Source organism: Stutzerimonas stutzeri (genome assembly GCF_024448695.1).
Classification (GTDB): domain Bacteria; phylum Pseudomonadota; class Gammaproteobacteria; order Pseudomonadales; family Pseudomonadaceae; genus Stutzerimonas; species Stutzerimonas stutzeri_T.
Map to the genome: position 1 here is coordinate 1 of NZ_JAMOHY010000019.1, position 56,209 is coordinate 56,209.

A 56,209-nucleotide genomic window follows, 5' to 3' on the forward strand; every position below is an offset into this window, starting at 1 on the left:
GCGACACTGCCAAAAAGATGAACGCCTTGCGCACCCTGGGCGTGCCTTACACCGATGAAGACATCGCCGGTGCGAAAGACGCGGTAAGGGGCAAGACCGAAATGGATGCCATGGTGGCCTACCTGCAGGTCCTTGGCACTGCACTCACCAACAAACGGTAACGCACCATGGATATCGGGACTCTTCGCGGTCTGGGCACTATTTTAGTCGTCGTCGCCTTCATTGGCGTCGTGCTCTGGGCCTATAGCAGCAAACGCAAGAACAGCTTCGATGAAGCCGCCAACCTGCCCTTCGCAGACGAGCCCGACGCCAAGAAGCGTGATGAAGAAGCGTCCAGGAGTAAGAAATAAATGACCTCGTTTTGGAGTTGGTACATCACCCTGCTGAGTCTGGGGACCATCGCAGCCCTGGTCTGGCTGCTGTTGGCGACTCGCAAGGGACAACGCCACGAAAGCACCGAAGAAACCGTCGGCCATTCCTATGATGGCATCGAGGAATACGACAATCCGCTGCCGCGCTGGTGGTTCATGCTGTTCGTCGGCACCGTGATATTCGCCCTCGGTTATCTGGTCCTCTATCCGGGACTGGGCAATTGGAAAGGCATCCTGCCCGGCTACGAAGGTGGCTGGACCCAGGTCAAGGAATGGCAACGCGAGATGGACCGCGCCAACGAACAGTACGGCCCGCTCTATGCCAAGTTCGCCTCCATGCCGGTCGAAGAAGTCGCCAAGGATCCGCAGGCCCTGAAAATGGGCGGTCGTCTGTTTGCGTCCAACTGTTCGGTCTGCCACGGTTCGGATGCCAAGGGCGCCTACGGCTTCCCCAACCTCACCGACAACGAATGGCTGTGGGGCGGCGAACCTGAAACCATCAAGACCAGCATTCTGGCCGGTCGACAGGCTGCAATGCCAGGCTGGCTGAACGTGATTGGCGAAGACGGCATTCGCAATGTCACCGGCTACGTGCTCAGCCTGTCCGGACGCGATACGCCGGAGGGTATCAACATCGACATTGAGCAGGGTCAAAAGATCTTCGCCAGCACCTGTGTAGCCTGTCATGGTCCTGAAGGCAAAGGCACCCAGGCAATGGGCGCACCGGATCTTACGGACAACGTCTGGCTTTACGGTTCAAGTTTCGGCCAGATACAGCAGACCCTGCGCTACGGCCGTAACGGTCGCATGCCTGCCCAGGAAGAAATTCTTGGCAATGACAAGGTGCACCTGCTGGCAGCTTATGTGTACAGCCTCTCGCAACAACCGGAGAACTGATCCAGCGAGCCTGGGCGCGACCTCCCGCCGCACCTGACTCCGGCTATCGGGGCGTAACATTCGCAGCAGGTAGCAAATGATCCCGGTCGGCATGTACCGACCGGGACACTCACCCTCCGCCGTGGTACGCATTCGATGACTGAGCAAATCCCCGTTCATGATGTAACCCCCCCGAACAAGGTCCAGGCTTCAACAGACCTCTACGCTGCTCGTGAAAAAATCTATACCCGCTCGTTCACCGGTCTTTTCCGCAACCTGCGTCTTGTAGGCGGCGGCCTGCTGTTCATCCTCTATTTTGGTACTGCCTGGCTGAACTGGAATGGTCGTCAGGCGGTCTGGTGGGACCTGCCCGAGCGCAAGTTCTACATCTTCGGCGCCACCTTCTGGCCGCAGGACTTCATCCTGCTGTCGGCGCTGCTGATCATCTGTGCCTTCGGCCTGTTCTTCATTACCGTCTTCGCCGGGCGTGTCTGGTGCGGCTACACCTGCCCGCAGAGCGTTTTCACCTGGGTTTTCATGTGGGCGGAAAAGGTCACCGAAGGTGATCGCAACCAGCGCATGAAGCTGGACAAGGCGCCCATGAGCGCCAACAAGTTCGGTCGCAAACTGGCCAAGCACACAATCTGGCTAGGCGTATCCCTGGCCATCGGCATCACCTTCGTCGGCTATTTCACTCCGATCCGCGAACTGGTACCTGACCTGTTCACTCTGCAAGTCGGAGGTTGGGCGCTGTTCTGGGTAGGCTTCTTCACGCTGGCCACCTATGGCAACGCCGGCTACCTGCGTGAACAGGTGTGCATCTACATGTGCCCCTACGCGCGCTTCCAGAGCGTGATGTTCGACAAAGACACCCTGATCGTTTCCTATGACCCGCGCCGTGGCGAGAAGCGCGGCCCACGCAAAAAGGATGCGGACTACAAGGCCATGGGCCTGGGCGACTGCATCGACTGCACCATGTGCGTACAGGTCTGCCCGACCGGCATCGATATCCGCGACGGCCTGCAGATCGAGTGCATCGGCTGCGCCGCCTGTATCGATGCCTGCGACACCATCATGGACAAGATGAACTACCCTCGCGGGCTGATCAGCTATACCACCGAACACAATCTGTCCGGGCAAAAGACCCATCTCGCGCGCCCTCGCCTGCTTGGCTACGCCGTTGCACTGGTGGCCATGATGGGGATATTCGCCTATGCCGTGGCCGACCGCTCACTGGTCAAGCTCGACGTGCTCAAGGACCGGGTGCTTTATCGCGAGAACGAGCAGGGCATGGTTGAGAACGTCTATACCCTGAAAGTGATGAACAAGGCCCAGAGTGATCAGACCTTCATCATCGAGGCCAGCGGTATCGACGGTCTGCGCTATGAAGGACGCAACGAGATCCACGCGGCAGCCGGTGAGCTCGTCACCATTCCGGTAGAGCTGTCCGTCTCCCCGGAAAAACTGCCCTCAAGCACCAACGACATTATGTTCCATGTCAGGTCGACCAACGATTCCTCAATCAAAGACGATGCAGAAAGCCGCTTCATCGGCCCCAGCATCCGCTGAACAGGTAGTACATGAGCACCTCCGATAAAGAAAAAACCCGTTGGTACACCCAGTTCTGGGCCTGGTTCGTCATCGGCATCCTGGCGTTTTCAGTGATCCTCGGCACCTCGCTGCTGGTCGTTTCCATCCGCACCGCCGACACCTTGGTATCGGACAACTACTACGATGCCGGCAAGGGCATCAACCAGTCGCTGGAGCGCGAGAAGCTCGCCGAAAGTCTGCAGGTACAGGCGCAACTGAAGCTCAACGATGAGCGCGGACTGGCCGAACTGCAGCTCAGTGGCAACAGCCGTCCGCAGCAGCTGGTGCTCAACCTGATCTCGCCGACACAGCCCGAGCGTGACCGCCGCATCATTCTGCAACCCCAGGGCGAAGGCCTGTATCAGGGACAGATGCAGGATTCCGTCACGGGCCGGCGTTTCATCGAGCTGATCGGTCGTGAAGGCGAGCAGGACTGGCGCCTGTTCGAGGAAATGGAAATCAGCAGCGGTCAGACCTACGAACTGAACCACTGACCGATTCGATGGCAAGTCCTCTTCCCTGCTATCACTGTGGCCTGCCGGTTCCTTCCGGCAGCACCTTCCACGCCCGCGTTCTCAGCGAGACGCGGGCGATGTGCTGTCCCGGATGTCAGGCAGTCGCCGAGGCCATCGTCAGCGCCGGTCTGGAAAGCTACTACCTGCACCGCAGCGACGCCTCGACCAATCCCGGCGCACTTCCCCAGGCACTCTCCGATGAGTTGGCGCTGTACGACCGCAAGGACGTCCAGCAACCCTTCGTACAGCATGAGGGTGATCTCGCCAGTACCGCGCTGATGATCGAAGGCATCAGTTGTGCCGCCTGCGGCTGGCTGATCGAGCGGCATCTGCTCGGCCTCGACGGCATCGCCGAGGCCAGCCTGAATCTGTCCAATCACCGTCTGCAGGTGCGCTGGAGCGACAGCCGCTTGCCGCTCAGCGAGTTACTCGCCGAGCTTCGCCGCATTGGCTATGCCGCGCATCCCTATCAGGCCGACCAGGTCTCGGAGCGACTGGCCAGCGAAAACCGCCGCAGCCTGCGCCAGATTGGCGTGACAGGACTGCTCTGGATGCAGGTGATGATGGCGACCATGGCCACCTGGCCCGAGTTCAACCTGGATCTTTCAGAAAGTTTCTTCGTCACCTTGCGCTGGACCGCGCTGCTGCTTACCACGCCCATCGTCTTCTATTGCTGTACCGACTTCTTCAAGGGCGCCCTGCGCGATCTGCGCACACGCCACCTGACCATGGACGTCTCGGTCTCACTCGCCATCGGCGGCGCCTATTTTGCCGGCATCTGGTCCACCGTGACCGGCCAGGGCGAACTGTATTTCGACGCAGTAGGCATGTTCGCGCTGTTCCTGCTCACCGGCCGCTATCTGGAGCGCCGCGCACGGGAGCGTACAGCGGCGGCCACTGCGCAACTGGTCAACCTGCTGCCAGCGTCCTGCCTGAGACTGGACGAAGAGGAGCAAACCGCTCGTATCCTGCTTAGCGAGCTGTGTGTGGGTGATCGCATATTGGTGCAGCCGGGCGCTCTCGTCCCGGCTGATGGCCGCATCCTCAGTGGTCAATCGAGTGTTGACGAATCGGTCCTGACCGGCGAGTACCTGCCGCAACCGCGGGGCGTTGGCGACTCGGTCACCGCCGGCACCCTGAACGTTGAAGGCCCGCTGACGATCCAGGTGCAGGCGCTCGGTGACGATACGCGCCTGTCGGCCATCGTCCGCCTGCTGGAACGCGCCCAGTCGGACAAGCCGCGTCTTGCCGAACTGGCTGACCGTGTCGCGCAATGGTTCCTGCTGGTGGTGCTGCTGACTGCAGCCGTCGTCGGCATCATCTGGTGGCAGATCGATCCTCAGCGGGCTTTCTGGGTAGTGTTAGCCCTGTTGGTCGCCACCTGCCCCTGCGCCCTTTCGCTCGCCACGCCGACTGCCCTGACCGCCGCTACCGGCACGCTGCACAAGCTTGGCCTGCTGCTCACCCGCGGCCACGTGCTGGAAGGCCTCAACCACATCGATACGGTGATCTTCGACAAGACCGGCACTCTCACCGAAGGCCGCCTGACCCTGAGTGACATTCGCCCCCTGGCCGATCTGGATGCCGATACCTGCCTGGCCCTGGCCGCAGCACTGGAAAACCGCTCGGAGCATCCGATTTCCAAGGCCTTTGGCCGCGCCCCACAGGCAGCGGATGCGGTGGACAGTGTGCCCGGTCTCGGCTTGCAGGGCTCGGTGGGCGGACGAAAGCTGCGCATCGGCCAGCCGGGCTTTGTCGCTGCCGGCTATGGTGCTCCTGCGCCCGAAATCCCCGGCGATCAGGGACAGTGGCTGCTGCTGGGTGATACTCGGGGGCCACTGGCCTGGCTGGTACTCGATGACCGCCTGCGCGCCGACGCCCCAGCCCTGGTGGAAGCCTGTCATCAACGTGGCTGGCGCACACTGCTGCTGTCCGGCGATAGCTCGCCCATGGTCGCTGACATCGCGCGCCAACTGGGCATTGGCGAGGCCCGCAGCGGACTGACTCCCGCCGACAAGCTCGCCCATCTACAGCGCTTGCAGGCTGAAGGGCACCGCGTATTGATGCTCGGTGACGGGGTCAACGATGTGCCGGTTCTCGCCGCCGCCGATATCAGCGTGGCGATGGGCTCAGCCACCGACCTGGCCAAGACCAGTGCTGATGCAGTCTTGCTTTCCAATCGCCTCGACAGCCTGGTGCAGGCCTTCAGCCTGGCGCACCGCAGCCGGCGCATCATTGTCGAAAACCTGAGCTGGGCAACCCTTTACAACGGTTTGATCCTGCCGTTCGCCGCCGTTGGCTGGGTGACGCCACTGTGGGCTGCGCTGGGCATGTCGGCCAGTTCTCTGCTCGTGGTGCTCAACGCGCTGAGGCTGACCCGACTGCCAAAAACGCCTGACGCGCCGAACACCAGCAGCCTGAAGTAGGATGAGCGACACCCGCCCACCCCCTTCACCTGCATCACGGCATTTTCCGGAGGCCCCATGGCCGCACTCTACATTCTGATACCCGTCGCGATTGTTCTGGTCGCGCTGGCCATCTGGGTATTCTTCTGGGCCGTTGACACGGGGCAGTACGACGACCTGGACGGACCGGCACACAGTATTCTGTTCGACGACGAAGACCCGAAGCATCAGGCCGGCATCGAGCAGGCGGCGCAGAACGACGAGGAGAATCCCAAGCGTGACTGAGCTAGTGCCCCTGCTGCTGTCCGCCTTTGTCCTCGGCCTGCTCGGCGGGGGACATTGCCTGGGCATGTGTGGCGGTTTGATGGGCGCCCTGACCATGGCCATTCCAGCCGAGCAACGCGGCAAGCGCCTGCGTCTGCTGGTGGCCTACAACCTTGGCCGGGTACTGAGCTATGCAGCCGCAGGTCTGCTTGTCGGTCTCGCCGGCTGGGCCGTTGCCAAAAGCCCGGCGGCGATGGCGCTGCGGGTCGTGGCGGCACTGCTGCTGATCGCCATGGGGCTGTACCTGGCAGGCTGGTGGAGCGGACTGACACGCATCGAAACCATGGGGCGCGGCCTGTGGCGACATATCCAACCCGTCGCCAGCCGCCTCATGCCAGTGCGCAACATGCCGCAAGCGCTGTTCCTTGGCACGCTCTGGGGCTGGTTACCCTGCGGGCTGGTCTACAGCACCCTGCTCTGGTCGGCGAGCCAGGGCGACGCTCTCGACAGCGCCCTGCTGATGCTGGCCTTCGGTATCGGTACCTGGCCGGTCCTGCTAGCCACCGGCCTGGCCGCCGAGCGCATGACCGCACTACTGCGCAAGCGCGGTGTACGCATGGCCGGCGGCATCATGGTCATTCTCTTCGGCCTCTGGACTCTACCCGGCCCCCACCAGCAGTGGCTGATGGGGCATTGAAAGCCAGAGGGGTTGCGGTATCCAGGCTCGCTAGTCGGGTGGATGAAGCGCGACCCAACATCTGCTTTACCGCCTTGGCGGTTCTTTAGGCAATTCCCGCTTGTGCTGTGACTTGTCGTAGGTATCGATGATGATCCGTGCGACCTCGTCCGACACCTCGAAACCTTGCAGGAAGGCGTCGATATCCTGATAGGTCACACCATGGGCAACCTCATCCGGCTTGCCCGGCTCGAGTTCTTCCAGATCAGCAGTAGGCACCTTGTGTACCAGTTGCTGCGGAGCCCCCAGTGCCGCGGCGATCTCACGGACCTGGCCCTTGACCAACCCTGCCAACGGCGTCAGGTCGCAGGCGCCGTCACCGAACTTGGTGAAAAAGCCCATCACCGCCTCGGCAGCATGGTCGGTGCCAATAACCAGGCCCTGACGCGCATTGGCGATGGTGTACTGCGCCACCATGCGCATCCGCGCCTTGGTATTACCCAGCACGAAGTCACGCGAGCTGTCCGCCAGCGGCTCCAGCGCCTCGGTCGCCCGGGAAAGCCCCAGGACCGCCGCGCCGATATTGACCGTATGGCACTCATCCGGGCTGATGGTATCCACTGCCAGCTGCGCTTCATCTTCATCGTGCTGCACCTGGTAAGGCAGACGCACCGCGATGAATCGATAATCGTCGCCTTCGCCCGCGGCACGCATCCCCTCGACCGCGCGCTGAGCAAGCATCCCTGCCGTGGTCGAATCGACCCCGCCACTGATACCCAGCACCAGGGTCTTCAATCCGGATTCACGCAAGCAGCCCTGGATAAAAGCCACCCGCCGGTCGATTTCAGCCTGAACGGCCTCGGGCCCCTCAAAAGGCGGGCACACATTGAGTGCGACAGCGATCTGCTGCTGGCGACCTTGCATTGGCTTACTCCTTATAAAACGAACAATTCAGTGACTGACCACAGTTTGACAATCCGACCACAGACACGCCAATAAATCTCCACCCATCATACCGCTCGTCTCAAGGCACCAGGCGGCCTCCGGGCTGGCTTGATGCAGGTCAAGTCTGTACCTGTGTGCCCCCCCTAGAATCCCGCCCACTGCAGTCAATCCGAGAACGCACGATGCTCGACGTCATTCGCTGGAATACCGACCTGATCCGTCGTTACGATCAGACCGGCCCGCGCTATACCTCGTATCCGACTGCCCTCCAGTTCAATGACAAGGTCGGCTCCTTCGATCTCCTGCATGCATTGCGTAGCAGCCGGCAGGCCAATCGCCCGCTTTCGCTGTACGTTCACCTGCCGTTTTGTGCAAACGCCTGTCACTACTGTGTGCGCAACAGGGTCATTACCAAGGATCGCGGTTGCACGCTGCCTTATCTGGAACGCCTGGAAAAGGAGATCGAAATGATCGCCTGCCATATCGGGCCTGACCAGGTCGTCGAGCAGCTGCACTTTGGCGGTGGCACGCCCACCTTTCTCAGCCATGACGAACTGCGCCACCTGATGGCGCATCTGCGCAAGCACTTCAATCTGCAGGACGACGACCACGGCGATTTCAGCATCGAAATCGATCCGCGCGAAGCCGACTGGTCAACCATGGGCCTGCTTCGCGAGCTGGGCTTCAACCGCATCAGTATCGGCGTGCAGGCCCTGAATCCCGAGGTTCAACGCGCGATCAATCGCATGCAGACACTGGAGCAGACCGAGACCATCATCGAGGCGGCGCGAACCCTGCAATATCACTCGATTAACATCGATCTTCTCTATGGCCTGCCGCTGCAGACACCCGAGCGTTTTGCGCAAACCGTGAAGAACGTTGTCGCCATGCAGCCGGATCGCGTATCGCTATTCAGCTATACCCATAGTCCCGAACGCTTCCAGGGACAGCGCCGAATCAACGCAGCGGACCTTCCTTGCGAAGCCGACAAGCTGGCGATGCTGCAGAACGGCGTGGAAGGGCTGACGCAATCCGGTTACCGCTATATCGGCATGGATCATTTCGCCCTGCCCGATGATGAGCTGGCAATGGCCCAGGAAGACGGCACCCTTACCCGGAATTTTCAGGGCTACACCACTCATGGACATTGCGATCTCATCGGGCTTGGCATGTCATCTATCAGCCAGATAGGCGATCTGTATTGCCAGAACCACAGCGACATCAACCTCTACCAGAAGTCGCTGGATCAGAAGCAACTCGCCACTGCCCGAGGCCTGCGCTGCAACGAAGACGACCGGATCCGGCGGCAGGTGATCCAGAACCTCATCTGTGAATTCGAGCTGCACTTCAAGGAGATCGAACGAAGCTTCGGCATCGATTTCAAGGAATACTTCCAGTCAGCCTGGCCAGCACTTGAGCAGATGGCCAGCGATGACATCATCCAGCTGAGTGACGACGGCATTGCCGTATTGCCTGCGGGCCTCTTGCTGGTTCGTGCGCTGTGCATGCAGTTCGATCATTACCTGCTGCCCGAGCACCGGCCCCAGCGCGTTTCCCAGGTTTTCTGAACCTGACCACCCGTTCGACACCCTGCGACGCTTGCACCAATTGGCCTAAGTCCGCTGCCTGAGTTAATCTTGCGACATCTCGTAAGGTTTTCAGGATCACCCATGCCCGAGTCGATCAAGACCCGCACGCAGCGGCAAGCTCATTGCAAGGATTGCAGCCTGTCCGGCCTGTGCCTTCCGCTTTCGCTTAATATGCAGGATATGGACGCGCTCGACGACATCGTCAAGCGTGGCCGTCCTTTGAAAAAGGGCGAAATGCTGTTTCGTCAAGGCGATACATTCAGCTCCGTATTCGCCATACGCTCCGGCGCCCTGCGCACGTTCAGCGTGACCGATACCGGAGAAGAACAGATCACCGGTTTTCACCTGCCCAGCGAGATGGTCGGCCTTTCCGGCATGGATACCGAAACCTACCCGGTTTCAGCACAGGCGCTGGAAACCACCTCTGTTTGCGAAATCCCCTTCGAGCGCCTCGATGAACTCAGCGTTCTGCTACCGCAGCTACGACGTCAGCTGATGCGCATCATGAGTCGCGAAATTCGCGATGATCAGCAAATGATGCTGTTGCTCTCGAAGAAAACCGCCGATGAACGCATCGCTACCTTCCTGATCAACCTGTCAGCCCGCTTCAGCGCGCGCGGCTTCTCCGCCAATCAGTTCCGCCTGCCCATGTCACGCAACGAAATCGGCAGTTATCTGGGGCTGGCAGTCGAAACGGTTTCCCGGGTTTTTACCCGCTGTCAGGCCAGTGGTCTGCTGGAAGCTGAAGGCAAGGAAGTGCGCATTCTCGACTCCATCCGACTGTGCGCCCTGGCCGGTGGAAACATGGACGCCTGAAGGAGCCCCTGATGATCTTCGATGAATTCAGCATCAAGAAACTGATTCGCCCCGTGCCGGATTTCCCCAGCCCCGGCGTGGTGTTTCGAGACATTACCCCGCTGTTGCAATCGCCCAAGGCCCTGCGCATGGTTGCCGACAGCCTGATTCAGCGCTACGTGGAAACCGAATTCAGCCATATCGGCGCGCTGGATGCTCGCGGTTTCATCATTGGCTCGATCATCGCCTATGAACTGAACAAACCACTGATTCTGTTCCGCAAGAAGGGCAAACTGCCTGCCGATGTGCTGGTCGAGTCCTACCAGAGCGAATACGGCGAAGCCTTTCTCGAAGTCCATGCCGACAGCCTCTGCGAAGGTGATTCGGTACTGCTGCTCGATGACCTGATTGCCACGGGTGGAACCTTCATCGCGGCAGCCCAACTGGTTCGTCGCATGGGCGCCCACATTTACGAAGCCGCTGCGATCATCGATCTTCCCGAACTGGGCGGCTCGCGCAAGCTGCAGGACATGGACATTCCCACCTTTACCCTGACTGCATTCGAGCTGAACGAGCGCTAAAAACCACGACAGCTCGCCCTTGCGGCGGGCTTCACGCCTGGCCAAGCCTTCTGCAAAACGAGATTGTCATGCTCGATTCCCTGCAACTGCGCTGCCTGCTGATGGGCATACTCTTTTTTACCCTTCCCGCCCTCGCGCTGGATCGCAACGCCCTAATGGACGACGCGAACCTCTTGCTGCTACCGCGCGAGCGCGCCCTGCCCAACATCGAGCTGATCGACCAGGACGGCCAGCCCTTCAACACTCAGTCACTGCGTGACCGCTGGCATATCCTCTTCTTCGGCTTCACCGCCTGTCCGGATATCTGCCCCACCACGCTCAGCGACATGCGCCGGGTCTTGGGGCAATTGCCGGGCGAGGTACGCGAACGACTGCAACTGGTACTGGTCACTGCCGATCCGGCACGCGACACGCCCGAGCACTTGAAAACCTACCTGAGCTACTACCGGGCCGGCTTCATCGGGCTGACCGGTGAAATGGAACAGCTTCAACGACTTTCCAAGGCACTTGGCCTACCCTTCATCCCGGCTGTCGCAACCGACGGCGACTACAGCGTGGCCCACAGCGCAAACCTGGCACTGATCGCACCGGACGGCTCCCTGCGTGGGCACATCCGCGCGCCGTTCAAGCTGGACGCGTTACCGGATGCCCTGAAACGCGTGGTGACAAGCTCTGACTAGGACTCTCGCGCAGCTCGGCCTATCGCTCGCTCGACATTCTGCTTGCAGGTAATAAGGGCCTGATTGAGCGCCGCCTTGTGCGATGCCACTCGGGATGAAGGGATAACCACGGCAATGCTGTAGCGCCCCAGATAGGTATCCAGCAGAACCGCAAAGGAACTCAGGCCCTCGATCATTTCATCATGATCCTCAGCCACGGCGCCGGCACGGATGCCCGCTAGCTGTTCATGCAGCCCGGCAAGATCCAGCGTTGCGGGCGTCAGAACCGGCAGCGGATCAGGCAGCAGTTGCCTGAGGGCCTCTTCAGACAGCGTGGATAGATGAGTCTTGCCACCAGCGGTGGCATAGGCCGGGGCCTTGATGCCGATAGGAAACACCACCCGCAACTCACGTTCCGCGACAATACGGTCGACCACATAAACCTTGTCGCCCACCAGCGCACTCAGACAGACCGACTCCTGAAGCTGTTCGGACAGTTCCAGCATATGTGGTCTGAGCAGCGAAATGATGTCGGTCTGAGTCTGGCTGATCAACTGCCCCAGCGCCGGGCCAAGCCTAAATCCGCCGCTCGGCCCAAGGGTTTCGACCAAATATTCCGCCTCCAGCGCATTAATAATGCGCTGCACCGTCGAGCGTGGCAGATCGACGATCTGCGCAATAGCCGCAAGGCTCAGGCCCTGAGGATTGCTGCCTAACGCACGCATGACAGCCGCCGCACGGGCGATCACCTGTATGCCGACATGCTTGCCGGTGTCGCCGACCAAGTCGGTCTGAATCATTTTTTTCTCCGTCAGCATCTCTGATCAATGATCAAGGGCTGCATTGTCCTGCAGCGCTGCTGCCGCTGCCAGAAAGATCGCGTCTCGAGAAGAAGAGCACCCAGCCCGCTGTGAAAACATTTTTACAATTATTTATCCTTGATCCGCCTGAATTGCCTGATGGTACACTCTACCGACATACGATACAGAGTTTTAGTGCGTTCCAAGGAGCCAACAATTGAATCACCTGAACAAAGCATTGCCTGCCAGACAGCTCGCCCCCCTAACCGCGCTGCTACTATTGATCGGCTGCTCAGAGGTCCAGAAAGAAGAAGCGCCACCAACACCGGAAGTTGGGGTTTATCAGATACAAGCGCAGCCATTGACGTTGACTACCGACCTTCCTGGTCGCACCAGTGCCTACCGGGTCGCAGAAGTGCGCCCGCAGGTATCCGGCATCCTTCAGCAGCGCCTGTTCACTGAAGGCACAGAAGTCAAGAAAGGCCAGCAGCTCTATCAGATCGACGCGCGCACCTATGAAGCTGTGTTGGCACGTGCCGAAGCCAATCTGGTCACCGCCGAAAATCTCGCCAAACGCTACGAGCGCCTGCTCAAGACCAACGCGGTCAGCCGCCAGCAGTACGACGATGCTCTTGCCGCCTGGAAGCAAGCCCAGGCCGAGGTACAGGTGGCCCGCATCGATGTGCAATACACCGAGGTGCTGGCTCCGATTTCGGGACGTATCGGTCGTTCGGCCGTTACCGAAGGCGCGCTGGTGACCAATGGGCAGGCCCAGCCCCTGGCCACAGTGACCCAGCTCGACCCGATCTACGTGGATGTCAACCAGCCGATCACCAAGCTGCTAGGTCTGCGGCGCGCGCTGGAATCCGGCCGTCTGCAGAACGCCGGCAAGGACAAGGCGCAAGTCAGCCTGACGCTTGATGACGGCAGCGCCTATCCACTGCCCGGCACGTTGCAGTTCTCCGAGGTCAGCGTGGATCCGACCACAGGCTCGGTAACACTACGCGCCGAATTCCCCAACCCTGATCGCAAGCTGCTGCCTGGCATGTTCGTGCATGCGCTGCTCAAGGAAGGCACCCAGCAGGACGCCATCCTCGTGCCGCAGCAGGCTGTCAGCCGTGATGCGCGCGGCGTTCCCAGCGTTTGGGTGGTCAAGCCGGATAACAGCGTGGAACAGCGCGAAGTAGAGACTCTGCGCACTGTCGGCAACGCCTGGCTTATAGGCAAAGGCATCACCGACGGTGAGCGTGTGATCACTGAAGGCACTCAGCGTGCCCGCAGTGGCATCAAGGTCAAGCCCGTGGAAGCCACGAACGTCAGATTGGTCTCCGAGTTCGCCCCGGCGACAACCACCGCCGCGGCCAATTGAGGAGCTGAAGGTTAATGTCTCGTTTCTTTATCGACCGGCCGATCTTCGCCTGGGTGCTGGCGATTGTCGCCATGCTCGCCGGCGCGTTGTCGCTGGTAAAAATGCCCATCAGCCAGTACCCCAACATCGCCGCGCCGGCTGTTGCCATTGCCGTGTCCTACCCCGGCGCCTCCGCACAGACCGTGCAGGACACCGTAGTGCAGGTCATCGAGCAGCAACTCAGCGGTCTTGACGGCTTCCGTTATATGTCCGCCGAAAGCAGCTCCGATGGCAGCATGACCATCATCGTGACCTTCGAGCAGGGAACCGACCCCGATATCGCCCAGGTGCAGGTGCAGAACAAGCTGCAGCTGGCCACGCCGCGTTTGCCTGAAGAGGTACAACGCCAGGGCCTGCGCGTGGTGAAATACCAGAAGAACTTCTTCCTGATCATCGGGCTGGCGGACAACACCGGCAAGCTGACCAACTTCGACCTTGGCAACCTGATCGCCTCGCAGTTGCAGGACCCGATTTCGCGCATCGACGGTGTCGGTGACTACCTGCTGTTCGGCTCGCCTTATGCCATGCGTATCTGGCTCGATCCGGCCAAGCTCAACAGCTACCAGCTGATGCCCGGCGACGTCGCCAACGCCATCCGCGAACAGAACGTGCAGGTCTCCTCCGGCCAGCTCGGCGGCTTGCCGACCCGCGCCGGCGTGCAGCTCAACGCCACCGTATTGGGCAAGACCCGCATGACCACGCCGGCTGAATTCGAAGAGATTCTGGTCAAGGTCAACGCCGATGGCTCGCAGGTGCGCGTCAAGGACATTGCCAAGGTTGAGCTGGGCGCAGACAACTTCTCCATCTTCAGTAAGCGCAACGGTCAGCCATCAGCAGGCCTGGCGCTGCGCCTCGCATCTGGCGGCAACCTACTGGAAACCGTGAAGGCAGTGAAGGCCGAGATGGAAAAGCAGAAAGCCTACCTGCCTGAAGGCGTCGAGGTGCTCTACCCCTACGACACCACGCCGGTGGTGGAAGCCTCCATCAGCTCGGTCATTCACACCATCATCGAGGCCGTGGTGCTGGTGTTTCTGGTGATGTACCTGTTCCTGCAGAACTTCCGTGCCACCTTGATTCCAACCCTGGCGGTGCCGGTCGTACTTCTTGGCGCCTTTGCACTGCTGCCCTACTTCGGCCTCAGCATCAACGTACTAACCATGTACGCGATGGTTCTGGCCATCGGCCTGCTGGTGGACGACGCCATCGTGGTGGTGGAGAACGTCGAGCGCCTGATGCACGAGGAGGGGCTGACACCTCTGGAAGCCACGCGCAAATCCATGGGCCAGATCCAGGGAGCGCTGGTGGGCATCGGCCTGGTGCTGTCGGCGGTGTTCGTGCCCATGGCCTTCTTCGGTGGTTCGGCCGGCATCATCTACAAGCAGTTCGCGGTAACCATCGTGCTCTGTATGAGCCTCTCGGTACTGGTGGCGATGATCTTCACTCCGGCGCTATGCGCCACCATCCTGAAGAAGCCCAAGGGCGACGCCCACCAGGAGAAAAAAGGCTTCTTCGGCTGGTTCAACCGCACCTTCGACCGCGGCACCAACCGCTTCGAGCGCGGCGTTGGCGGCATGCTCAAGCACCGCGGGCGCTATCTGCTGGCGTTCGTGCTGATCACCGCGGGTACCGGCTACCTGTTCACCCAGATCCCCAAGGCCTTCCTGCCTAATGAGGACCAGGGGCTGATGATGGTGGAAGTACGGATGCCTGTGAACTCCTCATCCGAGCGCACCGAAGCGGTTCTCACCCAGGTGCAGAACTACCTGAAGAGCCAGGAAGGCGAACTGATCGAGCACGTACTGACAGTCAACGGCTTCAACTTTGCCGGTCGCGGACAGAACTCCGGCCTTGGCCTGGTCATGCTCAAGGGCTGGGAGCAGCGCTCCGAGGACGACCAGGACGTGTTCAGTATTGCCGAGCGCGCCAACGCCCACTTCGCAACGATCAAAGATGCCTCGGTGATGGCGTTCGTGCCCCCGGCCATTCTGGAAATGGGTAACGCCATGGGCTTCAACCTCTTCCTGCAGGACAATGCGGGGCTGGGTCATGAAGCACTGATGGAGGCGCGCAACCAGTTCCTGCAACTGGCCAACGAGCACCCGAAACTGCATGCGGTACGCCCCAACGGCAAGGATGACGAACCCCAGTACCAAGTGATCATCGACGATGAGAAGGCTCGCGCGCTGCAAGTCAGCATTGCTTCGATCAACCAGACCATGAGCGCCGCCTGGGGCTCGATGTACGTCAACGACTTCATCGACCAGGGCCGTGTCAAGCGTGTGTACATCCAGGGCCAGGACGACTCGCGCATCTCACCGGAAGACTTCGACAAATGGTACGTGCGCAACGCCCTTGGCGAGATGGTGCCGTTCTCCGCCTTTGCCACTGGCGAGTGGGTGTTCGGTTCACCCAAGCTGGAGCGCTACGGCGGTATCTCCTCCATGGAAATCCTCGGTGAGCCGGCACCCGGCTACAGCACCGGCGACGCCATGGTCGCCATTGCCGGGATCATGCAGCAACTACCGCCGGGTATCGGGCTGAGCTACACCGGCCTGTCCTATGAAGAAATCCAGACCGGCGACCAGGCGCCCATGCTCTACGCGCTGACCGTGTTGATCGTGTTCCTCTGCCTGGCCGCTCTTTATGAGAGCTGGTCGGTGCCGGCCTCGGTGATGCTGGTGGTGCCGCTGGGCATTCTCGGCGCGGTACTTGCCACGCTGATGCGTGAACTGAATGCCGATGTGTACTTCCAGATTGGTCTGATGACCACGGTCGGCCTGTCGGCGAAGAACGCCATCCTTATCGTCGAATTCGCCAAGGATCTGTACGAGAAAGAGGGCATGCCCCTGGTCGATGCCGCGATCCATGCCGCCAGGCTGCGTCTGCGCCCCATCGTCATGACATCCCTCGCGTTCACCTGCGGCGTACTGCCGATGGCTCTGGCCAGTGGCGCCGGCGCCGGCAGTCAGCATTCGGTAGCCACCGGCGTGGTCGGCGGAATGATTACCGCCACCGTGCTTGCCGTATTCTTCGTGCCGCTGTTCTACGTGGTGGTGGTCAAGCTGTTTGAAGGCCGCAAGAAAGCCGACGAAGGAGAAAGCGCATGAAACTCAAGTATCTGACCGTCGCGATGACGCTGGCGCTGTCCGGCTGCAGCCTGATCCCCAATTACCAGAGCCCTGACATGCCCGTGCAGGCGCAGTGGCCAGAAGGTGCAGCCTATGATCAGGGCGTGTCGGCGAGCACTACCGCCACCGAGCTGGGCTGGCGGCAGTTCTTCGTTGATCCGACCCTGCAGCGCCTGATCGATCTCTCGCTGGAAAACAACCGCGACTTGCGCCAGGCAGCGCTCAACGTCGAGGCCTACCGCGCGCAGTATCGCATCAGCCGTTCCGATCTGTTCCCCAGCATCGGGGTCGACGGCAGCGGCCAGCGTCAGCGTCTGCCGGCCAATCTGTCAAACACCGGCGAGGCGGATATCGCCAGCCAGTACGGCGTGACGCTCGGCGTCAGTGCCTACGAGCTGGACTTCTTCGGTCGCCTGCGCAGCCTTGAAGAAAGCGCACTGGCTCGTTATCTGGCCACCGAAGAGGCGCAACGCAGCGTGCAGATCGGACTGGTCAGCGAGGTTGCCATGGCCTACCTGACCTGGCGCACCGACCAGGGCCTGCTGGAACTGACCCGCGGCACGCTCTATAGCTACGGCAAGAGCCTGAGCCTGGTGCAGGCTGCTCACGACGTGGGCACGGCGTCGGCGCTGGATGTGCGCCAGGCGCGCAGTCTGGTGGAGCAGGCACGCGTGCAGTTCGCCCGCTATTCGCGCCAGGTCGCGCAGGATGCCAACCTGCTGCGCCTGCTGCTTGGCACCGATTTGCCAGCCAATCTATCGGGGGGCTTTGGCTTCACCAATGTCTTCGCCGAACTACCGGTAGGCATGCCAGCCGACCTGCTACTGCGCCGACCCGACATCCGCGCGGCCGAATATCGCCTGCAGGCAGCCAATGCGAACATCGGTGCAGCGCGTGCAGCGTTCTTCCCGAGCATCCGCCTTACGGCTGCCGCCGGCACCCTGAGCGGTGAACTGGATGGATTATTCGAAGGTGGCTCGGGCACCTGGAGCTTCATGCCGCAAATCAACATTCCGATCTTCACTGCCGGCCGGCTCAAAGCCAACCTCAACTACGCCGAGGTGCAGAAGGACATCAACATCGCCGAGTACGAACAGACCATCCAGAGCGCATTTCGCGAAGTCGCCGATGGCCTGGCCGCTCGCGGCACGTTCGAAGAGCAGCTACAAGCCCAGACCGATCTGACCAGGACCACCCAGGAATATCTGGAGCTGGCACAGCAGCGCTATCACGAAGGCGTGGACAACTACCTCGCCGTACTCGATGCGCAACGCGAGCTGTTCTCTGCACAGCAGCAGTTGCTCAGCGATCAACTGCTGCAACTCAACAGTGAGGTGCAGCTATTCAAGGCGCTCGGCGGTGGCTGGACGGAGAGCATCGCGCTCGGCAACGAAACCCCGCAATAAATCGGCGGACCGGCTTTTACGGCCGGTCCTGCAACACTTGTTCTGATTGCGTTGAAAAAGGAGAAAAGCATGAACAATCGCTTCGCACTGCCGTTGGCACTTGCCCTTCTGACCGGCACAGCTACAGCAAGCGCCGCCGAGTTTTCCGGCGCACTGGGCGTGACCGGCCAGGGTGACATGAGCTACCGCGCCGGCTTGGCGTTCGACTGGGACAAGACCTGGCTAAACAGCGACACCGGGCATCTGACCGGCTACTGGGATGCTGCCTACACCTATTGGGAAGGCGGTGACGATTATGCCGGTGCACACTCGCTGTCCTTCGCTCCGGTTTTCGTCTATGAGTTCAACGGCTTCAAATACACACCCTTCGTTGAAGGCGGTGTCGGTGTTGCCTTCTTCTCCAAGACCGATGTCGGCGAGCAGCAGTTGGGTTCCTCGTTCAACTTCGAAAACCGCATCGGCGCCGGCCTGAAGCTGCCGCACGAGCAGAAAGTCGGCATCCGCGCCATGCATTACTCCAACGCCGGCATCAAGCAGCCCAATGACGGCATCGAGTCCTACTCACTGTTCTACAGTCGCCAGTTCTAAAAGATGGCAGTTGTTGGCGATGCGCAATGCTCGCCAACAGCTTCAGTGGCAATCCAGGGTATCGGCCAGCACATAGGCCTGAAAAGCCACCTCATCGATCCAGCACTGGATCAAGTCCTCCAGCCTCCCCTTTTCCTGCCACTGCGCCAGCAGCCCGTCGATACGGAGCTGCAACTGCGCATCCGGTGCAGTGATACGCAACGTCTGCTCACCCTCGGGCAGCCCCGGCAGCAGGCTGTTGTAACGACGCCATTCGGGCAGCACTGATAGCTCGGTGAGCAGGCGCTGATCGTCAACAACTGCGCGGCACTCGCCCAGCTTGAGCCCGATCAGGGCATGGGCCGTGCTGGGGTAGTCACGCGGCTGTGCACCGAAGCGCTGCACGACAAGCTGCGCATAGGGACTGGCCGCACTCAGGCAGACCGGCTGGTTGCGTAGTTGCTGCCAGTCGGCGACACCCCCTTCGCTGGCCGTCAGTGCGGCAGGTAGCGCCTGATAGTAGCGTGGGCCGGTGCCTGCCGGCCCCAATTGCAGATCGGCGCTGCCGGGCTGCGCCGTGACGGCGATCGTCTGCCCCAGCGCCCCGCCCAGAGCTTCCAGCAAGGCCGGCTCGAAGCTGTCTGTTTCAGTGCTCGACAGCACGCGGTACTCGGGCACTGCCGCGTACAACGGCTGAGCAGCTGTCAGGCCCGGCCCCAGCAGGGCCGGCAACAGGACCAGAAGCAGTAGTACGCGCACGGCAGCAACCTCAGACGTATTGGTAACGCAGCATCCGTTGCTTGAATTTTTCCAGTACCACCTGATCGATCAAGGTGGCGAGGATGGCGATCACCAGGATATTCATCATCACGCCGCTCATGTCGGCGATTTCGCCCGAGTACGCCAGCGAACGTCCCAGTCCCTGGCCAAAGCCGATCAGCATCTCTGCCGAAATCAGCGCACGCCAGGCGTTGCCGAACGCCAGCTGGGCGCCCGTGATCAACTCCGGCATCACCGCTGGCAGGTAGACCCGACGCAGCAGTTGCCAGCGCGAAGCACCCATCACCCGTGCTGCCGCGACATGCACCGGCTGCACGCTTTCGGTGGCGTTCATCACTGACAGCGCCATAGGGAAGAACGCGGCGAGCGCCACCACCACGATGATCGGCAGGTTGCCGAAGCCCATGACGATCAGGAACAGTGGCACCCAGGCAATCGACGGAATCGACTGTAGGATGACGATGGCCGAGCGCAGGATCTCGCGGAAGAAAAACAGCACACCCCCGACCAGACCGAAGCCAATGCCGAACAGCAATGCAAAACTGTAGCCACTGCCAAGGCGGCTCATGCTGCCGTACAGGCCTTCGCGAAATTCCGGTTCCTGCACTGTGCTGAATAGCCGCTCAAGCACCGTGGGAATCCCCGGCATCAGGAACGATGGCAGGCTCCAGGCCGCGGCTTGCCAGATCAACAGGATGAACAGGATCGCCAATGCCACGGCGAGGTACTTCTTCGGGCCGGTTAGGCGACGTGGCTGACTCATGGCTGTCCGACCTCCGTCTTGATGCCCAGCAACCTAAGAATCTCGGTTCGCTCAGCGGCAAACGCAGTGAGATCGTGGCTCTTTTCGCAATGGGTGAAATTGAATGTCTTCAACACCTTGGCCGGACGCGCGCTGAATACCAGCACGTGGTCCGCCAGATAGAGCGCCTCATCAACATCGTGAGTGACCAGCAGAACGGTAGGCTGATGCTCCTTGATCAATTCCAGCAATACATCCTGCAGCGCCATGCGAGTCAGCGCATCCAGCGCACCGAAGGGCTCATCGAGCAACAGCACCTCGGGTTTGGCGATAAAGGCTCGTGCCAGCGCCGTGCGCTGACGCATGCCGCCCGAAACCTGGTGCGGATAGTAATGTTCGAAACCATCCAGACTCACCCGCGCCAGCCATACCGCGGCCTGCTCGAAAGCGCTGGCCTTGGCCACACCCTGCAGTTCCAGCGCCATGGCGACGTTGCCTTGCAGGCTCAGCCACGGGTAGAGCGCATGCTCCTGGAACACCAGCGTGCGCCGGGGACTCGGGCCGGGAATCTTCTCGCCATCGGCCAGCACACGGCCAGCCGTGGGGTTTTCGAGTCCGGCCACCAAATGCAGCAGGGTCGACTTGCCGCACCCAGAGGGACCCACCAACGCCACCAGCTCGCCTTGTGCGAACTCGCCGTTGAAGCCCTTGATGACCTCAAGTTGCCCGAACTGCTTGTCTACTTCTTCAAATCTGAGCTGCATGAAAAACCTGAAAGTACTTCGCCGGCATCAGCCGGCAGAATGAAAGCTGCCCGGCACCTGGCCGGGCAGTGAGGACGTGCTGTATTTAGAGCTCGCGGGCTTCCTGCCAAGACAGGTCGAGAATGGCGGACGTATCGAACGGCTTGCCGTCGCGGGTTTTCAGCGACCCCAGTTCCTGCAGAATATCGGCCAGTTCCTGAATGCGTGCCAGATCGGCCTCATCCAGTTTGGCGGTGAAATCCTGAGTGGCAATGGCTTCCTCGATCACCACTTCACGCGGCAGCTCGCCGCGCTCCAGCGTCTTGAGCGTTGGTTCAGCGATGAAATAGCTGGCGATCAGCTTGGCCGCTTCGGCTGGCTGGTTCTCCAGCAATTCGATGGCTTCGCGCTGCGCATCGAGCGACTTCCACACGTCATCCTTGCGCTTGGCCAGGGTTTCCCCGGAGGTAATCACAACCATGCAGGGGAACGGCCAGACCTCACCGATCTCGTAGATCTGCTTGACCGGCGCCACCAGCTGGGCAATGCGGTCATAGGGCTCGAACAGGAAAGCCGCATCAACGCGCCCCGAAACCAGTGACTGCACCGCAACCGCGGGGCTGACACCCATGATGTTCACGTCTTTGGGCGTCAGCCCGGCCGCCTTCAGCGTGACACCGCGCAATACTGCATCGGCAGTGCTGCCCTCGCGCTGCGAAGCCAGACGGTGCCCCTTGAGCCCGGCTACATCTTCGATACCGGTTTCGTTGCGCACCAGGATCGAGTGATAGCCTTGCTGCGCACCGCTTACCACCTTTAGATCGGCACCCTTGGAGGCCCAGGCAACTGCGTTGGTGAAGCCCAGGACACCAGTGTCCAGCTGACCACCGACGATGGCCTTGATCAGGTCGGTGCCGGAGCTGAATTCGACCAGTTCGACATCCAGGCCATGCTTCTTGTACAGCTGCGCCTCGTGGGCAACCATCGCCTGGGCATCGTCCATGACGCGAATGTAGCCGACCTTGAATTTTTCCTGAGCCTGCGCAAATGCGCTCATTAGCAAAAGAGCGGGAACCAGCCAGTGTCTTGCCTTCATTCTTCGACCTCACGCAGTGCACTTGCGGGATATAACCAAAAGAAAGGCTATTATTCTTTAAGGTTATATATCTTGATTGGCTTAGAACTTTACACGATCTACTGCCCCGCTCGCACCTCTTGAGTGGCCATATGCACCCATGCGCGCGTTATAAGCGGAATTCGTTTGTAGAGTCTTAGCGCCTCATGACCCATCTACAGACTGATGGTCTTGCGCCCGGCCAGCGCGTGAGCGAGGGTTCCGCCGTCCACCAGGTCCAGTTCGCCACCCAGCGGAACACCATGCGCGATGCGGCTGAGAGTAAGCCCCTTGGGGATCAACAGCTGTGCGATGTAATGGGCGGTGGCCTCGCCTTCCACGGTCGGGTTGGTGGCCAAAATCACTTCGCTGAAACGGCCTGCCGCGACACGCGTCAGCAACTCGGGAATGCCAATGGCCTCCGGCCCGAGGCCATCGAGAGGAGACAGGTGTCCCTTGAGCACGAAATAGCGCCCGCGAAAGCCCGTTTGCTCGACCGCGAAGACATCCACAGGGCTTTGCACGATGCACAGCAGACTATCGTCCCGACGCGGATCGGCGCACTGCGCGCACAGCGCCTCTTCACTGAGGGTGCGGCACTGCTGGCAGTAAGCGACATTTTCCATCGCCCGCGTCAACGCCTGGGCCAGACGCAAACCACCGCTGCGATCACGCTCAAGCATCTGCAGGGCCATGCGCTGCGCCGTTTTCTGCCCGACGCCGGGGAGAATGCGCAACGCATCGATGAGTTGGCGAATCAGGGGGCTGAAGCTCATAAGTAAGTGTCGCTATTGGAAAGGGCAGCATGGAGCAAGGGCCGTTCAGGCGGCGTGCTGGGCAAAGCGCGAGAAAGCGTGGGCACCGGAGTTTACTGCGCGTAAATAAGGATGCCCGCGCCGTCGAGCAACGCAGTCATGTGCGTTGTATGGGCGCCCGGTTTAAAAAGGCATCTTGAAGCCAGGCGGCAGCTGCATACCAGCAGTCATACCGGACATCTTCTCCTGACTGTTCGACTCGATCTTGCGCACCGCATCATTCACGGCAGCGGCAATCAGATCTTCGAGGATGTCCTTGTCTTCCTGCATCAGGCTGTCATCGAGGCTGACGCGCTTGACGTCATGACGACCGTTCATCACCACGCTGACCAGGCCAGCGCCCGATTGGCCGGTCACTTCGGCGTTCGCCAGTTCTTCCTGCATTTTCTGCATCTTTTCCTGCATCTGCTGTGCCTGCTTCATCAGGCCGGCCATGCCACCTTTCATCATGGGGATTTCCTCGGGTCGATCAGGGTTGTTCCAGGGGTTCGATGGTGCCTTCGCGGATCACTGCCGCAAACTGCTGAATCAGTTGTTGGACCAGCGGATCGCTTTGAATCGATTGCTCGGCGGCCTGCTGCCGCTGCGTACGATACCGGGCCGCCGCCTGGGCCGGGGTTTCCTGCTGCGGTGTCTGCAGTTCGATCACCAACTTCAGCGGCCTGCCATGATACTGATCGAGCGCATCGTTCAGCCGCCGTTGCTGTGTTGCGTTGAACAGGGCGCTCTGCGCCGGGTCCAGGTGCATCAGCCAGCGATCATCCTCGACCGAAATCAACGTGCAATTGGACGCGATACTGCCGGTCAGACCCGACAAGCCAAGTTTGAGATAAATACTCTGCCACTCCGCTGCCAGGCCCGTGGCCGGCTCCATGGCAAGTGCAGGCTCGACAACAGCCGGAGCCGGTTCCAGCGCATCCAGGTTGTGCAGATAGGCTTCGGCCTGGGTTTCAGCCTGGAAATAATCCTCATCGCTCAGCGGCGGCTCGTCATCGTCAGAATCCTCGTGCAGAACCGGAGCAGCGACGGGATCAGGCGACCCGGCAACCGCCTCCTCCGGCACGCTGGTGACGGGCGGCTCGCTAATGGGCGGCGCCGGACGCTCTTCCCAGGGCAGATCGATTGGCGGTGTTGCAGGTGCAGGTTGTGTCGCCGCTTTCTCGGCGACAGGTACAGGCGCAGGCGCTGCGGGCTGAGGCGGCTCACTGACCGCATCAGGGGCTGATTGCGCCAAAACGTCAGGCTCAAGGCCAACCACGGGTGGCGCGGCTGCAATAATGGCAGGCGCCACGGGCGCGGTCGCAAGCGTCGTGGCGGCCACCGGCGCCACCTGGGAATCAGTCGTGGCCGGACTGATTCCCACATTCTTTAAGGGTGTTCGCGGCGCGCTTTCACTTCCTGCCGGGCGAAACGCCAGCATGCGCAGCAGGACCATCTCGAAGCCACTGCGCGGGTCCGGCGCCAGCGGCAGATCACGCCGACCGATCAGCCCCATCTGGTAGTAGAACTGTACGTCTTCAGCAGGCAGCGCCTGAGCCAGAGCAAGCACCCGCTCACGATCACCCTGACCGTTGTCCACGGCCTCCGGCAGCGCCTGGGCGATAGCCACGCGGTGCAGCACATTGAGTATTTCGGCCAGCACGCCGCCCCAGTCAGGGCCTTGCTCGGCCAGGTGCCGAACCGCTTCCAGCAGCGCCCGGGCATCGCCTTCCAGCAGCGCCTGCAGCACACCGTAGACCTGACCGTGATCCAGAGTACCGAGCATGCTGCGAACATCTTCGGCCAGCACCTTGCCTTCGCCGAATGCAATCGCCTGGTCGGTCAAGCTCATGGCATCGCGCATGGAACCATCGGCGGCACGCCCGAGCAGCCAGAGTGCGTCTTCCTCGAACGGTACATTTTCCGCACCCAGCACGTGGGTCAGATGCTCCACCACCCGCTCCGGCGGCATGTTCTTCAGCGAGAACTGCAGGCAGCGTGACAGGATGGTTACGGGCAGCTTCTGCGGATCAGTGGTGGCCAGTAGGAACTTGACATGCGGCGGCGGCTCTTCGAGCGTTTTCAGCAGCGCGTTGAAGGAATGCGACGAAAGCATGTGCACTTCGTCGATCAGGTAGACCTTGAAGCGGCCCCGACTGGGCGCGTACTGAACGTTATCCAGCAGTTCGCGCGTGTCTTCGACCTTGGTGCGGCTTGCAGCATCGACTTCGATCAGATCGACAAAGCGCCCCTCATCGATCTCGCGACATACCGAACACTCGCCACAGGGCGTCGAGCTGACGCCGGTTTCGCAGTTCAGGCACTTGGCGATGATTCGCGCGATGGTGGTCTTGCCGACGCCGCGCGTACCGGTGAAGAGGTAAGCATGGTGCAGACGCTGGCTGTCCAGCGCATTGATCAGAGCCTTGAGCACATGCGTCTGCCCGACCATTTCGCGGAACGAGCGCGGACGCCATTTACGGGCCAGGACCTGATAACTCATAACACCATCGCGGGATAAAACAGAGGACGGACAATGCTAGCGGAGCAAGCCGCAAATTGCATCCGGCCTGTCATCCAGCCTACCGGCGTTGCCGCCCCTATTGCCGCAATCGTGCCCCCAGTGCCCGCACGACCTGTTCCAGCGAAGCCTGGCCCGCTACATCCATCTCCAGCCCATCGATTTCACGGCGTGGCGGATAGTCCTTGCGCAACTGATCGAAACCCATCCGGCGCTGTTCATCATCACCGCCGAGAGTTCGTCGAAAGGCCGCGTCGTCACGGCGTGGGTCGTACACGGCTCGGCAGACAGTTGCCAGCAACTCATCAGCGCTGGCCGTATCGGCAAAAGAGAGACCGCGCAAGGGTGCACTTGGCATCAGCGCGGCCAATTCAAGCTTCGGCACCAGCCCTTTGCTGGCGCAGAACGCCTGATAAATCTGTGCGGTGCCACGGAGCTTGCCGTCCAGGCTGTAGCCGGCAATATGCGGCGTCGCGATCCAGCACAGCTCGGCCAGCTCGACGTTCACCTGCGGCTCGCCTTCCCAGACATCCAGCACGGCCTGGATGTCCTGGCGCTGCGCCAGCTGGTTGCGCAGCGCCGTATTGTCCACCACCGCGCCACGGCTGGCATTGATCAGCCAACTGCCGGCGCGCAGACGTTCGAGACGAGCCTGATCGAGCAAATGAAAGGTGGCGTGCGCGCCATCGAGGATCAGCGGCGTGTGCAGGCTGATAACGTCACAGGTTTCAATGATTTCATCGAGACTGACGAAGCCGCAGGCTTCCCGCGTCTGACGTGGCGGATCACAGACCTTCACTTCCCAGCCCAGACCCCGCAAGACGCCCACCAGACGCCCGCCAACCTCACCTGCTCCGACCACGCCATAGCATCGACTGCTCAGGTCGACACCCTCGCCTTCTGCCAGCGCCAGCAGGCTACCGAGCACGTAGTCCACCACTCCACGGGCGTTGCAGCCCGGCGCGCTGGCCCATGCGATCCCGGCTTCCGCAAAATAATCCAGGTCCAGATGATCGGTGCCGATCGTACAGGTGCCCACGAAGCGCACCTGACTGCCTTCCAGCAATTCGCGATCAACCCGGGTCACCGAACGCACCAGCAGTACGTCCGTCTGCTCCAGTGCTGCCCGGTTGATACGCCGCCCCGGCATGCGATGGATATCGCCGAACTCGGCGAAGAAGGCATCGACCAGGGGGATATTTTCGTCTGCAAGAATGCGCATGCGCTGCTCCATGTCTGATACGCCCATTCTAGACCGCCGCAGCACCTCTGTGCCTTCCGGGGGCGCTTCGCTCGGCGTAGACTACGCCTCTTTCTGTATACAACCCGGACTGTCCGAAATGCCTGCTGAGCCAAGACTCAGACGGGTGCGCATTGAATTGCGCGCCCTCTTCGCCATCGCCCTGCCCATGATGATCGGGCAACTGGCCAATACCGCCATGGGCTTCGTCGACACCATGATGGCCGGGCGCGTCAGTCCGCGCGATCTGGCTGCTGTCGCCCTGGGTAATTCGATCTGGGTACCGATGTTCCTGCTGACCAGTGGTGTAATTCTGGCGACCACGCCGAATGTGGCGAAACGCTTCGGCGCCGGCGAAGACGCCCAGATAGGCCCGGTGGTGCGCCAGGCATTGTGGATGGGGTTGGGGATCGGCAGCCTGTCTGCCGTACTGATGTGGAATGCCGAGCCGCTGCTGCACCTTCTGCAAGTCGAAACGGGCCTGATCGACCCTACCATGCGCTACCTGCGTGCCGTGGCCTGCGGTTTTCCGACGATGGCGCTTTATCTGGTACTGCGCTGCTACAGCGATGGCCTGGGGCACAGCCGACCGAGCATGGTGATCGGCCTGCTCGGCTTGCTGCTGAACATTCCGCTGAACTACATCTTCATCTACGGCAAACTGGGCGTGCCGGCCATGGGTGGTGTCGGTTGCGGCTGGGCCACGGCGCTGGTGATGTTGTTCATGTGCCTGGCCATGCTGTTCTGGGTGCGCCGCGCCCCGTACTACCAGCCAAGCCGGCTGTTCGAGCGTTTCGACAGACCGTCCTGGCCGGAGCTCAGCCACTTGTTGTCGGTCGGCATTCCCATCGGCATTGCGGTATTTGCCGAGGCCAGCATATTTTCAGTCATCGCCCTGCTGATCGGCGCGCTCGGTGCGACCGTGGTCGCCGGCCATCAGATCGCCCTCAACTTCACTTCGCTGATCTTCATGATTCCGCTGTCGCTGGGCATGGCGATCACAGTGCGCATCGGTCAGGCGCTGGGCCGCAATGCCCCGCGCGATGCGCGTTTCGTGGCGGGTCTGGGGATCGTCACCGGGCTGCTCTTTGCCTGTTTTTCAGCCACGCTCATGCTGCTGTTCAGCGAACAAATCGCGCGCATCTACACCACCGATCCGGCAGTCATCGGAGTGGCGGCCGGGCTGTTCATATATGCCGCGCTGTTCCAGTTCTCCGATGTTGTTCAGGTGACTGCAGCCGGCGCCCTGCGCGGTTATCAAGACACCCGCATGACGATGATTTACACCCTGTTCGCCTATTGGGGAATCGGCCTGCCGCTGGGTTACACCCTGGGGCTGACCGATACCTTTGGCGCGGCCAGCGGGCCGGCAGGCCTCTGGCAGGGGCTGATTGCCGGTCTGAGTTGCGCGGCGCTGCTGTTGAGCATTCGCCTGGTGCGCAGCGCACGCAAGGAGATTCGCCGCCTGCCTAAACCTCAAGCACCAGCAACGCCGCACTGAGCAACAGAAAGCCGCTGAACAGCAGGCGCAGCAGGCGCTCTGGCAGCGCGTGCGCCAGCTTCACGCCCAGACTGATGCTGAGCAGCCCGCCGATGGCCAGCGGCACTCCGAGCGCCCAGTCAACCTGCCCGTGCAGTGCATACGTCACCAGCGTCACCCCCGTACTGGGTGCCGCCAGAGACAATGACAAGCCTTGCGCAATGACCTGAGAAGTGCCAAATACTGAAGTGAGCACTGGCGTGGCCAGCACCGCACCGCCTACGCCGAACAATCCCCCCAGGGCGCCAGCGCCAGCGCCCAGAGCACCCAGCCAGGGCCAGGGATAACGCAGCTCGGTAGCGCCAACCTGTGGCTTGAGGAAGACACGCAGCAAGGTATAGAGGGCCAGGACCAGCAGGAAGCCGACGAAAGCGATGCGCATGCGTCCGGCATCCAGCGATACCGCCAGTGCTGCACCGGCGATGGCGAAACAGAAACTGGAAACGCCCAACGCCGCCGCATGGCGGATATCGATGCGGTTGCGCTGGTGATAGCGCCAGATCGCCAGCAGCACATTGGGCACGACCATGACCAGAGCCGTTCCTTGCGCCAGTTGCTGGTCCAGACCGAAGAGTACGCCCAGTACCGGAATCGCAATCAGCCCACCACCGATGCCGAACAGCCCACCCAACGCCCCCAGCACCAGACCCAGTGCAATATTCAACGCGCTGCCAAGCAGATCCATTGATCACTTTCCAGATATAAAAAAAGCGATACTATAGCGCCCGAACTATTCCGGATACGCATAGCCATGCACAATGGTTATGCGATTTTCACAAAGCCGGCCAAACAAGCATGCAATCAGACCCGCTCTCCGAACAGTTCAGATTGTTTCTCGATACTCTCGACACCGGCAGCTTTTCTGCCGCCGGCCGTCTGCATGGCCTGACGCCCTCCACTGTCGCCCGGCGTATTGATGCGCTGGAGAACAGCCTGGGCTGCCAGCTGGTCAGCCGCAGCACCCACGCCATAAAGCCCACCACAGCAGGCCAGGTGTTCGCCGAGCGAGCCAGGCGCATCGTGCAGGAACTGCAACTGGTTCGGGCCGAGGTCACTTCGCTGCAAAATGCACCGCGCGGTCGCATTCGGATAGACGCCCCTGCCCCCTTTGGTCGTCGGCATCTGGCGCCGGCGCTGGCGGAATTTCTTCAGATCTATCCCGAGGTGGATATCCAGCTGCGCCTGATCGACAGCTTCGTCGATCTGCGCGGTGAGCACCTGGGCGAAGTCGATCTGGTGCTGCGCATCGGCCCGCTGGCCGATACCCGCCTGGTTGCCACACCGCTGGCACCGATGGTGCGGGTTGTTTGTGCAAGTCCCGACTACCTGGCGCGACGTGGCGTACCGCTGAACGTCAGCGAATTGCCAACGCATGACGGCCTGGACTGGGATGCACTGGCGCCGCCTCACGCGTGGCGCTTCGAACATGACGGCAAGCGGCAATTGCTGCGCCCCCGCCGCATGCGGATGATCGCCAACAACGCCGAAGCCTTGCTTAGCGGTACGCTGGCAGGCTTGGGCATTGCACATCTACCGACCTGGCTGATTGGTGATCATCTGTTGCGAGGCGATTTATTGCCGCTGTTTTGCGAACACGGATTGCCCCCACCCGAGCCCAGCGGCATCTATGCCCTGCGCCTGACAAGGGAAGGCGATTCGCGCAGCCGTTTACTGCTGGAGTTTTTGAAGAGCCGCTTCGGCCCGGTCCCGCCGTGGGACCAGGCCCTGCAAAGCGGACTTGGTGTAGGTTGAAGCTCCAGGGCCGCCGGGAAGGTTGACGAGGCACTGTTAATGCCTCGCAGGAAGTTCACAACGGCCCTGGCTGTCAGACTGTGCAGCCAGATAACTCCTGGGTCACTCCCCAGCCATCGACCACACCACCCAAAGGCTCGACAAGATCCTCCAGATCCTGCTCGAAATCACCGATGCCGTCGAATGTGGCGTACATGACCTTGCTCACCTGAAGATTCCAGGCGCCATCATCACGGGGAAAGACTTGTGTGTTCACGCATTCGCCACGAAAGTTGCTGGCGGCTGCGCATGCCTGCTCACGGTCGGGAAATACCGCATAAAACTCGATAGGGTGAACGCGGGCGAAATCGAAACCGCCTTCCTTCATCCTCAAGAGCACGTTACTGCTGACATCCTCATGGAAGGTGGTACTCATGATTAACCTCCTCTCACTCAGACGGCGCTTACAAACTGCTGCGCTGGACCCTCTTGCCGTGCCTGATCTTCGCGCACTGACCTTGTAAACGCCCTCTATGGATGAACGGCTTTTTCAGAATGAATAAGCCTTGTGGTCGAGCCTCGTTGCAGAAATGGAATGGAATAAAACGAGTGTCACGAATGGCATGTTCAGCCAAGGTCGGGAACGCTTTGACCCTGTCGACGACATCGAACATAGGGCATCTGGATCACAGCCGCAATGACTTGGGCGCATCACAAAGAGCGAGCGCCCTTGCACACACCACGAAATCAGTCGTTACTGGCTTTGCCGATGGCCTGCAAAACATACTGAGGCAGCGCAAAGGCGGCGAGATGGACATGTGGATTGTAGTAGCGCGTCACAACCCCGCTGCCAGCAAAGCGCTGGCAAAGTGTTTCCAGCGGTTGCCGACGACTGGCTGAATCACAAGCGCCCCAGGCAAAGGACATCGCTCCCCCGCTGCAGGTGGATACCGCAGCCTGGTAGAAGTGCCAGTCGGCAAACAGGCCATTCATGCTCCTGGCCGCAGCCTGCACCTGGGCGAGTTGCATGAACGGAGCGCCCGCGCGCGCAACCAGAATCCCGCCATCACCCAAGCGGCGGCGGCAGGCCTGATAGAAGTCCCCGGAAATCTCTTCGGCAGTACCTGCATGGGTGCGCTCGCAGATAATCACGTCAAACGTTTCTTCACAGGCGTTGATGAAATGCAGCCCGTCATCGATCAGCAGATTCAGGCGAGCATCGTTGAAAGCCCCCCTGGCATGCTCCGGCAGAAAGGTCTTGCAGGCCTCCAGCATGGCGCCATCAGCCTCGACCATGGTGATGCTTTCGACATCGCGATGCCTGGCGACCTCACGCACGATCCCGCCATCGGCCCCGCCAATAATCAGCACCCGCCGGACCAAACCATGGGCAAGGATCGGCAGGTGCGTGAGCATTTCGTTAGCAATGAACTCATCCGCCTCGGTGGTCTGGATCACCCCATCAAGCGCCATGACACGCCCCATTCGAGCATTCTCGAAAATAACCAGATGCTGATGCCCGGTGCGTACGTCATGCAGCATCCGGTCGATGGTAAAACGCTGGCCGTATCCCTCGTAGAGAGCTTCCTGATAATCACTCATGGGTATCTCCCGTGATGGATGATGTGGCAGAAGGCGCACAGCATCTCAGCGCCTTCGCCTGGAGGAAAGCATCGAACTCTACTTTAGTCTAATGACAGGTCAAACCAGCCCTGCACCTGGCTAGAGCCTGACCTTGGCGAAACGGCTGACCGCGACGATCCACATGACCAGGCCAACCACCGGCAGAAGCGCGATCACCAGGCTCCAGATGACCTTGCGCCCGTACTCGATACGGCTGAACCAGACATGAAGAATCGCCAGCAGATCCGCAATAAGCACTGCGACGGCCAGCAAGGGTGTCAGCTCATCCATTGATCAGCGCCTCGGACTCATGTCGTCAGGGCGGTTACCGCGCGGCCCCATGATGGCCCAGAGAATCAGGCCAAGCACCGGCAGGATCAGGATTAGCAAGACCCAGAGCACCTTCTTCCCGGTTGCCGCATCACTTCGCACCACGCTGACGATGGCCCAGATATCCAGTAGCAGAATGATCAGGCCGAAAATACCGCCGAAGGCATCTGTCATGGGTGATTCCTCATTACGATGGGTTCGCAATTTGGATGCCTGGCAAGCGTGAGGGTTCAGGCTTGCCGGCGGCAGCGGACTGCACGGACAACCGTCGTAAAGAACCGCACCCTGTCCCGGAGATGCCTGCGACCCGTGCGGGAGAAAAGTGGGAGGCCTATTTCCAGTAGCTGTTCGCTGCCGCGACGGTCTGGAAGTGGATGGCAACCACTTCAGAAGCGTGCATCAATGCCTCACCGTTCTGCGCGTATTTCGCACGCTCGCGAAACAGCACTTCTTTGTCTGGCTGGGTACTTTTGACACCCATTCTGGAAAGTTTGACCGCCAGCTCGAAACCTTCCTGCGGTGTTTCGGTAATCAGGCTCGGCAACCAGCGCTCAGGCGCCTTGTCCTGAGCCTGAAGTGAAAGGGGCAAGCCCAGAACAAGAACAGCGATGCCAATTGCAGTTGTGCATTTGATAGCCATTGTTTCTCCAATTCCCCAGTCGGGGGTAAGCGGCTTTCGTGGTCGCGGACTGCCAGCATCTGCTGAAGTCGAAGCATTAATGACCCATTGCGAAAGCGTGCTCAATACACCTTTGGAGCAACAACCCTGGTTCAATCGTCCAGGCGCGGAAAGCGGTTCGCAATATCGTCGCCGGTATACTGCGGGACACGGTCTTGCGGGTTATTGAACAGGCAAATGGCGATCAGGTGCGGACGTTCGCCCTTATCGAACCAATGACGAACGCCCGCAGGTATCAGGATCAGGTCACCTTTCTCGCACAGTACGGCATAGACCTTGTCCTCAACATGCAGGTTGAACAGCCCGTATCCGGCAACGAAAAGATGCACCTGATCGCCAGGCAGGACGCACTCTTCCAGCTCTTGCACGTGCGGCTCGGTCAGCCTGAATTGGTCGCGGGTCAGACTGAGCACATCCATGCCGGCATAACCGCGCTCGTTCATCAGCCGGTCGATCTGCGATTGATAAGCGGCGATCAACGCTTCATCACTGGCATTCGGAGCAATGACGCTACTGGCCTGCCAGCGCTCCAGATGCACACCTGCTTCGGCCAGCGTGACGGCGATATCCTCGTGATGCGTGAGCACCTTGAAGGGCTGTTCGGGCGTGCTTTGGTGATAGACGCTGAGGATGCTCATGGTCGCTGTCTCCGGGCCGGGCGTTAAGTGACCCGGCGTCTGATCGATGATTCGGCAGCAAAGTCGTAGCCGCTGGCAGTCATGCCCGACTCCCCTGCACAGGAATGGCAATGATAACGGCTGCAGCCAGAGCCGCCAGACTGGCGATGGCGAAAGCCCAGCCAGGTCCCAGACTGCTCCAGCTGTAGCCTGAATACAGCGCCCCCAGCGCACCGCCGATACCCGCCAACGTCGCATATAGGGCCTGACCCTGCCCCTGCTGGCGGTGGCCGAAACTGCGCTGGACAAAATGCACCGCAGCGGCGTGGAAACTGCCAAAGGTGGCCGCATGCATCAACTGCGCGAGCAGCAGCACGACAAGGTGGTCGGCCAGCGTACCCAGCAACAGCCAGCGCAACGCCGCCAGCAGGAAGCTTGCCACCAGCACCTGCCGCAGGGAGAAGCGCTTGAGCAACGCCGCCATCATCAGGAACAGCAGAATCTCGGCAACGACCCCCAACGCCCAGAGCAGGCCGATGGTGCCTCGGTCGTAGCCGAGCGCTTCCAGATGAATACTGAAAAAAGTGTAGTAAGGCCCGTGACTAACCTGCATCAGGCCAACGCACACATAGAATGCCAGCACGCCGGGCCGGCACAGTTGTCGCATGAAACCGCCCTGCCCGCTCGTATCAGGCCGCGGTTCCGGCTGCGCATTGGGCACCCATACACTGCTGAGGACAATACCCGCCATGAGCACAATGATCGCCACCGGATAGACATCCAGGCTGAGTCGCTCGAACAGCATGCCCAGCCCCACCACCGCAACGATGAAGCCGATGCTGCCCCACAGCCGAACCTGGCTGTAGCGCGCCGCCTGTTCGCGCAAATGCGCCAAGGTAATCACCTCGAACTGCGGCAGCACCGCATGCCAGAAGAATGCATGCAAGGCCATCACCAGCACCAGCCAGGCGTAGCTTTTGTCAAAAAAGATCAGACCGAACGACAGCAGTGTGCAGAGTGCACCGATACGCACGATGGCCAGGCGCTGACCCGTCACATCACCCAGCCAGCCCCAGAGGTTCGGCGCCAGGCAGCGCATCAGCATGGGAATCGCTACCAGCTCACCGATGCGCTCTGCGGAAAAGCCGAGATGGGCGAAATACAAACCGAAAAACGGCGCCGTCGCCCCGAGCAGCGAGAAGTAGAAGAAATAAAAGCCGGAAAGACGCCAGTACGGAAGAGAAACACTCATAAACGGCAAACTTCAAGCCACAAGCAGAAACACAGCGTCGTCCACATGCAGCTTGAAGCCCGGGGCTTGCAGATCAAAGCTGACCCAGCACCGGGGTCGTCACTCGTACATCTGCATTCTGGCCGCGATGGCGCAGAAGATGGTCCAGTAGCACGATAGCCATCATCGCTTCGGCGATGGGCGTGGCACGGATACCGACGCAGGGATCATGGCGGCCCTTGGTAATGATCTCCACCGGATGGCCCTGGGTATCGATGGAGCGACCCGGCGTGGTGATGCTCGACGTGGGCTTGAGCGCCAGGTGGGCAATGATCGGCTGGCCGGAAGAAATCCCGCCAAGGATGCCGCCAGCCTGGTTGGACAGAAAGCCTTCCGGCGTCAGCTCGTCACGATGCTCGGTGCCGCGCTGGGCAACGCTGGCGAAACCGGCGCCGATTTCCACGCCCTTGACCGCATTGATGCTCATCAGCGCATGGGCCAGCTCGGCGTCCAGACGGTCGAAAACCGGCTCACCCAGACCCGGAGGCACACCCTCGGCCACCACGGTGATCTTCGCCCCCACCGAATCCTGATCGCGGCGCAGCTGATCCATGTAGGCTTCCAGCTCGGGCACCTTGTCCGGATCAGGGCTGAAGAAAGCATTCTGTTCCACTGATTCCCAGCCCTTGAAGGGGATCTCGATAGGTCCGAGCTGGCTCATGTAGCCCCGCACCTGAATGCCCAGCGTTGCCAGGTACTTCTTGGCGATGGCACCAGCAGCCACGCGCATGGCGGTTTCACGCGCCGAGCTGCGCCCACCGCCTCGGTAATCGCGAACGCCGTATTTGTGGTGATAGCTGTAATCGGCATGAGCCGGGCGGAACTGTTCCTTGATTGCCGAATAGTCCTTGGACTTCTGATCGGTATTGCGGATCAGCAAACCAATCGAACAACCCGTGGTGCGGCCCTCGAAAACCCCGGAAAGGATTTCGACTTCATCGGCTTCCTGGCGCTGGGTCGTGTGGCGACTGGTGCCCGGCTTGCGCCGGTCGAGGTCACGCTGCAGATCTTCCAGAGACAGCTCAAGCCCGGGCGGACAGCCGTCGACGATGGCGACCAGCGCCGGCCCATGACTCTCGCCAGCGGTGGTGACGGTAAACAGCTTGCCGTATGTGTTGCCGGACATGCAGGTGCTCCGCAATCGACCTGAACAAAGGGCGCAAAGTATACCCGAGCTGCTGCGGATTTCGTCCAATGCCGCGCCACTGGCGAATGCCATGGCACATCGCTACCCTCCAGTTGACCGATTAGCCGCCGATATGGTCGTTAGCCATCGTCAAGCAAGGCCCACGGACACCCCATGACCGACAGCACAACCGCACCGAACGATAGCGACGCTCAGGTGCCCGCTTCTCCCTCACCGCATCCCTGGGCCGAGCTGGCTCCGGACCGCTTTCGCCTGCTGCGTCTGGCACCATTGCTGACCGACAGTGACAGCGGTGCGCGTCCGCTGCGTTTTGTCGAACTGGGGCAGGTCGAGCGGCACTCACGGAAGCAGAGTCTGCTCAGGCTCTCCATACGACTCCCAGGCCAGGTGCTCTCGGCAAAGTACAACGTGCTGGAAGTCTGGGCTGACCATGAGACCAAGGAGCTGCACTTCGGCCCGGAATCGGGCCTGCATCTGGAGCCGGTCAATCGCGGTCTTGGACGTTTTCTGCTGGCGCAATGCGCGCTTTGGGCGCAGAAACGCTGGTCACACTACCTGGTCAAAGAGGGCGTCCTGCCCGCCGGAGATGTCGCCACTGACGATATGCGTCTACGGCGGGATCGTTGCCTGCAGAGCCAGGGGCTTGACGTCACCTACCCCGACTCACAGCAGCTTAAGGCACTCTACAGCGTGCCACGCGTCAGCACGCTGCGCCCTGACTGGAACGCCGAGAAGGTACAGATCATCGAGCTGACCGATGCCGCCGCCATGCTCGAACAGGCTGACCGCAACCTGCTCGAACAGGAAATCAAGATTCGCGACATTCAGGAGCGGCTCAACAGGTTTCGTCGCGAAGACGGCACGCTGCGCTTCACCATTGCCTGTCTGATTGCCTTCTCCCTGTTTCAGGCGGGTCTGCTGATCTGGATCGCGACCCGCTGAAAATTACGCCCTACCCCTTGAGCCGCTCGCGAAACAGCGGCTGATACTCACGGCATTGACTGGCCGCCAGTAGAAACACCCCATGCCCGCCTTCGGCGAATTCCAGCCAGGTGAAATCCACCTCCGGGTAAAGCGCAGTGACGTGCACCTGGCTGTTGCCCACTTCGACGATCAGGCTGCCGTTATCGGTCAGATGGTCCGCCGCCTCGGCCAGCATTCGTCGCACCAAGTCCAGACCATCATTGCCGCAGGCAAGCCCCAACGCAGGTTCGTGGTGATATTCCTCGGGCATATCGGCAAAGTCTTCCGCATCCACATAGGGCGGATTGGAGACAATCAGATCAAAGCGCTGCCCAGACAAGCCGTCGAAACCATCACTCTGCACGGTATAGACGCGCTCATCCAGGCCATGATGTTCGATGTTGCGATTAGCTACCTCAAGCGCCTCGAAAGAAATATCCGCCAGCACCACTTCGGCCTCGAGAAACTCATACGCACAGGCGATGCCGATGCAGCCCGAGCCGGTACACATATCCAGAATCCGGGTCGGGGTCTGCGCCAGCCAGGGCTCGAAGCGCCGTTCGATCAGCTCACCGATGGGTGAGCGCGGAATCAGCACGCGCTCATCGACGATGAACGGCAGGCCACAAAACCAGGTCTGCCCAAGCAGGTAGGCCGTCGGCACGCGCTCCTCGATACGACGACGCAGCAGGCTCTGAAGGTGTTCACGCTCGTCATCCTCAAGACGGCAATCGAGGTAGCTGTCGGCAATTTCCCAAGGCAGATGGAGCGCACCCAGTACCAGCTGACGCGCCTCGTCCCAGGCGTTGTCAGTCCCATGACCATGGAACAGCTGTTCAGCATGAAAATGGCTGACGGCCCAGCGTATGTAATCGCGTAGCGTACGCAATCGGGAAGACGAAGCGGTCACGTCGATATCTCCGGTCAAAAGTGCGAAAGTCTAGCCGATAGCACGCAAGGTTTCTCAGCCTTCTGCGGTCCTTGATGCTGGCATCTCGACCGACATTGACGCTCCTGCAAGCGAATCTCGGGTTTCGACGGTTCACATATCGCTCATCTGGGGCCACAATCAGCCCCCTTCACACTTCAAGGAGTCAGTCATGTCCAAGCCACAGACCTTGCTACAGCTCAGTGGCCGCAGCTATGCACCGGCGACTCTGGCTAACGCGACGCTTCTGGTCATCGACGCCCAGGAAGAATATCGCAGCGGGGCAATGGCCCTGCCGAACCTGGCCCCGGCGCTTGAGGAAATTACACGTTTGTTAGCGCTTGCCCGCCAAACCGGCACGCCTGTCGTGCATGTCCACCACCTGGGCATCTCTGGAGGTTTATTCGACCCCCAGGGCCTGCGTGGCCAGATCATGCCCGAAGCAGCCCCCCTGGCCGGCGAAGCCGTGATAGGCAAAACACTGCCCAATGCCTTTGCCGGTACGCAGTTGCATGAGCTGCTGCAGCAGCATGGCCGTCTCGACCTTGTCGTCTGCGGATTCATGACCCATTCGAGCGTGAGCACCACCGTCCGCGCCGCCAAGGATTACGGTTATCGCTGCACCCTGGTCGACAAGGCCTGCGCCACACGCGATCTGCCGATGGGCGATGGCTCAATCGATGCCGAACAAGTGCACCGCATGGAAATGACCATCCTCGCTGACAATTTCGCCGTCTGCGTGGCAGATGCCGGAGCGCTAACCTGAGTCAAGCCCGAACTCCATACCTGACAGGCAAGGAACCTGGACGTGCTTCCTCGGTCACAGCCCTGCCCCTGAGAGGTAATCGGAATGAAGCTGAGCAATGACTTCGATGCGCGCCGCCTGCGGCCCCGCGAACCACGAAGATGGCGCACACGCTTCGGCATGTTTTTTGGTCTGCTGTTGATCGCTCTCGGCATTCTTCTGACGCTCGCGGGTGCGGCTTCCCTGCTCGGTGGCCGTCAAGCCATCGACAGCATGACGCTAGATTCCGAAGCTGCGATCATCTCGCTTCTGCTGGGACTGGCCCTGTTCTGGACTGGCCTGCTCATCAGACGTCGAGTACGTCGCCGCCTCCACGGCCAGAGCGGCCTCAGCCTGTCGCCCCACCTCGGGAAAAAACGCTGATCGCCCTTCTTTTGCACTTGCCAAGCCACCCGCCGAATCGTAAGTGCCACACAGCCAACCCCTGGGATAAAATCGCCTGCAAATGCGGAGGCAGCATGCAAGAAGACGATTTTTCCCTGTTCAGAACTGCAGTTCGCGGCGTCAAGCCAATCGAACACGATCGCGCCGACACCGGTAAACCGCGCAGCAACAAAACCCAAATCGCTACCCGCCGCGCAAACGCCATCATCAGCAACGACGAAACCCGCATTGATGGGCTGTCCGATCAGTTCGTCATCGACGTGACCGCTGAAGATGAACTCTACTGGGCGCGCGACGGTGTGCAGGACAGTCAGATGCGCAAGCTCAAGGCTGGCCAGATCCCCTTCGAGGGCAGCCTCGACCTGCATGGCTTGAGCGTGGAGAAGGCGCGCGAGCTGCTCTGGGATTTCCTCGCTGAGGCCTGCAAGTTCGAAATCCGCTGCGTCCGCGTCACCCACGGCAAGGCCGCACGCGTCGACGGCAGACGACCCCTTATCAAAAGCCATGTGAACACCTGGCTGCGCCAGCACCCCCAGGTACTCGGTTTCACCTCATGCCTGCCCCGCCATGGCGGCACCGGTGCGATCTACCTGATACTCAAGCGAACCATGCTCGACGGACGGGACGAGTGAACACTTCATACTTCAAGTGAAGGAGGCTCACACTTCTTCTTGCCGTATGTAGTGTGCAACCTGCAGCTGGTTTTTCCCCTTGCCAGCGAGACGGGTGCGTCCTACCCTTCGCGCTTGCGCTCACATGAAGCCCACAGGTAGCTCAATGTCACTGGAACAACATTACACCGCAATCCTTGGCCAGCTCGGCGAGGACGTCAACCGCGAGGGCCTGCTCGATACGCCCAAGCGCGCCGCCAAAGCCATGCAGTATCTGTGCAAGGGCTACCAGCAAACGCTGGAGGAAGTCACCAACAATGCACTGTTCAGCTCCGACAACAGCGAAATGGTGCTGGTAAAGAACATCGAGCTGTACTCGCTGTGCGAACACCACATGCTGCCGTTCATTGGCAAGGCGCATGTCGCCTACCTGCCCAACGGCAAGGTACTCGGCCTGTCCAAGGTTGCACGGATCGTCGACATGTATGCACGTCGCCTGCAGATTCAGGAAAACCTCACCCGCGAGATCGCCGAGGCCATCCAGCAGGTGACCGGTGCCTGGGGTGTCGCCGTGGTGATCGAAGCACAGCACATGTGCATGATGATGCGCGGCGTGGAGAAGCAGAACTCCTCGATGGTCACTTCGGTGATGCTCGGCCAGTTCCGCGAAAACCCCGCCACCCGCAGCGAGTTTCTGGGCCTCGTCAAATAGACAAAGAACCGAAGCATGCTGGGTGGATCAGGCTTTGTCGATCCGCCCAGCCGGGCCGAAGATGAATGTAAAAGCGGTATCCATCCCGACCCTGACGATATTTTTCACTGGCTAATCGAACATCCCAACATGCCGAGGGTGACTCGCGACACGCTGCAACCAGGCTCGGATTGCCGGGTATCCCTCCAGCTCGAAGCCCCCCTCCTCTGCGACGTGCGTGTAGGCATACAGCGCCACATCCGCAATTGAATAGCTTCCTCCGACCAGATATGGCGTGCGTAGCAGCTGCTGCTCCATCACGTTGAGTGCGTGATAGCCATCGTAACGCTTGGCCTCGTACTCCTCGCGGCGCTCTTCCGGCATGCCGAGATATACCTTGATATAACGGGCCACCGCCAGAAACGGCTCATGACTGTATTGCTCAAAGAACTGCCACTGAAGCACTTGGGTGCGCAAGCGTGCATCGCTCGGCAGAAACTCGCTGCCCTCGGCAAGAAAATTCAGTATGGCATTCGACTCCCACAGACAGGAACCATCTTCCAGCTGCAGAACAGGGATCTTGCCGTTGGGATTGAGCTTCAGGAACGCCTCTTCACGCGTTTCACCGCGCAGGATATTGACCGGCACCCATTCGTACGGCAGCCCAAGCAGATGCAGCATGAGTTTGACCTTGTAGCAATTGCCGGAACGATAATCGCCATAAACCTTATACATCTCGCCACCCCTCTCGATTGATGCCCTACCGAAACCCTGCTTCGGCAGTATCCGCCTGATCCGGTGCGCTCAGAAAAGCCATTGCCGTACCAGATGCAGAGACGAAAGAAACAAGTCAAACTACTTGACCGAAATTACGCCCAGACTGATAGATACGTCAATATGCATGACCTAAAAAAAAGCGGTGTTCAGCGCCAGATCATGGAACGCTTCTTCCTCGGCTATCAGGCATTCACTGCCAAGCCCGACGAGATGCTGGCAAGACGCGGATTATCTCGGGTCCACCACCGCATCCTGTTCTTCATCGCCAGCTATCCGGACCTGAGCATCAAGCAACTGCTCGGCTATCTTGGCGTCAGCAAACAGGCTCTGAATATCCCGCTGCGTCAACTTATCGAAATGGGTCTGGTGGAAAGCCTGACTGCCGAAGACGACAAGCGCAAACGCATGCTGCGGTTCAGTACAGAGGGAGCAAAACTCGAACAGGCTTTGCGGCGCGAGCAGGTACGCCTGCTCGAACGTGCCTTCAATGAGACGGGAGAAGATGCCGTAACAGGCTGGCTGGCTGTCAACCAGGCGCTGGCAGGCAGCGCCAACCGTCACTGAAGGTCCGGGTAACGACAAGCGCAGAGTTGCAGAAATCACGGGAACAAAAAAGGGCGACCGAAGTCGCCCTTTTTTAACGATGGAGTCAGAACTTAGTTCTGGTTTTCCATCTGCGCGCGGATCAGATCACCAATGGTGGTCGGGCCGGCGGAAGGTTCTACGTCCTGCTTGGTACGCAGTTCCTTCATCGCGTCTTTCTCGTCTTCAACGTCTTTCGACTTGATGGACAGGCTGATGACGCGGCTCTTGCGGTCGATGCTGATGATCTTGGCTTCGACTTCTTCGCCTTCTTTCAGCACGTTGCGCGCATCTTCAACGCGGTCACGGCTGATTTCGGAGGCTTTCAGGGTCGCTTCGATATCGTTGCCCAGATCGATGATGGCGCCTTTGGCGTCAACTTCTTTCACGATGCCACGAACGATGCTGCCCTTGTCATTGACGGCGGCGTAGTTGGAGAACGGATCGTCTTCCAGCTGCTTGATGCCCAGGGAGATGCGCTCACGCTCCGGATCGACCGACAGGATGACGGTGTCCAGCTCGTCGCCTTTCTTGAAGCGGCGAACGGCTTCTTCACCAACTTCGTTCCAGGAGATGTCGGACAGGTGAACCAGGCCGTCGATGCCACCGTCCAGACCAATGAAGATACCGAAATCGGTGATCGACTTGATGGTGCCGGAGATGCGGTCGCCCTTGTTGAACTGACCCGAGAAGTCTTCCCATGGGTTGGTCTTGCACTGCTTGATACCCAGGGAAATACGACGACGCTCTTCGTCGATGTCCAGAACCATGACTTCCACTTCGTCGCCGACCTGTACGACCTTCGACGGGTGAATGTTCTTGTTGGTCCAGTCCATTTCGGAAACGTGCACCAGGCCTTCAACGCCCTCTTCCAGCTCGGCGAAGCAGCCGTAATCGGTCAGGTTGGTGACCTTGGCAACAACGCGAGTGTTCTCTGGGTAACGAGCCTTGATAGCAACCCATGGGTCTTCGCCCAGTTGCTTCAGACCCAGGGAGACGCGGTTGCGCTCGCGGTCGAACTTCAGCACTTTGACGTCGATCTCGTCGCCAACGTTGACGATCTCGGAAGGATGCTTGATGCGCTTCCAGGCCATGTCGGTGATGTGCAGCAGGCCGTCGACGCCACCCAGATCCACGAACGCGCCGTAGTCGGTGAGGTTCTTGACGATACCCTTGACCTGCTGGCCTTCCTGCAGCGATTCCAGCAGAGCTTCACGCTCAGCGCTGTTTTCAGCTTCCAGGACGCTACGACGGGAAACGACAACGTTGTTGCGCTTCTGGTCCAGCTTGATGACCTTGAACTCGAGTTCTTTGCCTTCCAGGTGAGTGGTATCACGCACCGGACGGACATCGACCAAGGAACCTGGCAGGAACGCACGGATGCCGTTAACGTCGACAGTGAAGCCGCCCTTAACCTTACCGTTGATAACGCCCTTGACCACTTCCTCAGCTGCGAAAGCCGCTTCCAGAACAATCCAGCACTCGGCACGCTTGGCTTTTTCGCGGGACAGCTTGGTTTCACCGAAGCCATCTTCAACCGCGTCCAGCGCAACGTGAACTTCGTCACCCACGCTGATGGTCAGCTCGCCCTGCTCGTTGTAGAACTGCTCGACCGGGATGACGCCCTCGGATTTCAGACCGGCATGGACAGTGACCCAGTCACCATCGATGTCGACCACGATGCCGGTGATGATGGCGCCCGGCTGCATGTCGAGGGATTTCAGGCTTTCTTCAAAAAGTTCTGCAAAGCTTTCGCTCATGTTTATTCCTGCTGTTTTCGGACGAGAATCCGCCCAATCTCCACGCCCCAGATAACGTGGGTTCATTCATATAAAAAAAGGCCTGCGGGACTGGATCTGGTCTCCCACATGCCTCCTTGTTAACGGTCCTGATTCAGGCCGCTGAGTCGCCTTTCGGCGCCCGTCCATCAGGCAAAATCGTGCTTCTCGACTTCGCCCAGAATCTGTCCCAATACCTGCTCGATGGACAATGCAGTGGAATCCAGCTGTATGGCATCGTCTGCCGGCTTCAGCGGAGCCACTGTACGTTGGGTATCACGCTCATCACGTGCCCGTATCTCGTCGAGAAGACTCGCAAGGTTAACATCATCCCCCTTAGCCTTCAACTGCAGGTAGCGTCTACGAGCCCTTTCCTCGGCGCTGGCCGTAAGGAATATTTTCAGCGTAGCATCGGGGAAAACCACTGTTCCCATGTCCCGACCATCGGCAACCAGCCCCGGTGCTTCGCGAAAAGCCTTCTGCCGCTGTAACAGGGCTTCACGCACCACCGGCAGGGCTGCAACCTGTGAGGCCCCAGCGCCGACAACCTCGTTGCGGATGGCCTCGGTAACGTCTTCGCCTTCGAGCACAATGCGCATACCGTGCCCCGCCTTCGCCGCACCGAACTGCACATCCAGATGGGCGGCCAGCGCCTTGAGGGCTTCTTCGTTGGTCAGGTCGACGCCGTGGTTGCGGGCAGCGAAGGCAAGCAAACGATACAGGGCGCCAGAATCAAGAAAATTCCAGCCCAGCTTGCCGGCGAGCAACGCCGCAATGGTGCCCTTGCCGGAGCCGCTAGGGCCGTCGATGGTAATGACCGGAATCTGTCGGATCATGAAGCCTCCTCCACGGAAACACGCATACCAGCCCGCTCGGCCAACGCCAGGAAATTGGGGAACGAGGTCGCGACATTGGCGCAATCATGAATGCGGATCGACGCACCGGCGCGCAGTGCTGCGACGCTGAAAGACATGGCGATACGATGATCGCCGTGGGCCCAGACTTCTCCACCGCCTATCGGGCCGCCTTCGATCAGGATGCCGTCGGGCGTTGGTTCGGCCTTGACGCCCAACGTCTGTAGCCCGTCCGCCATGACCTGAATACGATCCGACTCCTTGACCCGCAGTTCCTCGGCACCACGCAGTAAAGTGCGACCTTCGGCGCAAGCGGCGGCGATAAAGAGCACCGGGAATTCGTCGATGGCCAGCGGCACCAGCGCTTCGGGAATTTCGATGCCCTTGAGTTGCGCGGCCCGCACACGAATGTCGGCCACCGGCTCACCGCCTACCTCACGCTGATTGGACAGTTCAATGTTGGCGCCCATCAGCTTGAGGATATCGATCACGCCGGTGCGCGTCGGGTTGATACCCACGTGCTCCAGGGTCACATCCGAACCTTCTGCAATACTGGCTGCGACCATGAAGAAAGCGGCGGACGAGATATCAGCCGGCACTTCGATCTGTGTGGCGCTCAGTGTGTGGCCCGGCTCGACAGTTGCAGTGCTGCCCTTAACCAGAACCGGATAACCGAAGCCCTGCAGCATCCGCTCGGTATGGTCACGGGTGGGTGCAGGCTCTGTCACCGAGGTCTGGCCTTCGGCATAGAGACCGGCGAGTAGCAGGCAGGATTTGACCTGGGCACTGGCCATGGGCATGTCGTAGTGCATGCCGGACAACTTCTGGCCGCCACGAATGGTCAGCGGAGGACGCCCCTCGGCAGCAGTTTCAATCACCGCGCCCATTTGGCGCAGGGGGCTGGCAACGCGATTCATCGGTCGCTTGGAGAGCGAGGCGTCGCCGGTCAACGTGGTATCGAATGACTGAGCAGCGAGCAAACCGGCCAGCAGACGCATCGAGGTGCCGGAGTTGCCCAGGTAGATCGGACCGGGCGGCGCCTGCAGGCCATGCAGGCCGACGCCATGCACAGTCACGCGGCCCTGGTGCGGCCCTTCGATGACCACACCCATGTCGCGAAACGCCTGGATGGTAGCCAGTGCGTCTTCGCCTTCGAGAAAGCCCTCGACCTCGGTGGTGCCTTCGGCCAGCGAGCCGAGCATGATCGAACGGTGGGAAATGGATTTGTCGCCTGGTACACGCAACTGGCCAGTCAGGCTGCCGCCAGGGTTGGCGAGGAAGATCAGGTCATTGGAATGCATAACGTCCACATAGGCTCTGCGAGCCAGTATTTTGCTGAAATGTTCCCGGGCAGCCCTGGCGCGCGTGAATACGCCCAGCAGTGTATGCCCGTCTCCTTCATCGACCGCGGCGCGCAGGGCGTCGAGGTCGGTACGAAAATCATCCAGGGTGGCCAGCACTGCTTCACGATTGGCCAGAAAGATGTCGTGCCACATCACCGGATCGCTGCCCGCTATGCGGGTGAAATCGCGGAAACCGCCGGCAGCATAGCGAAAGATTTCCAGATTCTCATGACGCTTGGCCAGCGAATCCACCAGCCCGAAAGCCAGCAGGTGCGGCAGATGACTGGTGGCCGCAAGCACCTCGTCATGATGGGCGACGTCCATATGCTCGACATCGGCACCCAGCGCACTCCATAGTCGGTCGACCAGCGCAAGTGCTTGCGGATCGGTACCGGCTACCGGCGTCAGGATCACCTTGTGCCGCTGGAACAGTGAAGCATCTGCAGCGGTGATGCCACTGCGCTCGGAACCCGCGATGGGATGACCAGGTACGAAGCGCGCCGGCATGGTGCCGAACACTCGCGTCGCGCAACGCACCAGATTGCCCTTGGCGCTGCCGACATCGGTAAGCACCGCATCCCCCAGTTCCAGTTGCGACAGCTGCTCCAGCAATTTTTCCATCGCCAGGATCGGCGCGGCCAGCTGAATCACACTGGCATCACGACATGCTTCTTCCAGCGTCTCGGTACAACGATCGACCACGCCCAGCTCTACAGCCAGCTGCCGACTGTCGGCATTGGGATCGAAGCCCACCACTTCATTGCACAGCCCCTGCTCACGCAAACCCTTGGCGAATGAGCCGCCAATCAGGCCGAGACCGATCACCACCAAGCGCTCTACGCGAGGTGCCTGCTGTTGCTCTCTGATGCTTTGGGTCACTGATCGAGCACTACGCGCAGAGCCTCTAGAAAGCGGGTATTTTCCTGTTCGGTGCCGATGGAAACCCGCAGGAAAGTCGGCATGTCATAACCGGCAATGGGGCGAACGATCACACCTTCACGCAGCAGGCCTGTGTTGATCGGTGCGGCATCGCGGCCCAGATCAACCGCCAGAAAATTACCCCGTGAAGGAATCCATTTCAGGCCGAGCTCGCGCAAGCCACTTTCCAGCTGCAGCATCCCGGCGCGGTTTAGCCGCCGTCCTTCGGACAGATACTGCTCATCATCCAGCGCCACACAAGCCGCCACCAGGGCAAGGCTGTTGACGTTGAACGGCTGGCGAACCCGATTGAGCACATCGGCAATCTGTGGCGAAGACGCGCAGTAGCCGACCCGCAGACCGGCCAGACCGTAGGCCTTGCACAGCGTGCGTGAGACCAGCAGATTGGGATAACGATCCAGGTAATTCAGGCCGTTGGGCAGCTCACCTTCCTCGGCAAACTCGATATAGGCTTCGTCCAGCACCACCAGCACGTGTTCCGGAACGCGGTCCAGAAAAGCCTCCAATGCCTGCCCTCCAACCCAGGTACCGGTGGGGTTGTTCGGGTTGGCAATGAAGATCACTCCGGTCTGCTCGTCAATGGCTGCAAGCATGCCGCTCAGGTCATAACCGTAATCAATGGCCGGCACCACCCGACTCTCGGCCCCTACCGCCTGGGTACAGATCGGATAAGCGGCAAAGGCATGGGCGCTGAACACCGCATTGCGACCCGGCGCCAGCCAGCAGCGTGCAACGAGATCGATGATATCGTTGGAGCCGTTGCCCAAGGTGATCTGCTCGGGCTTGAGACCGAAACGCTCAGCCAGTTTCGCCTTGAGCTGAAAGCCGCTGCCGTCGGGATAACGGCTCAGTTCGGGCAACTCGGCGGCAATCGCCTCCAGCACGCGGGGATTGGGACCCAGCGGATTCTCGTTACTGGCCAGTTTGACGATCTTCGCAGGATCGATGCCCAGCTCACGCGCCAGCTCATCAATCGGCTTGCCGGTGACGTAGGGGGACAGTTTCTGAACGCCCGGCACGGCCAGGGCAAGGAAATCACGGGACATAGCTACAAGCCTCAAGCTTCAAGCCGCAAGCAAAAACCCACATCAAAACTTGGGGCTTTCAGCTTGCGGCTGCTTTTAAAGTACCGCCTTGGGATACGAGCCCAGCACTTTCAGCGCCACGGCTTCGTGGCCGATCTTTTCCAGCACATCCTTGATCAGCGGGTCCTGGTGGTGGCCAATGCAGTCGATAAAGAACACGTAGGTCCACTTGCCACTGCGAGAAGGCCGGGTTTCGATCCGCGTCAGGTCGATGCCGTTGGCATGGAACGGCATCAGCAGCTCGTGCAGCGCTCCCGGCTTGTTGCGCATGGAGACGATGATCGAAGTCTTGTCGTCGCCGGTCGGAGGCACTTCCTGGCTGCCAATGATGAAGAAGCGCGTGGAGTTGTCCGGGCGATCCTCGATCTTCTCGGCAAGGCGGGTCAGCCCATAGAGCTGCGCAGCCATGTCGCCGGCGATGGCCGCCGAGTTCCATTCGCTTTTGACCCGCCGGGCGGCGTCGGCATTGCTCGATACCGCTACGCGCTCGACATTCGGGTAATGCGCATCGAGCCACTTGCGGCACTGGGCCAGCGATTGCGCATGGGAATAGATGCGGGTGATACGGTCGGTCTTGGTCGTCTCCCCCACTAACAGATGATGGTGGATACGCAACTCGACTTCGCCACAGATGACGATGTCGTGTTCGAGGAAACTGTCCAGCGTGTGGTTGACCGCGCCCTCGGTGGAGTTCTCCACCGGCACCACGCCGAAATTCACCGCACCGGCCACCACTTCGCGGAAGACCTCGTCGATGGCTGCCATGGGCTTGCTGACGACCGAGTGACCGAAATGCTTGAGGGCTGCCGCCTGCGAGAAGGTGCCTTCCGGGCCGAGGTAGGCAACCCGCAGCGGCTGCTCCAGGGCCAGGCAGGAAGACATGATTTCGCGGAACAGGCGCGCCACTTCCTCATTGTCCAGCGGCCCCTTGTTCAGCTCCATGATGTGCTTGAGCACCCAGGCTTCACGCTCGGGCCGGTAGAATACCGCCTCCTCGCCTTCGGCCAGTGACGCGGTTTTGACCCGCGCCACTTCCTGGGCGCAACGCGCGCGCTCGCTGATCAGGTCAAGAATTCTCTCATCCAGATTGTCGATGCGTACGCGCAGAGCCTTGAGCTGGTCGGCATCACTCATCAGCCGTGCTCCTTCTCGAATTCCGCCATATAGGCCACCAGCGCTTCGACGGCATCCAAACCCACGGCGTTGTAAATGGAGGCACGCATGCCACCGACCGAACGATGGCCTTTCAGGTTGAGCAGGCCGCGTGCATCGGCACCGGTCAGGAAGGCCTTGTCCAGACGCTCATCGGCCAGACGGAACGGTACGTTCATCCAGGAACGTGCGTTCTCGGAGATCGGGTTGGAATAAAAGTCGCTGGCGTCGATGACCCCGTAAAGGAGCTCCTTCTTGGCCCGGTTGCGCTGCTCCATGGCCTCGACACCGCCCTGCTCCTTGAGCCACTCGAAGACCAGCCCCGACAAATACCAGGAGAACGTCGCCGGCGTGTTGTACATCGAGCCGTTGTCGGCAGCGATCTTGTAATCAAGCATGGTCGGGCAGGTGGAGCGGGCCTCGCCGAGCAGATCCTCACGGACAATCACCACCACCAGACCGGACGGGCCGATGTTCTTCTGAGCACCGGCGTAGATCAGGCCGAACCGCGAAACATCGATGGGGCGCGAAAGAATGTCGGAAGACATGTCCACCACCAGCGGCGTATCGCCCAGCTCCGGTACCCAATCGAATTGCAGTCCGCCGATGGTTTCGTTGCTGGCGTAATGCAGGTAGGCGGCGTTGTCGCTCAGTTGCCACTCATTCTGCCCGGGAATGGCAAAGTAGTCGTAAGCCTTGGCGCTGGCGGCCAGGTTGACGTTACCGAAGCGACGCGCTTCTTCGATGCTCTTGCGCGACCAGATGCCGGTGTCGACGTAATCGGCAATGCCATCTTCAGGCAGCAGATTCAGCGGAATTTCGGCGAACTGCTGGCTCGCGCCACCCTGGAGGAACAGCACCTTATAGTTCGATGGAATGGCCAGCAGATCGCGCAGGTCCTGTTCGGCCTTCTCGGCTATCGCGACATAAGCATCACTGCGATGACTCATCTCCATCACCGACAGACCACGACCCTGCCAGTCCAGCAGTTCAGCCTGGGCGCGTTGCAGCACCGCTTCGGGCAGCGCGGCCGGGCCGGCGCAGAAGTTAAAGGCGCGTTTGCTCATCTTCGTTCTCTCAAAAACGGTCGATACCATGTTCGCTCGGCCCGCCGTCTGAATGCCAAGGGCCGGCGCTTGCAATACTTTCTGTGCTGGAGTGCAAGGCGAGGCCCGGAGGCCTCGCATTCTGATCGGATCAGTTCTCGTCGTCGGTCGGCACTACATCGGGGGGCACATCGCCACCACCACCAAGCAGTTCGTCTTCACCGGGTTCGATACTGACGACAGGCATTTCCTTTTCCAGCGACTCGTCATCCAGGCTGGCCTCGATGTCTTCAAGCACCTCCTCTTCGGAAGGCTCCTGAACACGCTCAAGACTGACCAGATGCTCATTCTTGGCCAGCTTGATCAGCGTCACACCCTGGGTATTTCGACCCAGCGATGACACTTCATCGACGCGGGTGCGCACCAGCGTGCCCTGGTCGGAAATCAGCATGATTTCCTCGCCAGACTGTACCTGCACCGCGCCGACCAGCGGCCCGTTGCGCTCGCTGGTGACCATGGCGATCACGCCCTGACCACCACGACCACGGCGCGGGAATTCGTCGATCACCGTGCGCTTGCCGTAGCCGTTGAGGCTGGCGGTGAGAATCTGCGCGTCGGGCTCCGGGATCAGCATGGAGATCAGGCGCTGACCTTCCGGCAAGCGCATGCCACGCACACCGCGTGCGGTACGGCCCATGGTGCGCACGTGTTTTTCCTTGAAGCGGATGACCTTGCCGCCATCGGAGAACAGCATGACTTCACGGGCACCATCGGTAATCGCTGCGGCAATCAGGGTGTCGCCTTCTTCCAGACCGAGCGCGATCAGTCCGACGCTGCGCGGACGACTGAACTGCGACAGCGGCGTCTTTTTCACGGTGCCCTTAGCGGTCGCCATGAAGATATAGGTGCCAGTCGGCTCGTCCACCGACTCGTCGGCCTCCTCGCCATCAAGGGACTCTTCCGCCTCTTCACTCTCGCTGATGATTTCCGCATCTTCGACATCCTCGTCCTCGTGCAGCTGCTGACGCGCCGCCTCGATGTCGATCTGCAGCATCGCGGTGATGCTTTCGCCGTCATCGAGCGGCAGCAGATTTACCAGCGGACGACCGCGCGAAGTGCGCGAGGCCTCGGGGATTTCGTAGGTCTTGAGCCAGTAGACCTTGCCCTTGCTGGAAAACAGCAACAGCGTGGCGTGGCTGTTGGCGACCAACAGATGCTCAACGTAATCCTCTTCCTTGACACCGGTTGCCGCCTTGCCGCGACCACCCCGACGTTGCGCCTGATAGGCCGCCAGAGGTTGTGACTTGGCGTAGCCACCGTGGGAAATCGTGACAACACGCTCTTCTTCGGTGATCAGGTCGGCCAGCGTCAGATCCAGGCGCGCTTCGAGAATCTCGGTGCGACGCGCATCGCCGAACTCGGCCTTGACACTTTCCAGTTCCTCGCAGATGACTTCCATCAGGCGCACGGGGTTGGTCAGGATACGAATCAGCTCACCGATCTGGGTCAGGATTTCCTGATACTCGCTCAGCAGCTTCTCGTGCTCCAGACCGGTCAGGCGATGCAGGCGCAGATCGAGAATGGCCTGGGCCTGATCCGGCGACAGATGGTAGCGGCCGTCGCGCAATCCATACTGCGGATCAAGGTCCTCTGGACGGCAGGTATCGGCACCCGTACGTTCAACCATCGCCTCAACCGCGCTGGACTCCCAAGCCGTGGCGATCAGCGCGTCCTTGGCGTCAGCCGGTGTCGGCGAGGCCTTGATCAGGGCGATAACCGGGTCAATGTTGGACAGTGCAACCGCCTGACCTTCAAGGATATGGCCGCGCTCACGCGCCTTGCGAAGCTCGAACACCGTGCGCCGGGTGACCACTTCACGGCGGTGACGAACGAAGGCTTCCAGCAGCTCCTTGAGGTTCAGCGTACGCGGCTGGCCATCGACCAGCGCCACCACGTTGATGCCAAACACGCTCTGCAGCTGGGTCTGGGCATAAAGATTGTTGAGGATGACTTCCGGCACTTCGCCGCGGCGCAGTTCAATAACGACACGCATGCCGTCCTTGTCGGACTCATCGCGCAGCTCGGTGATGCCCTCGAGCTTCTTCTCTTTCACCAGCTCGGCGATCTTCTCGATCAGCCGCGCCTTGTTCAACTGATACGGCAGTTCGGTGATGACAATTTGCTGGCGACCACCCACCTTGTCGATATCTTCGATGGTTGAGCGGGCGCGCATATAGATGCGGCCACGACCGGTGCGGTACGCCTCGATGACACCCGCACGGCCATTGATGATGCCTGCGGTAGGGAAATCCGGACCGGGAATATAAGCCATCAACTCGTCGATGGTGATATCCGGATTGGCAATCAGCGCCAGGCAACCATCGATGACTTCACCCAGGTTGTGCGGCGGAATGTTGGTTGCCATGCCCACTGCGATACCGCTGGAACCGTTGACTAGCAGGTTCGGGATCTTGGTCGGCATGACCGCCGGAATCTGCTCGGTGCCGTCGTAGTTCGGCACCCAGTCCACGGTTTCCTTGTGCAGGTCGGCCAGCAGCTCGTGAGCCAGCTTGGCCATGCGCACTTCGGTGTAACGCATGGCTGCGGCGCTGTCGCCGTCCACCGAACCAAAGTTACCCTGGCCATCGACCAGCAGGTAGCGCAGCGAGAACGGCTGAGCCATCCGCACGATGGTGTCATACACCGCCGAGTCGCCGTGAGGGTGATACTTACCGATCACGTCACCGACCACACGGGCCGATTTCTTGTACGGCTTGTTCCAGTCGTTACCCAGCTCGCTCATGGCAAAAAGCACACGGCGGTGCACGGGCTTCAAGCCGTCTCGTGCATCCGGCAGCGCCCGTCCGACAATTACGCTCATGGCGTAGTCGAGGTAGGACTGCTTGAGTTCGTCTTCGATATTGACCGGGAGGATTTCTTTGGCCAGTTCGCCCATGGAAGCCTGGTTCCTTATAGTCAGCAGGGTCCTGCGATTAAGCGCGGAATGTTATCACAAGGTGGCAAGCCGCTGGAGACTGGAGACCTTGCGAAGAAAGTCCCACCAATGCTCGTCGTAAAGCCTTCCAGCTGCCTGCCTGTCTTCTTGCCTGCTAATGCAGCCGCTTACGACTCATCAACGCCTCGATCTTCGCCGCATTGGGACGTTCGACGATGCCTTTTTCAGTCACGATCACATCGATCAGATCGGCTGGCGTCACGTCGAAGGCTGGGTTGAACGCCTCGACATCCGCAGCGAAACGCTGGCCGTTGAGCGTCAGCAACTCACTGCCGACCTGCTCATCAATAACAATGTCCTCCCCGCTTTCCAGCGCCAGGTCGATGACCATGCTCGGCGCCACCACCATAAAGCGCGTCCCGTGATGCATGGCGAGAACGGACAGCTGATAGGTTCCGATCCTGCCGAGGATGTCGCCATTGGCAGCGATCCGCTCCGCCCGGACAATGACCCAGGTGATGCCGCGGGTCTTCATCAGATGTGCCGCGCAGGAATCGACATTCAACGTCACCGGCACACCCTCGGCATCCAGCTCCCAGGCCGCCAAACGGGCACCCTGCAGGCCTGGCCTGGTTTCATCGACATAGACACGCTCGACCAGCCCTTCCAGATGCGCGGCACGAATCACGCCAAGCGCCGTGCCGAACCCACCCGTGCTCAACGCACCGCTGCTGCAATGGGTCAGCAGGTTCTGCAGGTTGCCCTGGTGGCTGCGGATATATTCGACACCCAATTGAGCCATGCCAAGGTTGATTTCACGATCACTGGCCAGTATGGATGCTGCTTGCTCCTCGGCGACGGCATAAGGATCTTCGCCGGGCTTGAGGCGTTCCAGTCGCTCGCGCATCCGACTCAGCGCACCACTGGGACCGACCGCCGCCGGGCACACAGCAGCCAGCATCTGGAAATCCTCTTCCAGCGCCGCACGCCAATCGCTGCTTTCGGCAAGCCGCGCGCGCAAGCCCAGAACCAGCCCATAGGCGGCACTGATTCCAATTGCCGCCGCACCACGCACCACGCCCTCATCAATGGCGGTTGCAACAGCTGCTGCGCAATCACAGTGGCGCCACACCTCGGCCAGCGGCAACCGACGCTGATCGATCAGGCTCAACTGCCCGTCACGCCATTCGATGGCTTTCACCTTTTCGGCGCTCAGCAAACGCTCGCGCATGACCAGACTTCTTTTCAAAATGGCGTCCTGACGATCGGGAGTGGAAGCGGCCAGCCGCCTGGAATATGCGAACCGCACAGAAAAGCCCGACCATTTGCGAGCCGGGCTTGTGCATTTCGAGAAATGAGGGCGCGTGACTCGAGATTCACACGCCAGACAGGCGGCGAATCCTAATCGACTGATTTTCCGGGCACAAGGAAAGCCAGCATTAAGCAGCCACCTCAGCACTGCCAAAGGCGAACCGCACCTGGTCAGGATAAACCGGCGAGTGCTCCCGAGCCGCTAACGGTCCGTGTGATAGACCCAACACGAATCGAACCCGGTAAACTCATCCTCACCTTTTACCTCTACGACATCGGATCGCAACGCCCGAATGACCGCACTCGCTAACACCATGGCAGCCCGCGATGCCGGAGCCCCCACGCCACAAGCCTCACAGCCGGCAATCCCGCGCCCTGAGCTGAGCCGCCGCTTCAGCGTCGCGCCCATGATGGATTGGACGGACAGGCATTGCCGCTTCTTCCTGCGCCAGCTTTCTCGCCACGCCCTGCTCTATACCGAGATGGTCACCACTGGCGCGCTGATGCATGGCGATGCGGCGCGCTATCTGGGCCACGACGAAGTCGAACATCCGCTGGCTTTGCAGCTCGGCGGCAGTGTGCCGACTGACCTTGCAGCCTGCGCGAAGATGGCCGAGACCGCCGGCTACGATGAGGTGAATCTGAATGTCGGCTGCCCCAGCGACCGCGTGCAGAACAACATGATCGGCGCCTGTCTGATGGCACATCCGGCGTTGGTAGCCGATTGCGTGAAGGCCATGCGCGATACGGTGGGAATCGAAGTGACGGTCAAGCACCGCATCGGTATCAATGGACGCGACAGTTACGCCGAGCTGTGTGATTTTGTCGGCCAGGTAGCCGAGGCTGGTTGCCGCAGTTTTACCGTACATGCACGAATCGCCATTCTCGAAGGCCTGTCCCCCAAGGAAAATCGTGATGTACCGCCCTTGCGTTACGAAATCGCTGCACAATTGAAGGAGGATTTTCCGCATTTGGAGATCATCCTCAATGGCGGTATCAAGACCCTGGACGAGTGCGAGGCCCACCTACAGCGCTTCGATGGCGTGATGCTCGGTCGCGAGGCTTATCACAACCCCTATCTGCTGGCCCAGGTGGACGCCCGGCTGTTCGGCAGCACCGAGCCGATCATCAGCCGCGCAGAGGCGCTGGCCCGGATGCGGCCTTATATTCAGCAGCACCTGCAAGCCGGCGGCGCAATGCACCACATTACTCGACACATGCTCGGGCTGGGTCAGGGTTTCCCGGGTGCGCGGCGTTTCCGGCAATTGCTTTCGGTTGATATCCATAAGTGCAAAGATCCGCTGGCGCTGCTTGATCAGGCGGGTAGCCTGCTGGAAGGACGCTAACAGGCGTCACAAAACATGCGTAACTGAAGAAGGAACACGCGGGAACCTTTCCGATCCAATTGATGCCCGCCCGGCCCCTTGCTTGTCAGCAGCGGAGTTGGGTCATGACATTCAAAAGACAGAGCGCCCACATGACATCCAAGCTCGAACAACTCAAGCAGTTCACCACTGTCGTCGCGGATACCGGCGATATCGATGCCATCGCCAACCTGCAACCGGTAGATGCCACCACCAACCCGTCGCTGCTGCTCAAGGCCGCCGCCCTGCCCCGCTACGCCGACCATCTGCAGGCAGCAATGTCACGCTGCGGCGGTGATATCGGACTGGGTTGCGACCTCTTTGCGGTAGCGGTCGGCGGCGAAATTCTCAAGCTGATTCCCGGACGCATCTCGACGGAGGTCGATGCACGGCTTTCCTTCGACACCCAGGCGATGGTGCAGCGCGGCGAACGTCTGATCGCTCTTTATGAGCAGGCTGGCGTATCCCGCGAGCGCGTGCTGATCAAACTGGCGTCGACCTGGGAAGGCATCCGCGCAGGCGAGCAGCTGGAAAAGGCCGGTATCCAGACCAACCTGACGCTGCTGTTTTCCTTCACTCAGGCCGTCGCCTGCGCAGAAGCTGGCGTATTCCTGATTTCACCTTTCGTGGGACGCATCTACGACTGGTACAAGAAGCACGAAGGCCGCGACTACCAAGGCACTGAAGATCCTGGTGTGCAGTCGGTGAGCCGCATCTATGACTACTACAAGGCCCACGGTTACAAGACAGTGGTGATGGGTGCGAGCTTTCGCAACATCGGCCAGATCGAGGCGCTGGCAGGCTGTGATCGCCTGACCATCAGTCCCGATTTGCTTAGCCAGCTGGCCCAGGCAGAAGGCCTGCTGGAGCGTCGACTGGAGCCGGGCCGCGCATCCGAGCCACGTCTGGACATGGATGAAAAGGCGTTCCGCTGGGGCCTGAATGAAGATGCCATGGCGACGGAAAAACTGGCCGAGGGGATTCGCCAGTTCGCGCGAGATCAGGAAAAGCTGGAAGCCCTGCTACAGGCCAAACGCTGATGACAGCAGGCCGTTGAAAAACGTAGGCGAGGCAGGCAAGACAAGGCAAAAACAGGCGAGAAACGTAGCACAGCGAAGTAACAGCCGCAGGCTGGCCGAGGGTGAGCGCAGCGAATCAAGCGCAGTTTAGTGG

54 protein-coding genes and 1 pseudogene are annotated in these 56,209 nt (G+C 60.4%); 26 read left to right on the plus strand and 29 right to left on the minus strand.

What is annotated here, in order from left to right; translation table 11 throughout:
* The 8 genes and pseudogenes from NAV32_RS13340 to NAV32_RS13375 form a co-directional block, all read left to right on the plus strand.
* Nucleotides 1-161, plus strand: a pseudogene (locus NAV32_RS13340) (cytochrome-c oxidase, cbb3-type subunit II); the annotation flags it as partial.
* A 6-nt stretch (nucleotides 162-167) separates the two neighbouring features.
* The gene (locus tag NAV32_RS13345) at nucleotides 168-350 is read left to right on the plus strand and encodes a cbb3-type cytochrome oxidase subunit 3 (RefSeq protein ID WP_103454524.1); all 183 of its coding nucleotides are present in this window, start codon (nucleotides 168-170) and stop codon (nucleotides 348-350) included.
* Entirely contained in the window at nucleotides 351-1,268 is a 918-nt protein-coding gene (gene ccoP / locus NAV32_RS13350) for a cytochrome-c oxidase, cbb3-type subunit III (RefSeq protein WP_256053288.1), read from the plus strand. It begins immediately after the preceding gene.
* Between the two features lie 135 nt (nucleotides 1,269-1,403).
* Nucleotides 1,404-2,816: a cytochrome c oxidase accessory protein CcoG gene (ccoG, locus tag NAV32_RS13355; RefSeq protein WP_256053289.1), complete on the plus strand. Its 1,413-nt coding sequence runs from the start codon at nucleotides 1,404-1,406 to the stop codon at nucleotides 2,814-2,816.
* An 11-nt stretch (nucleotides 2,817-2,827) separates the two neighbouring features.
* Entirely contained in the window at nucleotides 2,828-3,331 is a 504-nt protein-coding gene (locus NAV32_RS13360; protein WP_256053290.1) for a FixH family protein, read from the plus strand.
* An 8-nt stretch (nucleotides 3,332-3,339) separates the two neighbouring features.
* Nucleotides 3,340-5,778 (plus strand): heavy metal translocating P-type ATPase, encoded by a 2,439-nt coding sequence (locus NAV32_RS13365; protein WP_256053291.1) that lies wholly within the window; start codon nucleotides 3,340-3,342, stop codon nucleotides 5,776-5,778.
* 57 nt (nucleotides 5,779-5,835) lie between these two features.
* On the plus strand, nucleotides 5,836-6,042 hold the full coding sequence (gene ccoS / locus NAV32_RS13370; RefSeq protein ID WP_103454519.1) for a cbb3-type cytochrome oxidase assembly protein CcoS: 207 nt from the start codon (nucleotides 5,836-5,838) through the stop codon (nucleotides 6,040-6,042).
* Entirely contained in the window at nucleotides 6,035-6,718 is a 684-nt protein-coding gene (locus tag NAV32_RS13375) for a sulfite exporter TauE/SafE family protein (protein WP_103454518.1), read from the plus strand. Before ccoS ends, NAV32_RS13375 begins: the two co-directional genes overlap by 8 nt.
* A gap of 66 nt (nucleotides 6,719-6,784) precedes the next feature.
* Here NAV32_RS13375 and nadE read toward each other — a convergent pair whose 3' ends face one another.
* The gene (nadE, locus tag NAV32_RS13380) at nucleotides 6,785-7,621 is read right to left on the minus strand and encodes an ammonia-dependent NAD(+) synthetase (RefSeq protein ID WP_103454517.1); all 837 of its coding nucleotides are present in this window, start codon (nucleotides 7,619-7,621) and stop codon (nucleotides 6,785-6,787) included.
* Nucleotides 7,622-7,824: 203 nt separating this feature from the next.
* Here nadE and hemN point away from each other — a divergent pair, with 203 nt between their 5' ends.
* The 4 genes from hemN (at nucleotide 7,825) to NAV32_RS13400 (ending at nucleotide 11,287) form a co-directional block, all read left to right on the plus strand.
* Nucleotides 7,825-9,210, plus strand: coding sequence for an oxygen-independent coproporphyrinogen III oxidase (gene hemN, locus NAV32_RS13385; RefSeq protein ID WP_256053292.1), 1,386 nt, complete (start codon nucleotides 7,825-7,827; stop codon nucleotides 9,208-9,210).
* A gap of 102 nt (nucleotides 9,211-9,312) precedes the next feature.
* Nucleotides 9,313-10,047 carry a fumarate/nitrate reduction transcriptional regulator Fnr gene (gene fnr, locus NAV32_RS13390; protein ID WP_103454515.1) on the plus strand — a complete coding sequence of 245 codons (735 nt, stop codon included), beginning with the start codon at nucleotides 9,313-9,315 and terminating at the stop codon, nucleotides 10,045-10,047.
* Nucleotides 10,048-10,058: 11 nt separating this feature from the next.
* Nucleotides 10,059-10,607, plus strand: coding sequence for an adenine phosphoribosyltransferase (locus NAV32_RS13395; protein WP_103454514.1), 549 nt, complete (start codon nucleotides 10,059-10,061; stop codon nucleotides 10,605-10,607).
* A 68-nt stretch (nucleotides 10,608-10,675) separates the two neighbouring features.
* The gene (locus NAV32_RS13400) at nucleotides 10,676-11,287 is read left to right on the plus strand and encodes an SCO family protein (RefSeq protein WP_256053293.1); all 612 of its coding nucleotides are present in this window, start codon (nucleotides 10,676-10,678) and stop codon (nucleotides 11,285-11,287) included.
* Here the strand turns inward: NAV32_RS13400 and NAV32_RS13405 are convergent.
* Entirely contained in the window at nucleotides 11,284-12,066 is a 783-nt protein-coding gene (locus NAV32_RS13405; RefSeq protein ID WP_256053294.1) for an IclR family transcriptional regulator, read from the minus strand. The two genes, NAV32_RS13400 and NAV32_RS13405, sit on opposite strands and share 4 nt — an antisense overlap.
* A gap of 226 nt (nucleotides 12,067-12,292) precedes the next feature.
* Between NAV32_RS13405 and NAV32_RS13410 the strand changes: the two genes are divergently transcribed.
* From NAV32_RS13410 to NAV32_RS13425, 4 genes are all read left to right on the plus strand, one after another.
* A complete protein-coding gene (locus NAV32_RS13410) occupies nucleotides 12,293-13,435 on the plus strand; it encodes an efflux RND transporter periplasmic adaptor subunit (protein WP_256053332.1) in 1,143 nt (380 codons plus the stop codon).
* Between the two features lie 14 nt (nucleotides 13,436-13,449).
* Nucleotides 13,450-16,581, plus strand: a complete 3,132-nt coding sequence (locus NAV32_RS13415) for an efflux RND transporter permease subunit (RefSeq protein WP_256053295.1) — start codon at nucleotides 13,450-13,452, stop codon at nucleotides 16,579-16,581.
* A complete protein-coding gene (gene adeC, locus NAV32_RS13420; RefSeq protein ID WP_256053296.1) occupies nucleotides 16,578-18,008 on the plus strand; it encodes an AdeC/AdeK/OprM family multidrug efflux complex outer membrane factor in 1,431 nt (476 codons plus the stop codon). The genes NAV32_RS13415 and adeC overlap by 4 nt, the downstream gene beginning before the upstream one ends.
* 69 nt (nucleotides 18,009-18,077) lie before the next feature.
* Entirely contained in the window at nucleotides 18,078-18,596 is a 519-nt protein-coding gene (locus NAV32_RS13425) for an acyloxyacyl hydrolase (protein ID WP_256053297.1), read from the plus strand.
* Nucleotides 18,597-18,638: 42 nt separating this feature from the next.
* On the opposite strand, the gene NAV32_RS13430 is transcribed toward NAV32_RS13425, so the two are convergent.
* The 8 genes from NAV32_RS13430 to pdxB all read right to left on the minus strand — a co-directional run bounded on the left by NAV32_RS13430 (nucleotide 18,639) and on the right by pdxB (nucleotide 26,491).
* On the minus strand, nucleotides 18,639-19,334 hold the full coding sequence (locus NAV32_RS13430) for an amino acid ABC transporter substrate-binding protein (RefSeq protein WP_256053298.1): 696 nt from the start codon (nucleotides 19,332-19,334) through the stop codon (nucleotides 18,639-18,641).
* Nucleotides 19,335-19,344: 10 nt separating this feature from the next.
* Nucleotides 19,345-20,118, minus strand: a complete 774-nt coding sequence (locus NAV32_RS13435; RefSeq protein WP_256053299.1) for an ABC transporter permease — start codon at nucleotides 20,116-20,118, stop codon at nucleotides 19,345-19,347.
* Nucleotides 20,115-20,861: an ABC transporter ATP-binding protein gene (locus tag NAV32_RS13440; protein ID WP_256053300.1), complete on the minus strand. Its 747-nt coding sequence runs from the start codon at nucleotides 20,859-20,861 to the stop codon at nucleotides 20,115-20,117. The genes NAV32_RS13435 and NAV32_RS13440 overlap by 4 nt, the downstream gene beginning before the upstream one ends.
* 85 nt (nucleotides 20,862-20,946) lie before the next feature.
* Nucleotides 20,947-21,936, minus strand: a complete 990-nt coding sequence (locus tag NAV32_RS13445) for an ABC transporter substrate-binding protein (RefSeq protein ID WP_256053301.1) — start codon at nucleotides 21,934-21,936, stop codon at nucleotides 20,947-20,949.
* 194 nt (nucleotides 21,937-22,130) lie between these two features.
* Nucleotides 22,131-22,730, minus strand: coding sequence for a recombination mediator RecR (gene recR / locus NAV32_RS13450; protein WP_256053302.1), 600 nt, complete (start codon nucleotides 22,728-22,730; stop codon nucleotides 22,131-22,133).
* 162 nt (nucleotides 22,731-22,892) lie between these two features.
* Nucleotides 22,893-23,219, minus strand: a complete 327-nt coding sequence (locus NAV32_RS13455; protein WP_256053303.1) for a YbaB/EbfC family nucleoid-associated protein — start codon at nucleotides 23,217-23,219, stop codon at nucleotides 22,893-22,895.
* A 19-nt stretch (nucleotides 23,220-23,238) separates the two neighbouring features.
* A complete protein-coding gene (gene dnaX / locus NAV32_RS13460; protein ID WP_256053304.1) occupies nucleotides 23,239-25,251 on the minus strand; it encodes a DNA polymerase III subunit gamma/tau in 2,013 nt (670 codons plus the stop codon).
* A 97-nt stretch (nucleotides 25,252-25,348) separates the two neighbouring features.
* Nucleotides 25,349-26,491 carry a 4-phosphoerythronate dehydrogenase PdxB gene (gene pdxB / locus NAV32_RS13465; protein WP_256053305.1) on the minus strand — a complete coding sequence of 381 codons (1,143 nt, stop codon included), beginning with the start codon at nucleotides 26,489-26,491 and terminating at the stop codon, nucleotides 25,349-25,351.
* A gap of 118 nt (nucleotides 26,492-26,609) precedes the next feature.
* On the opposite strand from pdxB, the gene NAV32_RS13470 reads away from it, so the two are divergent.
* On the plus strand, nucleotides 26,610-28,010 hold the full coding sequence (locus tag NAV32_RS13470) for an MATE family efflux transporter (RefSeq protein WP_256053306.1): 1,401 nt from the start codon (nucleotides 26,610-26,612) through the stop codon (nucleotides 28,008-28,010).
* On the opposite strand, the gene NAV32_RS13475 is transcribed toward NAV32_RS13470, so the two are convergent.
* Entirely contained in the window at nucleotides 27,979-28,734 is a 756-nt protein-coding gene (locus NAV32_RS13475) for a sulfite exporter TauE/SafE family protein (protein WP_256053307.1), read from the minus strand. The genes NAV32_RS13470 and NAV32_RS13475 overlap by 32 nt on opposite strands.
* Before the next feature lie 110 nt (nucleotides 28,735-28,844).
* Between NAV32_RS13475 and NAV32_RS13480 the strand changes: the two genes are divergently transcribed.
* Nucleotides 28,845-29,801 (plus strand): LysR family transcriptional regulator, encoded by a 957-nt coding sequence (locus NAV32_RS13480; protein ID WP_256053308.1) that lies wholly within the window; start codon nucleotides 28,845-28,847, stop codon nucleotides 29,799-29,801.
* 73 nt (nucleotides 29,802-29,874) lie between these two features.
* On the opposite strand, the gene NAV32_RS13485 is transcribed toward NAV32_RS13480, so the two are convergent.
* The 8 genes from NAV32_RS13485 to aroC all read right to left on the minus strand — a co-directional run bounded on the left by NAV32_RS13485 (nucleotide 29,875) and on the right by aroC (nucleotide 35,446).
* The gene (locus NAV32_RS13485; protein ID WP_256053309.1) at nucleotides 29,875-30,216 is read right to left on the minus strand and encodes a ribonuclease E inhibitor RraB; all 342 of its coding nucleotides are present in this window, start codon (nucleotides 30,214-30,216) and stop codon (nucleotides 29,875-29,877) included.
* A 311-nt stretch (nucleotides 30,217-30,527) separates the two neighbouring features.
* Nucleotides 30,528-31,382, minus strand: coding sequence for a polyamine aminopropyltransferase (gene speE, locus NAV32_RS13490; protein WP_256053310.1), 855 nt, complete (start codon nucleotides 31,380-31,382; stop codon nucleotides 30,528-30,530).
* Between the two features lie 120 nt (nucleotides 31,383-31,502).
* Nucleotides 31,503-31,694 (minus strand): PLDc N-terminal domain-containing protein, encoded by a 192-nt coding sequence (locus NAV32_RS13495; RefSeq protein WP_256053311.1) that lies wholly within the window; start codon nucleotides 31,692-31,694, stop codon nucleotides 31,503-31,505.
* Between the two features lie 3 nt (nucleotides 31,695-31,697).
* Nucleotides 31,698-31,907 (minus strand): PLDc N-terminal domain-containing protein, encoded by a 210-nt coding sequence (locus NAV32_RS13500; protein WP_256053312.1) that lies wholly within the window; start codon nucleotides 31,905-31,907, stop codon nucleotides 31,698-31,700.
* Nucleotides 31,908-32,064: 157 nt separating this feature from the next.
* A complete protein-coding gene (locus NAV32_RS13505) occupies nucleotides 32,065-32,478 on the minus strand; it encodes a hexameric tyrosine-coordinated heme protein (RefSeq protein WP_256053313.1) in 414 nt (137 codons plus the stop codon).
* Nucleotides 32,479-32,504: 26 nt separating this feature from the next.
* The gene (locus NAV32_RS13510) at nucleotides 32,505-33,050 is read right to left on the minus strand and encodes an acireductone dioxygenase (protein ID WP_256053314.1); all 546 of its coding nucleotides are present in this window, start codon (nucleotides 33,048-33,050) and stop codon (nucleotides 32,505-32,507) included.
* Nucleotides 33,051-33,129: 79 nt separating this feature from the next.
* Nucleotides 33,130-34,281 carry an MFS transporter gene (locus NAV32_RS13515; protein WP_256053315.1) on the minus strand — a complete coding sequence of 384 codons (1,152 nt, stop codon included), beginning with the start codon at nucleotides 34,279-34,281 and terminating at the stop codon, nucleotides 33,130-33,132.
* A gap of 73 nt (nucleotides 34,282-34,354) precedes the next feature.
* A complete protein-coding gene (gene aroC, locus NAV32_RS13520; protein ID WP_256053316.1) occupies nucleotides 34,355-35,446 on the minus strand; it encodes a chorismate synthase in 1,092 nt (363 codons plus the stop codon).
* A 174-nt stretch (nucleotides 35,447-35,620) separates the two neighbouring features.
* On the opposite strand from aroC, the gene NAV32_RS13525 reads away from it, so the two are divergent.
* Nucleotides 35,621-36,409 carry a hypothetical protein gene (locus NAV32_RS13525; protein ID WP_256053317.1) on the plus strand — a complete coding sequence of 263 codons (789 nt, stop codon included), beginning with the start codon at nucleotides 35,621-35,623 and terminating at the stop codon, nucleotides 36,407-36,409.
* Between the two features lie 10 nt (nucleotides 36,410-36,419).
* On the opposite strand, the gene prmB is transcribed toward NAV32_RS13525, so the two are convergent.
* Nucleotides 36,420-37,340, minus strand: a complete 921-nt coding sequence (prmB, locus tag NAV32_RS13530; protein WP_256053318.1) for a 50S ribosomal protein L3 N(5)-glutamine methyltransferase — start codon at nucleotides 37,338-37,340, stop codon at nucleotides 36,420-36,422.
* Between the two features lie 190 nt (nucleotides 37,341-37,530).
* On the opposite strand from prmB, the gene NAV32_RS13535 reads away from it, so the two are divergent.
* The 4 genes from NAV32_RS13535 to folE all read left to right on the plus strand — a co-directional run bounded on the left by NAV32_RS13535 (nucleotide 37,531) and on the right by folE (nucleotide 39,870).
* Nucleotides 37,531-38,124 carry a cysteine hydrolase family protein gene (locus NAV32_RS13535; protein WP_256053319.1) on the plus strand — a complete coding sequence of 198 codons (594 nt, stop codon included), beginning with the start codon at nucleotides 37,531-37,533 and terminating at the stop codon, nucleotides 38,122-38,124.
* Between the two features lie 84 nt (nucleotides 38,125-38,208).
* Nucleotides 38,209-38,526 (plus strand): hypothetical protein, encoded by a 318-nt coding sequence (locus NAV32_RS13540; RefSeq protein ID WP_256053320.1) that lies wholly within the window; start codon nucleotides 38,209-38,211, stop codon nucleotides 38,524-38,526.
* Between the two features lie 95 nt (nucleotides 38,527-38,621).
* The gene (locus NAV32_RS13545) at nucleotides 38,622-39,179 is read left to right on the plus strand and encodes a Smr/MutS family protein (protein ID WP_256053321.1); all 558 of its coding nucleotides are present in this window, start codon (nucleotides 38,622-38,624) and stop codon (nucleotides 39,177-39,179) included.
* A gap of 145 nt (nucleotides 39,180-39,324) precedes the next feature.
* Entirely contained in the window at nucleotides 39,325-39,870 is a 546-nt protein-coding gene (folE, locus tag NAV32_RS13550) for a GTP cyclohydrolase I FolE (RefSeq protein WP_037023019.1), read from the plus strand.
* Nucleotides 39,871-39,981: 111 nt separating this feature from the next.
* Here the strand turns inward: folE and NAV32_RS13555 are convergent, their stop codons facing one another.
* Nucleotides 39,982-40,584 (minus strand): glutathione S-transferase family protein, encoded by a 603-nt coding sequence (locus NAV32_RS13555; RefSeq protein ID WP_256053322.1) that lies wholly within the window; start codon nucleotides 40,582-40,584, stop codon nucleotides 39,982-39,984.
* 162 nt (nucleotides 40,585-40,746) lie between these two features.
* Here NAV32_RS13555 and NAV32_RS13560 point away from each other — a divergent pair, with 162 nt between their 5' ends.
* On the plus strand, nucleotides 40,747-41,190 hold the full coding sequence (locus NAV32_RS13560) for a MarR family winged helix-turn-helix transcriptional regulator (RefSeq protein ID WP_256053323.1): 444 nt from the start codon (nucleotides 40,747-40,749) through the stop codon (nucleotides 41,188-41,190).
* 92 nt (nucleotides 41,191-41,282) lie between these two features.
* Here NAV32_RS13560 and rpsA read toward each other — a convergent pair whose 3' ends face one another.
* From rpsA to mtnA, 8 genes are all read right to left on the minus strand, one after another.
* Entirely contained in the window at nucleotides 41,283-42,968 is a 1,686-nt protein-coding gene (gene rpsA, locus NAV32_RS13565; RefSeq protein WP_256053324.1) for a 30S ribosomal protein S1, read from the minus strand.
* Nucleotides 42,969-43,135: 167 nt separating this feature from the next.
* Complete coding sequence (cmk, locus tag NAV32_RS13570; protein WP_256053325.1) at nucleotides 43,136-43,822, minus strand: (d)CMP kinase; 687 nt, start codon at nucleotides 43,820-43,822, stop codon at nucleotides 43,136-43,138.
* Complete coding sequence (locus tag NAV32_RS13575) at nucleotides 43,819-46,062, minus strand: bifunctional prephenate dehydrogenase/3-phosphoshikimate 1-carboxyvinyltransferase (RefSeq protein ID WP_256053326.1); 2,244 nt, start codon at nucleotides 46,060-46,062, stop codon at nucleotides 43,819-43,821. The genes cmk and NAV32_RS13575 overlap by 4 nt, the downstream gene beginning before the upstream one ends.
* Nucleotides 46,059-47,168 carry a histidinol-phosphate transaminase gene (gene hisC / locus NAV32_RS13580; RefSeq protein ID WP_256053327.1) on the minus strand — a complete coding sequence of 370 codons (1,110 nt, stop codon included), beginning with the start codon at nucleotides 47,166-47,168 and terminating at the stop codon, nucleotides 46,059-46,061. Before hisC ends, NAV32_RS13575 begins: the two co-directional genes overlap by 4 nt.
* 75 nt (nucleotides 47,169-47,243) lie before the next feature.
* The gene (gene pheA / locus NAV32_RS13585) at nucleotides 47,244-48,341 is read right to left on the minus strand and encodes a prephenate dehydratase (RefSeq protein WP_256053328.1); all 1,098 of its coding nucleotides are present in this window, start codon (nucleotides 48,339-48,341) and stop codon (nucleotides 47,244-47,246) included.
* Nucleotides 48,341-49,426: a 3-phosphoserine/phosphohydroxythreonine transaminase gene (serC, locus tag NAV32_RS13590; RefSeq protein ID WP_256053329.1), complete on the minus strand. Its 1,086-nt coding sequence runs from the start codon at nucleotides 49,424-49,426 to the stop codon at nucleotides 48,341-48,343. Before serC ends, pheA begins: the two co-directional genes overlap by 1 nt.
* Nucleotides 49,427-49,556: 130 nt before the next feature.
* Nucleotides 49,557-52,361, minus strand: a complete 2,805-nt coding sequence (gene gyrA, locus NAV32_RS13595; protein ID WP_256053330.1) for a DNA gyrase subunit A — start codon at nucleotides 52,359-52,361, stop codon at nucleotides 49,557-49,559.
* Nucleotides 52,362-52,515: 154 nt separating this feature from the next.
* Nucleotides 52,516-53,592, minus strand: a complete 1,077-nt coding sequence (gene mtnA / locus NAV32_RS13600; protein WP_256053331.1) for an S-methyl-5-thioribose-1-phosphate isomerase — start codon at nucleotides 53,590-53,592, stop codon at nucleotides 52,516-52,518.
* A gap of 394 nt (nucleotides 53,593-53,986) precedes the next feature.
* Here mtnA and dusA point away from each other — a divergent pair, with 394 nt between their 5' ends.
* Both dusA and tal read left to right on the plus strand, forming a co-directional pair.
* Entirely contained in the window at nucleotides 53,987-55,018 is a 1,032-nt protein-coding gene (gene dusA, locus NAV32_RS13605; protein WP_256053333.1) for a tRNA dihydrouridine(20/20a) synthase DusA, read from the plus strand.
* 131 nt (nucleotides 55,019-55,149) lie between these two features.
* Nucleotides 55,150-56,076: a transaldolase gene (gene tal, locus NAV32_RS13610; RefSeq protein WP_256053334.1), complete on the plus strand. Its 927-nt coding sequence runs from the start codon at nucleotides 55,150-55,152 to the stop codon at nucleotides 56,074-56,076.
* Nucleotides 56,077-56,209: the final 133 nt, after the last annotated feature.

Excerpts from the sequence above, each read along its gene's own strand:
- NAV32_RS13345 (WP_103454524.1), top strand. The coding sequence starts at position 168 with ATGGATATCGGGACTCTTCGCGGTCTGGGCACTATTTTAGTCGTCGTC.
- ccoP (WP_256053288.1), top strand. The coding sequence starts at position 351 with ATGACCTCGTTTTGGAGTTGGTACATCACCCTGCTGAGTCTGGGGACC.
- ccoG (WP_256053289.1), top strand. The coding sequence starts at position 1,404 with ATGACTGAGCAAATCCCCGTTCATGATGTAACCCCCCCGAACAAGGTC.
- NAV32_RS13360 (WP_256053290.1), top strand. The coding sequence starts at position 2,828 with ATGAGCACCTCCGATAAAGAAAAAACCCGTTGGTACACCCAGTTCTGG.
- NAV32_RS13365 (WP_256053291.1), top strand. The coding sequence starts at position 3,340 with ATGGCAAGTCCTCTTCCCTGCTATCACTGTGGCCTGCCGGTTCCTTCC.
- ccoS (WP_103454519.1), top strand. The coding sequence starts at position 5,836 with ATGGCCGCACTCTACATTCTGATACCCGTCGCGATTGTTCTGGTCGCG.
- nadE (WP_103454517.1), bottom strand. The coding sequence starts at position 7,621 with ATGCAAGGTCGCCAGCAGCAGATCGCTGTCGCACTCAATGTGTGCCCG.
- hemN (WP_256053292.1), top strand. The coding sequence starts at position 7,825 with ATGCTCGACGTCATTCGCTGGAATACCGACCTGATCCGTCGTTACGAT.
- fnr (WP_103454515.1), top strand. The coding sequence starts at position 9,313 with ATGCCCGAGTCGATCAAGACCCGCACGCAGCGGCAAGCTCATTGCAAG.
- NAV32_RS13395 (WP_103454514.1), top strand. The coding sequence starts at position 10,059 with ATGATCTTCGATGAATTCAGCATCAAGAAACTGATTCGCCCCGTGCCG.
- NAV32_RS13400 (WP_256053293.1), top strand. The coding sequence starts at position 10,676 with ATGCTCGATTCCCTGCAACTGCGCTGCCTGCTGATGGGCATACTCTTT.
- NAV32_RS13405 (WP_256053294.1), bottom strand. The coding sequence starts at position 12,066 with ATGATTCAGACCGACTTGGTCGGCGACACCGGCAAGCATGTCGGCATA.
- NAV32_RS13415 (WP_256053295.1), top strand. The coding sequence starts at position 13,450 with ATGTCTCGTTTCTTTATCGACCGGCCGATCTTCGCCTGGGTGCTGGCG.
- adeC (WP_256053296.1), top strand. The coding sequence starts at position 16,578 with ATGAAACTCAAGTATCTGACCGTCGCGATGACGCTGGCGCTGTCCGGC.
- NAV32_RS13425 (WP_256053297.1), top strand. The coding sequence starts at position 18,078 with ATGAACAATCGCTTCGCACTGCCGTTGGCACTTGCCCTTCTGACCGGC.
- NAV32_RS13435 (WP_256053299.1), bottom strand. The coding sequence starts at position 20,118 with ATGAGTCAGCCACGTCGCCTAACCGGCCCGAAGAAGTACCTCGCCGTG.
- NAV32_RS13440 (WP_256053300.1), bottom strand. The coding sequence starts at position 20,861 with ATGCAGCTCAGATTTGAAGAAGTAGACAAGCAGTTCGGGCAACTTGAG.
- NAV32_RS13445 (WP_256053301.1), bottom strand. The coding sequence starts at position 21,936 with ATGAAGGCAAGACACTGGCTGGTTCCCGCTCTTTTGCTAATGAGCGCA.
- recR (WP_256053302.1), bottom strand. The coding sequence starts at position 22,730 with ATGAGCTTCAGCCCCCTGATTCGCCAACTCATCGATGCGTTGCGCATT.
- NAV32_RS13455 (WP_256053303.1), bottom strand. The coding sequence starts at position 23,219 with ATGATGAAAGGTGGCATGGCCGGCCTGATGAAGCAGGCACAGCAGATG.
- dnaX (WP_256053304.1), bottom strand. The coding sequence starts at position 25,251 with ATGAGTTATCAGGTCCTGGCCCGTAAATGGCGTCCGCGCTCGTTCCGC.
- pdxB (WP_256053305.1), bottom strand. The coding sequence starts at position 26,491 with ATGCGCATTCTTGCAGACGAAAATATCCCCCTGGTCGATGCCTTCTTC.
- NAV32_RS13470 (WP_256053306.1), top strand. The coding sequence starts at position 26,610 with ATGCCTGCTGAGCCAAGACTCAGACGGGTGCGCATTGAATTGCGCGCC.
- NAV32_RS13475 (WP_256053307.1), bottom strand. The coding sequence starts at position 28,734 with ATGGATCTGCTTGGCAGCGCGTTGAATATTGCACTGGGTCTGGTGCTG.
- NAV32_RS13480 (WP_256053308.1), top strand. The coding sequence starts at position 28,845 with ATGCAATCAGACCCGCTCTCCGAACAGTTCAGATTGTTTCTCGATACT.
- NAV32_RS13485 (WP_256053309.1), bottom strand. The coding sequence starts at position 30,216 with ATGAGTACCACCTTCCATGAGGATGTCAGCAGTAACGTGCTCTTGAGG.
- speE (WP_256053310.1), bottom strand. The coding sequence starts at position 31,382 with ATGAGTGATTATCAGGAAGCTCTCTACGAGGGATACGGCCAGCGTTTT.
- NAV32_RS13495 (WP_256053311.1), bottom strand. The coding sequence starts at position 31,694 with ATGGATGAGCTGACACCCTTGCTGGCCGTCGCAGTGCTTATTGCGGAT.
- NAV32_RS13500 (WP_256053312.1), bottom strand. The coding sequence starts at position 31,907 with ATGACAGATGCCTTCGGCGGTATTTTCGGCCTGATCATTCTGCTACTG.
- NAV32_RS13510 (WP_256053314.1), bottom strand. The coding sequence starts at position 33,050 with ATGAGCATCCTCAGCGTCTATCACCAAAGCACGCCCGAACAGCCCTTC.
- NAV32_RS13515 (WP_256053315.1), bottom strand. The coding sequence starts at position 34,281 with ATGAGTGTTTCTCTTCCGTACTGGCGTCTTTCCGGCTTTTATTTCTTC.
- aroC (WP_256053316.1), bottom strand. The coding sequence starts at position 35,446 with ATGTCCGGCAACACATACGGCAAGCTGTTTACCGTCACCACCGCTGGC.
- NAV32_RS13525 (WP_256053317.1), top strand. The coding sequence starts at position 35,621 with ATGACCGACAGCACAACCGCACCGAACGATAGCGACGCTCAGGTGCCC.
- NAV32_RS13535 (WP_256053319.1), top strand. The coding sequence starts at position 37,531 with ATGTCCAAGCCACAGACCTTGCTACAGCTCAGTGGCCGCAGCTATGCA.
- NAV32_RS13540 (WP_256053320.1), top strand. The coding sequence starts at position 38,209 with ATGAAGCTGAGCAATGACTTCGATGCGCGCCGCCTGCGGCCCCGCGAA.
- NAV32_RS13545 (WP_256053321.1), top strand. The coding sequence starts at position 38,622 with ATGCAAGAAGACGATTTTTCCCTGTTCAGAACTGCAGTTCGCGGCGTC.
- folE (WP_037023019.1), top strand. The coding sequence starts at position 39,325 with ATGTCACTGGAACAACATTACACCGCAATCCTTGGCCAGCTCGGCGAG.
- NAV32_RS13555 (WP_256053322.1), bottom strand. The coding sequence starts at position 40,584 with ATGTATAAGGTTTATGGCGATTATCGTTCCGGCAATTGCTACAAGGTC.
- NAV32_RS13560 (WP_256053323.1), top strand. The coding sequence starts at position 40,747 with ATGCATGACCTAAAAAAAAGCGGTGTTCAGCGCCAGATCATGGAACGC.
- rpsA (WP_256053324.1), bottom strand. The coding sequence starts at position 42,968 with ATGAGCGAAAGCTTTGCAGAACTTTTTGAAGAAAGCCTGAAATCCCTC.
- cmk (WP_256053325.1), bottom strand. The coding sequence starts at position 43,822 with ATGATCCGACAGATTCCGGTCATTACCATCGACGGCCCTAGCGGCTCC.
- hisC (WP_256053327.1), bottom strand. The coding sequence starts at position 47,168 with ATGTCCCGTGATTTCCTTGCCCTGGCCGTGCCGGGCGTTCAGAAACTG.
- pheA (WP_256053328.1), bottom strand. The coding sequence starts at position 48,341 with ATGAGTGATGCCGACCAGCTCAAGGCTCTGCGCGTACGCATCGACAAT.
- serC (WP_256053329.1), bottom strand. The coding sequence starts at position 49,426 with ATGAGCAAACGCGCCTTTAACTTCTGCGCCGGCCCGGCCGCGCTGCCC.
- gyrA (WP_256053330.1), bottom strand. The coding sequence starts at position 52,361 with ATGGGCGAACTGGCCAAAGAAATCCTCCCGGTCAATATCGAAGACGAA.
- mtnA (WP_256053331.1), bottom strand. The coding sequence starts at position 53,592 with ATGCGCGAGCGTTTGCTGAGCGCCGAAAAGGTGAAAGCCATCGAATGG.
- dusA (WP_256053333.1), top strand. The coding sequence starts at position 53,987 with ATGGCAGCCCGCGATGCCGGAGCCCCCACGCCACAAGCCTCACAGCCG.
- tal (WP_256053334.1), top strand. The coding sequence starts at position 55,150 with ATGACATCCAAGCTCGAACAACTCAAGCAGTTCACCACTGTCGTCGCG.